Raw genomic sequence first — 55,499 nt, 5'->3', positions numbered from 1 at the left:
AGGTGTATCAGGCGTGTGTGTGCACGCAGTTCGTCGGCCGGGTCGTCGGCGCGCCGATCGACTTCTTCGTCGACGCGGTGACGCGCACGGCGCCTGCCCGCGCCGCGTACGTTGCCGGCGAGTGGGGGGCGGTGGCGTCGCTGTCGCCCGAATTGTTCTTAAGCCGACGGGGCTATGCGGTGACGTCCAGCCCGATCAAGGGCACGCTGCCGCGGCGGGCAGATCCGTCGCTGCTACGGGCGTCGGTCAAGGATGTCGCGGAGAACATCATGATCGTCGACCTAGTCCGCAACGACCTGGGCCGCGTGGCGGTGACGGGCACGGTGACGGTGCCGGAGTTGTTGTCGGTCCGGCCCGCGCCCGGCGTGTGGCATCTGGTGTCGACGGTATCGGCGCGGGTCGACGTCGAGGTGCCGGTGGCCGAGGTGCTCGAGGCGACGTTCCCGCCGGCGTCGGTGACGGGCACGCCGAAGCTGCGGGCCCGCGAGCTGCTGACCAGCTGGGAGCCGCATCGTCGCGGAGTGTATTGCGGCACAGTCGGTTTGGCATCGCCCGTGGCGGGTTGCGAGCTCAATGTGGCGATCCGTACCGCGGAGTTCGATAAGTCGGGCAACGTCGTGCTGGGCGTCGGGGGCGGCATCACCGCCGATTCGGATGCCGACCGCGAATGGGAGGAGTGCCTGCACAAGGCGGTGCCGTTTGTCGGTGCGGCGGCTGTGGTAGGCAATCCGGTATGACCGATTTGGCCGCGCTCAACGATTTTCCCGCCGACGAACCGATCGTGATGGTGAACCTGCTGAAGTTCAAGCAGCCCGGCGGTCTGGACAGCTATCTGCGGTACGGCGCGGGTGTGACACCGTTGTTGGAACGCGCGGGTGCCAAGGTTCGATATGGCGGATCGCTGCCGACCGCGGTCATCGGCGACGACGCCAAGCCGTGGTGGGACGTCATTCTCGTCGTCGAATACCCAACGCCCGCAGCGTTTCTGGAGATGGTGACCAGCGAGGAGTACGCGACCGTGCACGTCCATCGTGAAGCGGCGCTGGAACGAGGCGAGCTGATCGCGACGTCGAACTGGTCCGTCACGGGGTAGTGCGGGCGCGCAGCACGGCGTCGTAGAGCTCACGACGTGACGGCGCGCCGGGGTTGTCGGCGATCACCTGGGCGCACGCGTCCTTGACGCGCATGCCGCCGTCGACCAACGCGTCCACTTCGGCGACGAGCATTGCCACGTCGGCGCGTGGCGTCGCCCCCGCGAGCACGACGGTGATCTCGCCCAGCACCCCGTCCGTCGCCCATTCGGCGAGCTCGCCCAAGGACCCCCGCACGATCTCCTCGTGCGTCTTGGTCAGTTCGCGGCACACCACGGCGCGTCGCTCGGGCCCGAGCGTGTCAACGGCGTCGCGCAGCGTGTCCGCGAGCCGTCGCGGCGATTCGAAGAACACGCACGTGCGCGGTTCGGCGGCCAATGTCTGCAACCAGGCGACACGTGCCGATTGCTTCCGAGGGGCAAAACCCTCGAAGCAGAACTTCTCCGACGGCAAGCCGGATACCGCCAGGGCCGTCGTCACTGCCGACGGGCCTGGCAGACATTGCACCGGCACCCCCGCATCGATGCAGGCGTTCACGAGTCGATAGCCGGGGTCGCTGATGAGCGGCATGCCGGCGTCGCTGACCAACAGCACCGTCGCCCCGCCCGCGATCTCGGCCACCAGCGACGGGACACGCGTCGCCTCGTTGGCGTCGAACAGGCTGACCACCTTGCCGGCCAGCTTGACGTCTAAGGCCTGGCACAGAGTCCGGATCCGGCGGGTGTCCTCGGCGGCGACGACGTCGGCGGTCGCCAGCGCCTCGACCAGGCGCGCCGAGGCGTCCGACGGCTGGCCCAGCGGCGTCGCCGCGATGAGCAGTCGGCCGGCACCCATGCCCGACAGCCTACGATTTCAGACGTGACCGCCCCCGCAACCGAAGCACCGCGCGCGGTCCCCGTCATCAGCCCGGCGCCGCTGATGCCGGTCGCCGACTTCGGGCCCGTCGACCGTTTGCAGGGCTGGGCGATGACCGCCGTCATCACGGCGCTGGCCGCGGTGACGCGCTTCCTCAACCTCGGGTCGCCGACGGATGCGGGCACGCCGATCTTCGACGAGAAGCACTACGCGCCGCAGGCCTGGCAGGTGCTGCACAACCACGGTGTCGAGGACAACCCGGGCTACGGGCTGGTGGTGCACCCGCCGGTGGGTAAGCAGTTGATCGCGATCGGTGAGGCGCTCTTCGGCTACAACGGCCTGGGCTGGCGGTTCTCCGGGGCGGTCTGCGGCGTCATCATGGTGGCGCTGGTGGTGCGTATCGCGCGGCGGATGAGCCGCTCGACGTTGGTGGGCGGCATCGCCGGGCTGCTGATCATCGCCGACGGGGTGAGCTTCGTGGCGTCGCGCACGGCGCTGCTGGACGGGTTCCTGGCGATGTTCGTGGTGGCGGCGTTCGGCTGTTTGATCGTCGACCGCGATCAGGTGCGGGAGCGGATGCACATCACGCTGCTGGAGGGTCGCATCGGCGAAACGCCGTGGGGCCCGCGGCTGGGCGTTCGGTGGTGGCGGTTCGGCGCGGGCGTGCTACTCGGATTGGCTTGTGCGACAAAGTGGTCGGGGCTGTACTTCGTCGCGTTCTTCGGCGTGATGACGTTGGCGTTCGACATCGCGGCGCGCAGGCAGTATCGGGTGCCGCGGCCGTGGTTGGGCGCCTTTCGGCGGGACCTGGGCCCGTCAATGTATGCGCTGGTGCTGATTCCGTTCGGGGTGTACCTGGCGTCGTATGCGCCGTGGTTCGCATCCGAAACGGCCGTCGACCGGCACGAGGTGGGCCAGTCGATCGGTGAGCATTCGCTGCTGCCGCTGCCGGATGCGATCCGGTCGCTGTGGCATTACACGTACGCGGCGTACCGATTCCACTCCGGGTTGACCAATGCGGACGGCAACCATCATCCGTGGGAGTCGAAACCGTGGACGTGGCCGATGTCGCTGCGACCGGTGTTGTACGCGATCGACAACCAGGACGTGCCAGGGTGCGGGGCTACGTCCTGCGTCAAGGCGGTGATGCTGGTCGGCACGCCGGCGATGTGGTTCCTCGCGGTGCCGGTGCTGGGGTGGGCGCTGTGGCGGGCGTTTGTCCGGCGGGATTGGCGTTATGCCGCGATCCTGGTCGGCTACGGGGCGGGGTTCTTGCCGTGGTTCGCCGACATCGACCGGCAGATGTACTTCTTCTACGCGGCGACGATGGCGCCGTTCTTGGTGCTGGCGATCGCGATGATCTGCGGGGACATCCTGTATCAGCCAAGGCAGAACTCCGAGCGACGAACGCTGGGCCTGATCGCGGTGTGTTGCTATGTGGCACTGGTGATTACGAACTTCGCCTGGATGTACCCAATCTTGACGGGCATACCGATTTCACAGTCGACGTGGAATATGCAGATCTGGCTGCCCAGCTGGCGATAGTCCTGATTTCGGTCGCCGAAATGGAATTCCGGGTCGCCAAGCTCGCCTGTTGATAACCCTCGCTTCTGTCTCGCTCCATGTCGGTGCTTCGCAGCACTATCCGGCCATGGGAACAATATTCTTGGGCAGCGAAGCATTGGCACGCGGTGAAATCACCCGCGGCAGGTTGAGGTCGAGCTACGAGGCGCTTTTACCGGACGTCTACAGACTGCGGTTCGGCGAGCCGTCGCTCTACGACTACACCATGGCAGCGTGGCTATGGTCCAAACGCCGAGGAGTGATCACCGGACGAGCCGCGTCGGCACTCCACGGCGCGCTGTGGGTGGACGACGACGCGCCGATCGAACTGATCTGGAACAACAATCACCCTCCACCACGGATCATCGCCCGCAACGACCGGTTCGCCTACGACGAAGTCATGGAAATCAACGGCATGGCGGTCGCGACACCACAGCGGACGGCGTTTGATCTCGGCAGGTATCTGCCTCGCGATGCGGCCGTCGCACACCTTGACGCGCTCGCGCGGGCAACGGGGCTCTTGAGTGAGCACGTGCTGCCGCTCGTCGGCCAGTACAAGGGAGCCCGTGGCGTTCGGCGTCTCCGCGAGGCGCTTGACCTGATGGACGGCGGTGCGCAGTCTCCAAAGGAGACGTGGCTACGACTGCTGCTCATCGACGCGGGGTATCCGCGACCACAAACCCAGATTCCGGTGTTGGATGACTACGGCAATCCAATCGCATTTCTCGACATGGGGTGGGAAGACATCATGGTGGCCGCCGAGTACGACGGCGACCGTCATCAAAAGGATCGGCCGCGCTACGTCTGGGACAGAAGACGTCAAGCGTTCGTCGAACGCAGAGGGTGGATCGACATCCACGTCATCAAGGAGGATCGGCCACACGAAGTCCTCGAACGTGTCGCAGCGGCTTGGAGGCAGCGCGAGACAGAAGGCAGGGTCGTCAAACGGCCGGCTTAGCGACCGGGAATTCCATTTCGGCGCAGGCCGCTACAAGGGGTCGCGGGCCGCCGGACACGACATGCAGCGCGGCCCGCCGCGGCCAGTACCGAGCTCGGACGCCTCGATGGCCAACACTTCGATTCCAGAATCCGCCAGCCGCGCATTCGTTTCGGTGTTGCGCTCGTACGCCACCACCACACCCGGCGCCAACGCCAGCGTGTTGTTGCCGTCGTCCCATTGCTCGCGCTCGGCGGTGACCGGATCCAGCCCGGTGTCGATCACCCGCAGCCGGTCGATGCCCATCGCCTCGGCCGCGGCCTGAACAAACGGAACCGCATCGTCGATCTTCACCCCATCCGACGCACGGTGAATCGTGAACGCCGACAACGTATCCACCACATTCGGGTACATCACGACGGCGTCGACGTCGACCATCGTGCACACGGTGTCCAGATGCATCTGCGCCCGCGACTGCGCGATGGGCACCGCCAACACCGTATGCGCCAGGTCATCGTCAAACAGGCTGCGCGCCAGCGCCTCAGCCCCCGCCGGCGTCGTGCGCTCTCCCACCCCGACCGCGACGACGCCCGGCGCCAGCAGCAACACGTCGCCCCCTTCGACGGGCGCCGACCGCGACTCGTAGGCCCGCCGCACCCCGAGGAACCGCGGGTGATGCGCATAGATCAAGTCGGTCAGCGACGTCTCGCGCACCCGCGCCGGCAGGGCCAGCGACGTGATCGCCACCCGGGGCCCGATCCAGAACGACGAATCGCGGGTGAACAACAGGTTTGGTAGCGGCTCGATGACGAAATCCCCGCCGTGGTGCATCCGCCGCACCAGCGACAGCTCGCTGCCCGCGAACGGCAGTTCGGTGAACGTCATCCCCGCCATCAACACCCGCGCCAGCGCCGCCGCTTCCAACGTCCGCAAGTACGCCGAAAGCTCTTTCGCCAGCGGCAAACCCAGCCGTCGCGCGTCCACAGCCGCCGATATGCCGTGCATCCGGGCCGCCCCGCTGTGCGCCAACGCCTCGGTCAACAGGTCCGCCAGCAGCAGCACCTCGACCCCCCGCGACCGCAGCACCCCGGCGAACGCGTCGTGTTCCTCCTGCGCACGCGCCACCCACGGCAGCCCGTCGAACAGCAGCGCGTCGTTGTTCTGCGGTGTCAACCGCTGCAGTTCGGCGCCCGGGCGATGCAGGATGACCACCCGCAGCGTGCCGACCTCGGAGTCGCAGCCCAACGTCACAGTTAGCACCGTAACGCCCAACCGCACCTCAACTAAGGTTTAGCTCATGGAGATGCTCCACGAGTTGACGCCGGGCGAGATGTCCCGTCGCAGCGGTGTCGCCGTCTCTGCCCTGCACTTCTACGAACGAGAAGGCCTCATCACCAGCCGTCGCACGTCGGGCAACCAACGCCGCTACGCGCGCGAGACGCTGAGGCGCGTCGCGTTCATCCGCATGTCGCAACGGCTCGGCATCCCGCTTGCCCGCATCCGCGAGGCATTGGCCACCCTGCCCACCGACCGCGTCCCCACGAGCAAGGACTGGGCAAAACTCTCAGCCAGCTGGCAGCAGGACCTCGACGATCGCATCCTGCACCTACAGCGTCTGCGCGACAATCTCGCCGGCTGCATCGGCTGCGGCTGCCTGAGCCTCAAGGCGTGCGCGCTGGCCAACCCCGGCGACGAGCTGGCCGCCCAGGGCCCAGGCGCGGTGAACCTCTAGGCTTCGAACGCCTGTGCGATAGACTCGGCGCATGTCTGTGACGGTCCAGACTTCGCTGTTCGACCTCGCCGACCGCCGTCAGCTCGGCAACGGCGCATGGATCGAGGTGCGTTCCGGCTGGCTGACCGACGCCGACGAGCTTTTCGACGAGCTGATGGACGTCATCCCCTGGCGGGCCGAACGCCGGCACATGTACGACAAGGTCCTCGACGTGCCGCGGTTGGTCAGCTTCCACAACCTGGTCGACGAGCCGCCACCGCACCCGCGTCTCAAGCAGATCCGCCGCCGCCTCAACGACGCTTACGCCGGCGAGCTCGGCGAACCGTTCGTCACCGCGGGGTTGTGCCTGTACCGCGACGGCGACGACAGTGTCGCCTGGCACGGCGACACCATCGGCCGCAGCAGCACCGAGGACACCATGGTGGCGATCGTCAGCCTCGGCGCCACAAGGGTTTTCGCGTTGCGGCCGCGCGGCGGCGGCCGGTCGCTACGGCTGCAGCACCGCCATGGCGACCTCTTGGTGATGGGCGGCTCGTGCCAACGCACCTGGGAACACTCCATCCCCAAGACGTCCAGGCCGGTCGGGCCGCGGATCAGCATCCAGTTCCGCCCGCACGACGTCCGCTAACCCTTGACGGCGGCCACCGCGGCAGTCAACAGGTCACGCGCCCGCTGGGTGTTCACCGGCGCCACCGGCTTGCCCGGCACCGCCAGTGGATTGGCGGTGACGATCACCAGGAACGTGCCAAAGCTGGCGACGTAGTTGTACAGCTCGCCGGTGTGGGGTTTACCGTCGACCGTCGTCTGCACCACCCGATGTGTGGCCAGCGTGCGCGTCCCGTCGATCTGCGGGGACTCGACGACTTCGACCATCCCCCGCGTTGCGCCCGACGCGAACCCCACCTTCTGGCATTCCTCGCCGGGCTCGTTGAGCGGCACCGGCTCGGAGGTCTCGACGGCCATCGTGATGTAGCGGTTGCCCTGACCCTCGGCGGTGGTGGCGGCCATGTTGCCCTTCAACCCCTCGGGCAGCACCTGCGCCTGCGCGAACTTCGCGCAATCGGCGGGTTCGAATTTGACGCCGGGCGGCATCGGTTGCGGCGCCAGCACTTTCGGGTCGACGCCGGTGGGGCCAACGGTGCTGACCTTGAACTCGGGCCCGAAGCTGGACTTCACATTCGCGACGTTGGCGATGTCGGCGCGCGACAGGTCCTCGGTCGCACACCCCGCCAGCACGCAAGCGGCTGCGACGGCCAACATCCGGTTCAGCATCGCCGCCAATGTACCGGGCGATCGCTCGTCAACCGCGTAACGCCAACACCGTTTTCACCAGCAGACCCGACGCGAACTCCGCGCCCAGCGGCGGCTGCGCCGATCCCGGATCGCTGACGACGGTGACGAATGCGACGTGCTCGCCCAGGTAGGCGGTGAAGGTGTCGGCGTGCGACCGCGTCTGGGTGCCCCCTTCGACGACGGTCTGCGCGTCGGTCGCCAGGCCGACGGTCTGCGCGCCCTCGATCGCCGGCGCGTCGACGCGCGTGACCGTGCCGCTGGTGTGCCCCGCCGCGACCGTCCACTGGCGGCACTCCGCGAGCAGCGCGGGATCCAGCGCGGGCGCGCCGTCGGCGACCACGACGTAGACGATCCCGCCCGCCCCCGACGCCGACCATCCCCGTGTCCTCGCACTGGGCGCCGGATCTGCGAGCGCAGCGCACTGCGGCGGGTCGACGCGCCACCCCGCCCCGAATCCCCACACCGCCAACGGTGCCGCCGGGCCCGCGACACCGGTGACTTCGTAGCCCGGCGGCAGCTCGGTGCGCACCCGCTCGATGTTGGCGGGCTTCACGTCGCGCGGCGGTGCCGAGGTAGTGGTCAACGGCGCTGGCGGCTGTCCGCATGCGGCCACGCACAGTGCCACCGAGCAGGCCGCCAAGACGCGCACGCGCCGTTGATACCACACCGTGCAACGGATCGAGGCTCATGAGCGATCAACAAGTAGCGGGGCAAGCGAAGGAGGCTGTCATGCGCGCAGTGTGGGGTGTGGCAGCAGCGATTACGGCGGGTGCGGTGCTGGCGCCCGTCGGAGAGGCCACGGCACAGCCCGTCACCCAGGGCGATGCCATCCAGACGATCGGTCTGCTGGAGGCCGAGGGCTACAACGTCGTCATCGACCGCGTGGGCAGCGGCCCTTTGGACCAATGCATCGTCACGAGCGTCCGCAACCCGCAAGAGGTGACGCGCACGTTCTTCGTCGGCGAGGGCAAGCGCCGTGAGCGGGTGACGGTGGTGGTCAGCAAGTCGATCACGGTCTCGCTGAACTGCGACGTGTGATCAGGCGGCGTCGTCTGCGGCGCCCGTATCGGCCTCGCCGCCAGGGTCTTTCGTTTCGGTGTCGGCGGGCTCGGAGCGTTGGCCCGTCAGCGCGCCCAGGATGCGCTTCAACGGCCGATCACGTGCTGGCGCAAGGCTTTTACGCTCGGTCTCGCTGGCGTCGAACGACTCCCGGACGATCGACCGCAGCGGGCCCCGCTTCCTAGGCGGCGTTGAGTCGTCTGGCGTCGACGCTTGCAGCGCTGTGTTGGGTTCCTCGGTGTCGACGGCCGCGGCTGGCTCGGGATCCTGCTCGCGGGCGGGTTCAGCGGTCGAAGGCACTTCCTCGCCCGTCACTTTGTCGTAGGTCGTTCCGCCAACCCCGAAGGGACGGAACACATCTGCGGTGCCCAGAGGCCGCCCGAGTCCAGCTTCCTGCACCCCGTCATCGATACCGACTGGGATCGACCCCGCCACGTTGACGACCACGGTGACGGGGTTCGCCGTCGGCAGCAGTTGAAATTGCACGTGTTCGCCTGGGCTGGCGGTCCGGACGTGGCCCGCCTCGACCAAGACCCGCAGCGGTGCGTCGATGACCGCCAGAATCGGTCCGGGAACGCCGGCCTGCTCCAGCGGGATGAGGATCGGCAGTCGGCGAGCCGGGATCAGGTAGTAGTGCGTATCGCCGTAGGTGCCCTGATCGATGACCATCGGGTCGTTCAGGGATCGGCTCGGAACCTGCCCATGGAGGTAGTAGTACGCGGCGGCGGAGTTGGCCCAGGCCAACAGATTCCACGGAGACGCGGGCGCGTCGCCGCCGAGCATGTCGTATTGCTGCGCGACGTCGGTGGTCGGAATGTTGCCGTCCGTCGGCGTGGGGCCGTGGAAGGTGATCCCGACAATCGGGATCGTCATGCCCTCGAAGCCGCGCGCCAAGATACCGCCGTTGGGCCGCATCGGATTCGCGATCAGAAAGAACTCGACGTCGGTCGGCGCTTCCGTGGGATCCTCGATGAGGTCCCGTTTGACGAGCGAAGCGACGACCGCACTCTCCGAATATCCGAAGACCTTGAACTCATCACCCTCGGCCGGAGCCACCGACCCCGGCACGCTTTGGTTGTAGTCGCAACTGGCCGGCGTCCGCAGACAGCCGTTCAGGTTGTCGCGTCCGGCAGCGACGGAATCGTCGAAGGTCGTCGTGCCGAACACCGGAAAGAACTGCGCGGGGTAGATCACCGCCACCCGGTTGATGTTCTGGGTGTCGCCGGGATCGATGTAGTGGTCCTCCGCGTCGGCCATGTACCCGGTGACGAAGTCGAGCGAGTCCGGCGGTGTGGACATCGGATGCGCCGCCCCGCCCATGATCAACGCGGTCGTCGCCAGCAGCTGTACGGCGGCGGTCATGGCGGTGGACACGCCGAGTGCGACTGTCCCGGCGACGGCCAACAGCACCACACTCAGCGAACGCAATGTCCGACGCATGATCCAAACCTCTTCCTCGGACCAGCCGCACCGCAGCAATCGCACACCGAAGCCGTCGATCGCTCTCAGTTATGGACTGCGAAGCCGACATCGCAGTACAGGGAATCTTGCCCCTGAGTTGGCTAATTCAGAGGCGAAACCGCAAAGCAGATCTGTCAAATACTTGCCAAGGCAAACAGAATTGATTTCCAAGTCAAGAAGATTCGCCATTGCAAACTCCAGCAAACGGGTGCCCGCGTGTCCCCGCCGAGCAGTCCCGTCGCGTATAGGCTCTGGCGCATGAAGAAGCCAGTGCTCGCCAGCCGAATCGTCATCGCCGCCGTCGTGGTGGGCATGGCGGTGGCCGGCTGCAGTACCGACACCAAGACGGAGGCACCTGCTGCGCAGGAGACGACGACGGCCAGCCCGCAGGCGTCGGGCCCGCGGTACACGATCCCCGACTACATCAAAGAGAACGGCATCGTCGATACCCGTGTGCGCCGTGGCGATCCCGGATCGCCCACCGTCAATCTCCCCATCCCGCCCGGCTGGCAGGACGCCGGCCCGCGCACGCGGGAATGGGCGTGGCAGGAACTCGTCTTTACCGACCCGACGGTGGCGCAGGACCCGCCGAGGATCATCGCGCAGATGTCCAAGCTCACCGGGAATGTCGACCCGGCCAAGATCCTCGAATTCGCGCCGGGCGAACTGCAGAATCTGCCCGGCTGGGAAGGCGGCAACGGCAACGCCGACAAGCTCGGCGGCTTCGACGCATGGCAGACCGGCGGCATGTACATCAAGGACGGCGCCAGGCGGGCCATCGCGCAGAAGACGGTGGTCATCCCCGGCCAGGACGGACTGTACGTGTTGCAACTACAGGCCGATGGGCTGCGGGAAAACATCGGGGCGTTGATGGATGCCACCGCCGTGATCGACGACCAGACGACGATCACGCCGTAAGTCAGGCCCGCGAGATCGCCGACGCCTCAGCGATCAGCGCGGGCGTCGGACGCACGCCGGTGTAGCGCTCGAACTGCTCGGCGGCCTGGAGAGCGATCACCTCCGCGCCGGTGATGACGTCGACGCCGGCCGCCCGCGCCGCGGTGATCAACGGTGTCTCCGACGGCATCGCGACCACGTCGAAGACGGTGTGCGCGTGGGTGATTGTGTCATTGTCGAACGCGCTGCTGCGTTCGTCGGGGCCACCGGCCATGCCGATCGGGGTAACGTTGACGACCACCGCGGCGGTACGGCCGCCGACGTCGTCGGCGTAGTCATAACCCAGCCGCTCGGCAAGCGCCTGACCGGTCGACCGGTTGCGCGCGACGATCGTGCCGTCGCGAAAACCGCTGTCGCGGAACGCCGCACCGACGGCGTTGGCCATGCCGCCGCTGCCACGGATCAGCACAGACTGTCCCGCGTCGAGCGCGTATTCGGCGATGAGCCGTTGCACGGCAAGGTAATCGGTGTTGGAGGCGATCAGCCGGCCGTCCTGGTTGGCGATCGTATTGACAGCATAGATCGCCCGCGCCGACGGCTCGACCTCGTCCACAAGCGCAATGACGTCCTGCTTGAACGGCATCGACACCGAACAGCCGCGGATGCCGAGCGCTCGAACGCCGGCGATGGCCGCCGCGATGTCGGTCGTGGTGAACGCCTTGTAGATGAAGTCCAGCCCCAGCCGGTTGTACAGATAGTTGTGAAACCGCGTGCCGATGTTGCTCGGCCGGCCCGACAGCGAGATACAGACGCGGGTGTCCTTCGAAAGTGGTTGCCTCATCAGCCGACTGCCCGGATCACCTGGCGGGCCACAGCGTGGATCTGATCGACCAGCTCCGGCGAGATGGCCAGCGCGCTTTCGTCCGGTACGTCGATCGTGGTGGTCACGACACCGAGATCTTCGCGGTGCCAATGCGCGCCGAAGCGGTCCAGGATCTTGCGCATCGGGAAGTTCTCGCTCAACACCCGCGCCGTGAACCGTTGCACGCCATCACAACTGGCGGCCACAGCCAGAGCGTCCATCAGCAACGTGCCGACACCGCGGCCCTGGTAGTCGTCGCCGACGATGAACGCCACCTCGGCGGTTGACGGATCCTTCTCGTCGCGGACGAACCGCGCGTCGGCCACCACGGAGTCGGCCTCGTCGGTCATCACCCAGACGAAGTGATCGACGTAGTCCACCTCGAACAAGTACGTCATTAAGGATTTGGTGGGAGCGCGCGTCGACTGGAACCGCCGGTACAGCGTGTCGCTGGAGAATTCGACAGGCCCCTGGGTGGTCCGCTCACTGTCGCCGGGCAGCACGGGCCGCAGGTACATCTGGGTGCCGTCGCGCAGGTGGACCGGGATCGGGGTGATGAACGCGGCCAGGCGCTGGCGGGCGATGCGCACCAACTTCTCCACCATGCCGGGCAGTTCCAGCATGGCGGAGAATGCTTCTTGGCCACCGACCCAGCCGGAGAGCCGGTCCAGAGCGACGACGGTCGCGGTGCGCGGCGCGTACCGCAGCAGGGCGATCTCACCGAGGATCATGCCGGGCGTCACGGTGACGACGGTGGTCGCGCCGTCGGCAGCGGTGTGAGTGACTTCGGCTCGGCCAGATCCGATGAGCAAGAAGGACACCGCATGCTCGCCCTGGCGCATCAGCACCTGCCCGGGGGCAGCAGTGACTGGCCGTAGCAGCCCCGCCAATGGCGCGAGGGCCTCGGTGGAGCAGCCGGCAAAGAATTCCAATGCCGCGAGCTCGCCGGCGCGGACGGCGGTCAATCCGGCCACGTCACGAGGCTACGGCGTTCTCGTCACCGCGAGCAAGGGTATGCTGATATGCCTTGCGTCACTGGGCCTTTGATGGCATCAAGCCTCTGGCCACGATCACGCAGAGATCGGCGGAGACGGTCGCGAGTTCGTCGGTGGTTTCCCGCGGGTCATCGAGCCAGTGTTCGATGATCTGGTTGACGCCGCCGACCATGAAGCGTGCGGCGCGGCGGAGCTCGGTGGGATCCCCTGCGACATCACCAATGACGTCCGGTGCGTATTGGATGATCAAGTCGGTGATCATGTCGAGGATCTGTGCGCGGTGTTTGGCCAGCCCCGGAACACTGCTGACGTCGCCGGTGGCGATGCGATGGACGTGCGGGTCGGCGGCGATGAGGTCGAGAAATGCCTTCAGGGCCGACCGCAGTTTATCCCGCAGCGTGCCTGGGTCACCGATGCCGGCGGCGACGAGGGCTTCGAGCAGTTCGTCACGAACGTCGTCGGCGACGGCGAACAGCAGCGCGTCGCGGTTAGGGAAGTGTTCGTAGAAGTAGCGCGGGATCAGCCCGGCGGCGGTGCACACGCCGCGGACGGTCACGTCGGCGACACCGGACTCACCCCAGATCTTGCGCCCCGCGGCGAGGAGTTTGCGGCGGCGTTCGGCACGACGGTCGGCCGCGCTGATGCCGCCGTAGTCGCGAACCACTTCCGCGCGCTTCATTGACAGCACGATACCCGCGACCTACATTCGGCACACATGCGTTATCCAAATTGACGCCCGAGGAGCGCTGCGATGAACACGTCGATCCCGGCTCGGCATCCCGACCAACCGCGCCCGGTGCCGACTGCTGTTCGGTTGTTCGCGACGGTGATGGGCGTGGGCGAGCCGACGCCGGAACAGTGGCGCGAGCTCGGCGAGCAGTTGACCGTCGGCGACGAACCGATGGATCGCCTGGTCGAGTGGATGTCGGCCACCGGCATGGAGCAGACGCGGCCGCTGTTCGATCGCGCGCTCACCGAAGGCATTGCCAATGTGCCCGAGGCGCCGGAGCCATTGCGTGAGTTCTTCCAGAAGGTCGAGACGGTTCCCGATTGGGTCGACTGGGACCAGCTGCGGCGGGGGCAGCGGGCGATGCGACGCGGCGGCGCCGACGGCATATACATTGCGCGAGACGTGGCTTTGCTTGGCGGCTACCAGTTTTCGGGATTCAACAAGACGCTCGTGCGGACCGGCGCTCTGGAGAAGGGCTCGAACAAGCGATTCGCCGAGACCATGCAGTGGGCGTTGGACATCATCGCCGACGGCGGCATGGTCCCGTCGGGTATCGGTTACCAGTCGACGCTGCGGGTGCGACTGATCCACGCGTTCGTGCGCCGGCACGTCGCGGCGATGCCCGACTGGCGCGGCGACGAGTGGGGTGTACCGGTCAACCAGACGGATATGGCGGCCACGCTGGTCGGCGCGCTCATCGCGCCGCCGGCGGGAGCGCTGGGGATGGGAATCGTGCCCGCGCGAGGCGATTTGGACGCCATCGCGCACCTGACGCGCTACGTTGGCTATTTGATCGGCGTGCGCGACGAGTGGCTGCCGCGCAACTTCCGCGATGGCATCCGCGTGCTCTATCACACGCTCACCGCGCTTTCAGAACCCGACGAGTCGACGAAGCAGCTGGCGATGCCCATGGCCGACGACCCGCTGGCCTGGCTATACCGCACGCTGCCCGGCCTGCGTCGTCGTCTCGCAAGAGCGCAGCACCTGTCGGTGGCGAGCGGCTTCCTAGGCCCCCGCGCGATGCGTTCGTTGGGCCTGCCCGCGTATGTGCCGCCGTGGTACCCGGTGCTGCGGTTGCCGGTGAATGTCGCCCGCAGTGTCGCCGCCATTGCGGTGCCTGGCGGGATGGACCGCGCCGCTGCGCGCGGTTCGCGCGAGCAGAAAGCGTTGCTGCGCACGATGATCGGTGACGACGACGCCACGATCGGCCAGTCTGCGGCGCACGTGAGTCAGGTGGCGTAAGACGCAGCAGTTACTAACGCTTGACGTTAGTAACGCAAGCCGTTAGTATTGGCTGGTGATCCGCTCGTTCAGCGACGGCGACACCCAAAAGATCTGGGACCTGAGCTGCCCGAAGGGGATCAGCAAAGAGCTCGCGAAAGCGGCTCGCCGGAAGCTGCAAATCCTCGACGCCGCGGAGAACATCAATGACCTGAGAGTTCCGCCGGGCAACCGCTTGGAGAAGCTCCAACCGCCTCGCGAAGGACAACACAGTATCCGTGTCAATGACCAGTACCGCATCTGCTTCAGATGGAGCAATGGCGGCGCAGACGATGTCGAGTTGGTCGATTACCACTGAGAAAGGAGGAGGCAATGGCTGATTTCGCACCTACCCACCCTGGTGAGATTCTCGCCGAGGACTTCCTCGGGCCGATGGGCATCAGTGCTTACCGTCTCGCCAAGGAGATCAACGTCCCGCAGACGCGGCTGAGCGAGATCCTCTCAGGCCGGCGCTCTATCACCGCTGACACAGGGCTGCGGCTGTCGCGGGCACTCGGCGTCAGCGACATGTTCTGGATCAATTTACAGGCACGCTACGACGCCGACCTGGTGCGCCTTGAGAAGAACGAAGAGCTGGAGCGCATTCACCGGCTGGCAGCCAATGTCTGAATCTGACGACGGCGTCGGAGTATTCAAAGTGCTGCATGCCGCCTAAAGGCCTGCGGGACAATGGAATCGATGTCGCGTACTACTAGCATCGCTCGCGCTGCCGCGGCCGCTCTCGTGGCGGCGGCCGTGTTCGTCGGGAGTGCGGCGACGTCGGTGGCTCAACCGGACTACCCCGTCATGCCCACCGATAACGTCACCGGGCCGTTTCCAGTGACCAAAGTGTCTGATGGAGACACGATCTGGGTCGACAACAACGGTGCACGCGAGAAGGTCCGCCTGATCGGAATGGACACCCCAGAGCTACACGACCCTCGTAAGCCGGTGGAGTGCTTCGCGCAACAGGCATTCGAGCGCGCCGCCGCCGTTTTGAACGGCCAATCGGTGTACCTCGAGAGAGACCCATTCCAGGACGCCGTCGATCGGTACGGGCGCACCCTCGCCTACGTGTGGACCGGCACCGGTCGGCTGTTCAATCTGGACATGATTTATGACGGGTTCGCCCACGAGTACACCTACGAGCTGCCGTACAAATACCAGGACCGCTTCCGCGCGGCAGAAGTGGATGCGCGCACCAATGGGCGAGGCCTGTGGGCACCCGCCGCTTGCGCGGCATAGGCAGTGACCTGCTCGAATGTTGTGGAGCTAAGGGGAATCGAACCCCTGACCTACTCGATGCGAACGAGTCGCGCTACCAACTGCGCCATAGCCCCTGATACCGGTAGCACAGGCTACCAGTCCCGCGGCGTCGATCGAAAACTACTGGCCCGCTGCGCGTGGCAGGTCGTAGTGGCGCGCCGACGGCGCGTAATCGAGGTGCTCGAAGATGGGGTCTTCGTCGTCGATCTCCAGCACCGCTGAGCCCGGTCGACGCAGCCGCGACGGCACCACGTCGTATTCGCGGTCGTCGGTGTTTTCCACCCCCAACCGCGCCCGCGCCATCCGCTGGGCGCGCCGGCGCCGTAGCCGCTCCTCGATGCGGGTCTGACGCCGCAGGTACGCCAGGTAGAGCACCGTCACCGCGCCGGTCGAAGCACACACCCACCACGACCACGGCACCTGGAAGTACCCCGCGACGGCCGAGGCCATCAGCACCGCCGCCATGCCCGCCAACATCCGCTTGCGGAACGCGTACTTGCGGGCGCTCACCACCGCCGCCGTGGTGGTTTCGCGACGGCGGCGACGCGCGGCACTCACCGACTCGGCGATCTGCAGATCCGTCTCCGACGGCGCCTCCAGCCCCGATGAGTCGTCGACGTATTCGTACTCGTCCTCGCTGCCGTCCGCTTCCGCTTCTGGCTCGACGGGCTCCTCAACCTCGACGGGCTCTTCGGGCTCCTCAGTCTCGACGGACTCGACGGGCTCCTCGTCGAAATCCAATGGCAGCTCTTCGGTTTGGCCGACGGGCAACGCCGCCGCATCCTCGTCGATGACGTCGACGTCGAGATACTCGGGCTCGGGCTCTTCGACGACCGCTTCGGCCACCACCACCGAACGCTCGGCCGGCTCCTCCTCGGGCTCGTCGAGCTCGTCGAGGTCCTCGTCTTCGTCCGCCGGCTGCCAATCCGGGTCGCTGTTGTGGCCGGCCGCGGGTCCGCGCCGCCGCAGCCGCGGGTTTTGCCCGCTGTTCAGCACACGCGTCGCCAACGCCACGTCGCTGGTGCGCCGAACGGCGTCCCGCTTACTGATCAACATCGGAACCAGCACGAAGAGCCAGAGCACGACGAGGGAGATCCATAGGAGGGATTGGGGGATGCTTGGCATGTAGCCTGCTCCTTTCCCCTTCAGGCTAGGTCCGTGACCAGCGCAGCCACCGACGGCGCGCCGAGACAATTACACACCTGTAATTCACTCGATACAAGCACCACCAGTAACAAATGTCACAGCAGTCACAGCCTTAGGCGTTGAGATTGCGCTCACGGTCGTGCCGACGGCCGATTTACAGCCCTGAATGCAATCTCAACGCAGGAAACGGCAACAGCTACGACCAGCTCGCCAATCCCGAGCGCACCAGCGCCGACGTCGCCGACCCCTGTAGCTCGTCGATCGTGATCGCCACCAACAGGTGGTCGCGCCACGCGCCGTCGACCTCGAGGTACCGCCGCAGCAGCCCCTCCTCGCGAAAGCCCACCTTCGCCAGCACCGCCCGGCTCGCCGCGTTCTCCGGGCGCACCGTCGCCTCGACGCGATGCAGCATCACCGGGCCGAAGCAATGGTCCAACCCCAGTGCCAATGCCGCGGTCGCCACTCCCCCGCCCGTCGCCGAGCTGGCCACCCAATACCCGATCCACGCCGAGCGCAGCGCGCCATGCGTGACGTTCCCGATCGTGAGCTGGCCGGTGAACTGCCCGTCCAGTTCGATCACATACGGCAGCATCCGACCCTTGCGCGCCTCCGCCCGCAGCCCTGAGCACACCGCTGGCCACGACGAAATCGCATGCCGCACTTCCCAATCCACGCCCGTGACGGGCTCCCACGGCTCCAGATGCGCACGGTCGGCCAACCTGATGCGGCTCCACGCCGCAGCGTCGCGCAGCCGCACCGGCCGCAGCCGCACCACACCCGCGGGCACCCGCAAAGGACCCACCGGCATCGGCCAGCCGGGATGCATCGAGGTTGAACGCCACAGGTTCACGTCAGCCGCGCTGGGCTAGGAATGCAACATCGACGATCTCGCCGGTGCGGATCTCTTCGGCCTCACTGGGAACGATCACCAGACAGTTCGCCTCGGCCAGGGTGGCCAGCAGATGCGACGACGCACCCGGCGCCCCGCCGAGCGCCTGCACCAGATATTCGCCGGTGTCCTGGTCGCGCATCAATTGCCCGCGCAGAAATCCCTTGCGCCCCGGCACCGACGTGATCGGTGACAGCGTGCGCGCCTGCACGATTCTGCGCATCGGTTGCCGCTTGCCCAGCGACATCCGGATCAGCGGACGCACCATCACCTCGAACACCACCAACGCCGACACCGGATTGGCCGGCAACAGAAACACTGGCACACCGTCGCGGCCCAACTGCCCGAAACCCTGCACCGAACCCGGATGCATCGCGATCCGGGTGACCTCCATTTCGCCCAGCTCGGACAGCACCTGCCGTACGCCCTCGGCCGCGGCCCCGCCTACGGCGCCGGCGATCACCACCACTTCGGCCCGATTGAGTTGTCCCTCAACGGTTTCCCGAAGCACTGCCGGATCGGTGTCGACGATTCCGACGCGGGTGACCTCGGCGCCTGCGTCGCGCCCCGCGGCCGCCAACGCGTAGGAGTTGACGTCATAGACCTGCCCGTTGCCCGGCGTGCGCGAGATGTCGACCAGCTCGCCGCCGACGCACATCACCGACAGCCGGGGCCGCGGATGCACCAGCACGCGTTCACGTCCCACCGCCGCCAACAGCCCGACCTGGGCGGGCCCGATGATCGTGCCCGCGCGCACCGCCACATCACCGGGCTGCACATCGTCGCCGGTGCGCCGCACATATGCCCCCGACCGCACCCCCCGCAGCACCCGCACCCGGTTCTGCCCGCCGTCGGTCCAGCGCAGCGGCAGCACCGCATCGGCGAGCGTCGGCATCGGCGCACCGGTTTGCACACGCGCAGCCTGACGCGGTTGCAACCGGCTCGGCGTCCGGGCCCCCGCCTCGATGGATCCCATTACGGGAAGGCTGATTTCGCCGTCGCCGTCCTCAGAAGCCTCGCCAGCGCCCAACACGTCGACGCTGCGCACCGCGTACCCGTCGATGGCGGCTTGGTCGAAACCCGGCAGCGGACGTTCGGTGACGACTTCCTCCGCGCACATCAAACCCTGGGCCTCGGCGATCGCCACCCGCACCGGCCTGGGCGCCACCGCAGCGGCAGCCACCCGCGCCTGCTGCTCCTCTACCGAGCGCACAGCACGCCTCTCTCCGCAGATCTAGTGTTCGGTCAGCCCCAACCGCTCTACCAACCACCGCCGCAGCTCGGGTCCGTAGTCGTCGCGTTCCAGGGCAAAGTCAACCGCAGCCTTGAGGTAGCCGCCGGGATTTCCCAAGTCGTGTCGAGATCCGCGATGCACCACCACATGTACGGGATGGCCCTCGTCGATCAGCAGCGCGATCGCGTCGGTCAGCTGAATCTCACCGCCCGCGCCACGCGGAACCCGCCGCAGCGCATCGAAAATCGCGCGGTCCAGCACATAGCGCCCGGCGGCGGCGTACGGCGACGGCGCATCGGCGGCCTTGGGCTTTTCCACCATGCCCTTGACCCGAAGCACGTTGGGGTTGACGGCGTCGGGCACCGTCTCGACGTCGAACACGCCGTACGCGCTGATCTCGTCGGTAGGCACCTCGATGGCGCACAGCACCGAACCTCCGCGCTTGGCACGGACTTTCGACATGGTCTCCAGCACGCCGGTCGGCAACACCAGGTCGTCGGGCAGCAGCACCGCGATGGCGTCTTCGTCCGGCGACAGCGACGGCTCGACACAACTGACGGCATGGCCCAGGCCGAGCGGCTCGGCCTGCACCACCGACTCGACCTTGATCAACGCCGGGGCGCGACGCACCTTCTCCAGCATCGACTTCTTGCCGCGCGCTTCGAGCGTGCCCTCCAGCACCAGGTCTTCGACAAAGTGCGCGACGACGCTGTCCTTGCCTTCGGACGTGACGATGATCAGGCGCTCGGCGCCGGCTTCGGCCGCCTCGGCGGCCACCAGCTCGATGCCCGGTGTGTCAACCACCGGCAACAACTCTTTGGGCACCGTCTTGGTGGCCGGCAGAAATCTGGTTCCCAGACCCGCGGCCGGCACGACCGCGGTGCGCGGAATAGCAACCTCAGGCCCAGTCATCGTTCACACATTAATGGTTTGTCGTCGAACGCTCAGCGTCACCTGTCATGGTGTACCCCGTGATCTCGCGGGAAAAAGCGGAGGTTCGGGCGGCGATCCTGGCGGCCCGCCGGGCCATGACGCCGCAGCAACGCGACCACGAGGCGACAGCGATCGAAGCGCATCTGCCCGACCTGGTCGGTCTCGGTGACACGGTGTGCGCATATGTGCCGATGGGCACCGAACCCGGGTCGATCGACCTCGTCGACAACCTGCTGCGACTGGGCGCGCGGGTGCTGCTGCCGGTGGCGCCCAGCGAAGCCGCTCCCCTGCAGTGGGGCGAGTATCGGCCCGGCGAGCTCGTCGACGCCCGGTTCGGGCTGAAGGAGCCGCCGCCGCCCCGGCTTCCCGCGGAGGCAATCGCCGATGCCCGCGTCGTCCTCGTCCCGGCCCTCGCCGTCGACCGCACCGGTGCTCGGCTGGGCCGCGGCGCGGGGTACTACGACCGCTCGCTGCCGCTCGCCGATCCGGCGGCCCGGTTGATCGCCGTCGTGCGCGACGAGGAACTCGTCGAGCGACTGCCCGCCGAACCGCACGACGTGCGGATGACGCACGCGCTCACCCCCAGCGGCGTGGTGGCGCTCAGCAGCTAGCCAGCACGTCTTCCATGGCGCGCTTCTCCTTGGCGGACAGCCACAGCCCGTACGCCGTCTTCACGTCGATCTGACGCGCGACGAACTCGCAGCGGAACGCCGGGTTGGGCGGCAGCCAACTGGCGACATCGCGAAAAGCCTTGTCAAAGTTGGCTTGTCCACCGACGGCGACCAGGTTGCGCGGATCGTTGGCGAAGTCGCGGCGGCGTTGGTCGTCCCAGTCGCGCGCGCCCTTGTACCAGGCGTCGGCCAATGACACGAGGTGGTCGATCTGGACGGTGCTTGAGGTGTCGGGGCCGCGGACGAATGCGATCGTGGCGCCGGTGTACGGGTCGTGCAGCACACCGCTTTGCGCGTAACAGGTGCCGGGCCGCACCACGAGGTTGGCCAGATCACGCCTCAGGATGTCGTCGCGGGTATTGCAGCCGTTGCGGCCGAACTCGACGTTGACGTCGTCGCTCCAGGCCTCGCCGAACCGGTAGCGCGCGAAGTCGGTGCGGCGGTCCCAGCCGCGCACGGGCAGTCGGTCCAGCAGGTCGCGGGCGTGGTCGAAGCGGGGATTGGCGGGTGGTGCCACCACCGGCGCCGGCGCGGAGGTCGACGTCGTGGGAGGCGCGAGGGACGACGACGGTGATGACGCCGGCGTTCGCTGCTGCATCCACGTCACGAACAACACGAGCGCGACGACCACCAGCACAGCGACGACCCAGCCTCGGGTCCGTCGGCGCCGGCGCCGCGCGGGAATGGCGAGCCCCACATAGCGGTTCTAGCACTTAAGACGGTAGAGTGCTAAGAAGTTTGACCACCTCGGAGGTTTTCGTGCCTACCTATTCCTATGCGTGCACCGAATGCGGTGATCGCTTCGACGCGATCCAGGCGTTCAGCGACGATGCGCTGACCACCTGCCGTAAGTGCAACGGCCGACTGCGCAAGCTCTTCGGTTCCGTGGGAGTGGTGTTCAAGGGCAGCGGCTTCTACCGCACCGACAGCCGCGAGTCGGCCAAGACCACGACCAACGGCTCCGCTAAGAGCTCGGAGTCGACGGGCTCGTCGTCGTCAAGCTCGTCGAGCTCGTCCAGCGATTCGAGCTCCAGCTCGACCAGCGCCGCGCCCGCCGCCGCGGCATCGAGCTGAGTTATCCACAGGCGGCGCGCTGAGTCCGCGCGCCAGACACCCAATGCTGCCTAGCGTGGCGGCATGGGCCAAGCACTCAATCCGTCGCCCCTGAGCAGGTTGTCGGCCGCCCTGCGGCCGGATTGGTCACGCACGGTCACGGCCCGACGAATCGCGGCCGGCGGGCTGGTGGTGCTGGCCGGCGTCGCCGCATTGCGCGACGATCCGCACGGCGACCGCACCGAGGTCGTCGTTGCCGCCCGTGACCTCGCTCCGGGTGTCGAATTGACCGCGACCGATGTGAGGCTTGAAATCCGTTCGGCAGCAACGCTTCCCGATGGCGCGCAAGAAGACCCCGAGGCAGTGTTAGGGGCCACGCTGGCCAGCCCGACCCGCCGCGGCGAGGTGCTCACCGACGTGCGGGTGCTCGGGCCGCGGCTGGCCGAGGAGGCCGCCGGACCCGACGCGCGCATCGTGCCACTGCATTTGGCCGATACCGCATTGCTCGACGTGATCCGCTCCGGCGACGTCGTCGACGTACTCGCGGCGACGGACGACCACAGCCCCCAACTGCTCGCCTCCGACGCCGTCGTCGTACTGGTGTCGGAGAAACCCAAGGGGCCCGGTGCCGGCGGCGATCGCGTGGTGCTGGTCGCACTGCCCGCCCGCGCCGCCAACGAAGTGGCGGGGGCCGCGCTGGTGCAGACGGTCACGCTGACGTTCCACTAAATTACGGTCCTGTCAGACCACCCATAGCGCAGAAGGGTTCCACAGCATGTTGAAGGGGTTCAGAGAGTTCATCGCCCGAGGCAATGTCATCGACCTGGCCACCGCGGTCATCATCGGCGCGGCCTTCACCGCACTGGTGACGGCCTTCACCGATCACGTGGTGCAGCCGCTGATCAGCCGGATCGGCGCGACACCTGAGTCGGAATACGGTTTCCTGAGGATTCCGTTGGGCGACAACATCTACGTCGACTTCAACGCCGTGGTCTCCGCGGCCATCAACTTCCTCATCGTGGCGGCCGTCATCTACTTCGTCATCGTGCTGCCGTACAAGAAGTTCAAGGAACTCGACTCCAAGGTGGAGGAGGAAGAGACCCAGCTGACCCTGCTCACCGAGATCCGTGACCTGTTGGCCGAGAACGGCCAGGCCGCGTCCGGCAAGCACGGCGCCGGCACGCCCGTAGGCACCGACAAAACCGGTCAATAGCCCGCAGACACAAAACAGCCCCCGGAAAACCCGGGGGCTGTTTTGCGTAGGACCTGACCCGTTAGTTCATGTTCCAGGGTTCGCCGTAGGTGGTGACGCTGTCACCCGAGTTGGAGATCAACCGGGCGAACGGACGCAGCAGCACGCCGCCGGCCGCGCCGGTCACGGTGCCGTGCGCGTTGGAGACGGCCACACCGCCGTTGGGGCCCGCCACCTCAACCGAGAAGGTCGCGACCTCCTGGATGCCGGGGCCATTGCCCAGGTCGGCGCTGATCGACACACCGGGGAACAGGTTCGGCGTAGTGATGAAGCCCTCGCTCGGATCCAGGTCTGGTGGCGCCTGGTCGAACAGGATGTTCGGGGTGGTGTAGCTGAAGTTGATGCCCACACCCAGCGACCAGGGGAAGCCGATCTGGTAGCCCAGCTCGAGCTGGCCCTCGAACTCTTCGGCGCCGGGGCCGGCCACGATGTACTTGGCGCGGCCGCTATGGAACCACTCACGGGTCAACCGGTTGCGGTCCAGGGGGAACACACCATTGAGGAAGGTGTCCCACTGCTGGATCGTCAGGGTCCGGTCCTGGCCGTCCACCAGACTCAGCTCGTTGTCCAGACCTGCGTGAGAGGTGCCCGCGCTCACGAATAAGCCCGCGATTGCTGCGCTTATCACGGTGATCATCGCGATCAGCACCCGACTGATTGCCTTCATGTTCTCCCTAGTCATGTCGACGATGACCCTGGCGGGTCACCGTGGTTATTCGTGCCTGGTCCTACTCGCTACACCACACACGACGCAGGAGCCTCATGTGACGCAAATGAGAGACCTCACATGTGGCTCTTACGTTTCACTCATCGTTGACACGAGGAACATAACGGGGCGCCACCAGACCGGCAACGCAAGCGAATGCCAACTGCGTCACATTCCATTGTCGGATGGGAGTTTGCTGAGATCCGCTGTACGTGCATGTGGCAGGCGGGTCGTCGGCGGCCGATCAGGTGGACCGCGCTTGTGCGGGCACCGCTGTGTCAGTCGGTGCGAATTTCCCCAGACGGTTCGCCATCAGGCATTTTGTGCCCCCAAACGGGCGATCACGGCTCAATCATGATGCGGCGGAACGTTGTCTCGCAGCCACTGTTCATGTACGGCGTCGTCGTCCGGGGAGTAAGTATCGCGCTCGTCAATAGATATCTCGGGCAACGGATCCCCGAAGATCTTGTTAACTGCCTCGCGCGGCGGCTTGGACGGGCCAGTCACAAGCCGACTGTCCTGTGACGAAGATCACATTCACGCCGAGATTGCCGTTCACTTCCCGTTAACACGCTGGACAATTGCTGGTTTTGCACGACGGTGACTGAGGTGAGCCCGTCGTAGTGGTCCAGTCATTGTGGGACTCTGTTGCCCGGTGTTCGGGCGAGGAAGAATCAACAACGACATGGCATCGAACAAGCGCCGGCGGCATACGCCGGATCAGATCATCCGCAAGCTCGCCGAGGGCAACAAGCTCCTGGGGGCCGGCCAGGAGCTCGACGAGGTGTGCCGACACCTGCAGATCGCGGAGTCGACGTGGCATCGCTGGCTTGCCCAGTACGGCGGCATGAAAGCCAACGAGGCCAAACGGCTCAAAGAACTCGAGGCCGAGAACACCCGATTGAAGAAGTTGGTCGCCAACCAGGCCCTCGACATCGACATGCTCAAGGAGATCTCGGCGGGAAACTTCTGACCCCGAACCGCAAGCGCCGCGCCGTCACGGCGCTGCGCGACCGGTTCGGGGTTTCCGAGCGCCGCGCCTGCACAGTGGTTGGCCTGCACCGTTCCACGATGCGCCTGACACCGCCGCCGATCACCACCGAGGAGGCCGAGTTGCGCGCCTGGCTGCGCCGGTTCTCCACTGACCGGCCCCGCTGGGGATGGCGGCGGGCAGCCAAGATGGCCCGCCGAGCCGGCTGGCAGGTCAACAACAAGCGCATCCGTCGTCTGTGGCGCGAGGAGGGCCTCCGCGTCCCGCAGCGCCGCAAGAAGAAGCGTCTGACCGGTATCGGTATCGCCGTGGGCGCGATGTCACCGATTCGTCCGAACGTCATCTGGGCGATGGACTTCCAGTTCGACACCACCGCCGATGGCCGCACCTTGAAGATGTTGAACGTCATCGACGAGTTCACCCGCGAAGCCCTCGCGATCGAAGTCGATCGTGGCATCGACGCCGACGGCGTCGTCGACGTGCTGGATCGCCTGGCTCTGCACCACGGTGCGCCGCACTACGTGCGCTTCGACAACGGTCCCGAGTTCGTGGCCCACGCGGTCAGTGATTGGTGCCGATTCAACAGTGCTGGTTCACTTTTCATCGATCCGGGCTCGCCTTGGCAGAACGCCTGGATCGAGTCGTTCAACGGCAGGCTTCGTGATGAACTGCTCAACTCATGGCGCTTCGACTCGCTCCTGGAAGCCCGCGTGATCATCGAGGACTGGCGGGTCGACTACAACGCCAACAGGCCCCACTCCGCCCATGGCGAGCTCACCCCTGCCGAGTTCGCTCTACAGTGGACCACGACCCACCAACCCCAAGTCGCATAGCGACTGGACCACCAAACGGGTCCCCCTCATGACCGCCGGGTGCCGCGACGCAGGTTCGGCGTCGTGCGCGCATCCGGACGGCACGGACAACAGTTAGATCTCCAAGCTTGATAGCTGGCCGATGATCTGGGTGGCCAGCGGGCCGAGCGTGGCCATGCCGTCGCGCACGGCCGCCCGGGAGCCGGCGATGTTGACCACCAGCGTGCTACCGGAGATGCCGGCCAAACCGCGGGACAGCCCCGCATCGACGATGCCCGCGGACAGCCCCGAAGCGCGCAGCGCCTCGGCGATGCCGAGCAGCTCGCGGTCCAGCAGGTCACGAGTGGCCTCGGGCGTCACGTCGCGCGGCGTGACCCCGGTGCCGCCCACCGACACCACCAGATCGACGCCACCGATGACCGCCGTGTTCAGCGCATTGCGGATCTCCACCTCGTCAGCAGACACCACCACGACGCCGTCGACGACGAAGCCGGCCTCACCGAGCAGTTCGGTGACCAACGGACCGCTGTGGTCCTCCTCGCCATGGGCGGTGCGGTCATCGACGACAACGACGAGTGCTCGGCCCACCAACTCCGCTGGCTGTTCCATGAGTGCAACCGTATATCCGGGGCCAGTCACTGGCGCGGCCACTCTCAATGTGGGCGTCACTGCTGGGCCTTCCCGAGGGTGACCTCGACGGTCTGCGGCTTACCCGAGGGGTCGAGATAGGTCAGCGTCACCTTCTCGCCGGGGGCCTTCGAGCGCACCGCGGCCACCAGCGCGTCGGCGCTGCCGATCACCCGGTCGTCGACCTTGGTGACGACGACGCCGCTGGGCAGCCCGGCCGCCGCGGCGGCTCCACCGTTGGTGACCTCGACGATCCTGGCGCCGTCGGTGGCCGGATCGTTACTGACCTGCACACCCAGCGACGCGTGCGAGGCGCTGCCGTTCTGGATTAGCTCGTCGGCGATGCGCTTGGCCTGGTCGACCGGGATGGCGAAGCCCAGCCCGATCGAACCGCTCTGCGCATTGGGCGAATCCCCGCCCATCGTGGCGATCGCGGAGTTGATGCCGACGAGCTCACCGTTCATGTTCACCAGCGCACCGCCGGAGTTGCCGGGGTTGATCGCGGCGTCGGTCTGGATCGCGTCGAGCACGGTGTTCTGGTTGCGGATGTCGCCGCCCGCCGCGACCGGCCGGTTCAGCGCACTGATGATGCCGGTGGTGACGGTGCCCTCCAGGCCCAGCGGTGAACCGATGGCCACGACGTCCTGGCCCACCCGCAGATTGGCCGACGAGCCCAGCGTGATCGGGGTCAGATTGGATACGCCCTGGGCCTTGACGACCGCGATGTCGCTGCTGGGGTCGGTGCCGACGACGGTGAACTCGGCGGTGCGCCCGTCGGAGAACGTCACCTTGGTTTCGGCGGCGCGGTCCTTGGCGGCCGAGACCACGTGGTTGTTGGTCAGGATCAACCCGTCCGGCGACAGGATGATGCCCGAGCCTTCCTCGGACTGCCGGCCCAAATTTGTCTCGAGCTTGACGACGCTGGGCACCACCTTGGCGGCGACCTGTTCGACGGAACCGGTGGGAACGCTGGCGGCGGGCTGGCTCGCGGCCGCACCCGAGGCGATGGAACCGAACGACGGCCGGTCGGGCTGCATCAGCGTGGCGACGCCGCCGCCGATGCCGGCCGACACCAACGCCACGGCTACTGCGCCGACCGCCAATGCGCCTGCGCGAGAACGCTTTTGCGCGGGCTGCGGTTGCACGGACGGTTGCGGCACACCGCGGTACGGATCGTAGGGGGCACGGTACTGCTGCTGGGCGGTGGCGTAACGCCAGTCGTAGGGCTGCTGCTGGTACGGGTCGGGGCGATGCGCGCCGGGGTATCCGGGTGCCGCGTGCGGTTGACCGTCCGGCCGGCGGCCCGGCTGCGGCGGTGGGGAGTACCTCGGGTGATTCGTCATATCGCCTTTGCGCTCTTCCTCTGATCCGGTACCGACAGTTGGACAACGAAGGATGCATCCCCACAGTGCCCAGGTGGGCTGAGAATCGACTTAGAGAACATTCGGGACATCCCGATATTCCATGCGATCCCCCGATCAGCCGTTTTCCGCTTTGGCCACCGGTTGGGTCACCGCATCGGTTGGAGGCGCCTGAACGATGTCCGACAGTGGCCGTCCGGGTAGTACAACATGAATCGACGTGCCGGGTGGCTGCCCGCCCGGCACGGTGTCCTCCACTCTTAGCGCGCCACCGTGTTTGAGCACAACTTGTTTAACGATAGCCAGTCCCAGCCCTGAACCCGGCATGGCACGCGCGGACGTCGACCGGTAGAACCGCTCGAACACCAGGCGACGCTCCTGCGGCGGAATGCCGGGGCCGTGATCGGACACCACGAGTTCGGCGTGGACCGGGTCGATCTGCCGCAGCCGCACGCCCACGCGCCCGCCGGGCGGGCTCCACTTCGCAGCGTTGTCGAGCAGATTGAGCACCGCGCGCGACAGGCCCGCGGAGTCGCCATAGATCTGCCAGCCGATGACGTCGACGTCGAACTCAATGTCGTTGCGGCGCCGACGAACTCGCTCAAGGCACCGATCGACGAGCTCCGCCATGTCGACGGGTTCGTGGATGACGATGCCTGCGTCGTCGCGGGTGAGGTCCACCAGATCGCCCACCAGCGTGGACAATTCCTCGATCTGGGCGATGACGTCGGCGCGCAGGCCGGCCATCTCCTCTTCCGGCAGCCGCGGTGCGCCCGGCGCCTGAGAGGCCATCAGCAGCTCGACGTTGGTGCGCAGCGACGTCAGCGGCGTGCGCAACTCATGCCCGGCGTCGGTGACCAGTCGCGCTTGGCGTTCCCGGGATTCGGCCAGCGCCCGCAGCATCATGTTGAACGCTTCGGTGAGCCGGGCGAGTTCGTCGCTACCGAACACGGGGATGGGTCTCAGGTCGTCCGTGCGGGCGACCCGCTCTGCCGCTTCGGTGAGCCGGGCGACCGGACGCAGGCCTGCCCGAGCCACCATGCCACCCGCGATCGCAGCCACCGCGACACCGATGCCGCCGACGATGAGCAGCACAGTGCCCAACCGTTTGAGCACTTGGTTGGTCGGGGCCAGGCTCTTCGAGATCAGCAGCGAGCTGCCGTTAGCGAGGTGTACGGCCAGCACGCGCTGATGGTTCGCGGTGCGCAGGGACATCAACAGCTCGCCTGAGATGACGTCTTTCTCGGCCTCGCCGAGCGGCAACGTCTGACCCTGCTGGTTGGCTGTATATATCGAGCGCCCGGGGTTCACCAGCATCGCGTTGACATCGGAGTACGCGGTGCCCTCGATGGCTTTCCCGGGGTCGGCCGCCAGTGAGCCGCTTTCGATCAGCAGTCGGGCCCGGCTGTGCAGCTGGGTGTCGATGTCGTCGTAGAGCGCGCGCGAGACCACCGCGTACACGGCGACGGCCATCAGCACCACCACCATCGCCACCATCGACATGGCCAGCAACATCACCCGCCAACGCAGGGAGAGTGAGCTCGTGGGGGGTGGGATGTGCCGCCAATCGTTGGGCGGCCGGAATGACCATCTAACTGCTGACATCAGGGGGGTGTTTCGCGCAGCACATAACCCACGCCGCGCACGGTGTGGATCAGTCGCGGTTCTCCTTCTGCTTCCGTCTTACGGCGCAGGTAGCCGATGTACACCTCGAGCGCGTTGCCCGACGTCGGGAAGTCGAAGCCCCAGACCTCCTCGAGGATGCGGCTACGGGTAAGCACCCGCCGCGGGTTGGTGATCAACATTTCCAGCAGCGCGAACTCGGTTCGCGTCAGGCTGATCGGGCGCTGCCCACGCGTGACCTCGCGGGTCACCGGGTCCAGGGTGAGATCGGAGAAGGTCAGCGGCTGGGAATCGGTGCCCTCGTCGGGGGTGGTGCGACGCAGCAGCGCACGCATCCGGGCCAGCAGTTCTTCGAGGGCGAACGGCTTGGGCAGATAGTCGTCGGCGCCGGCGTCGAGCCCGGCGACACGTTCGGAGACCGAATCGCGGGCGGTCAGTACGAGGATGGGCAGGTCGTCCCCGGTGCTGCGCAGCTGCCGGCACACCTCGAGGCCGTCGAGCTTGGGCATCATCACGTCGAGCACCAAGGCGTCGGGCCGATCGGAAGCGATCAGGTTGAGTGCCTCGACGCCGTCTTCGGCCAAATCGACGGAATAACCATTGAACGAAAGCGACCGGCGCAGGGATTCGCGCACCGCGCGGTCGTCGTCAACGACAAGTATGCGCACAGCCACAGTGTCATCCCATCGCCTGAGATTGACCTGAGAGGCGCGCCCAGGCGGTTAGCGGCGGTCCAGGTCGATCAGGCCGAGGCGCGCGGCCTTGAGCAGACGACGCGGCACCTTGTGCTGCTGACCGGCGACGGTCACGCCGACGAGTTCAGGCTTCTTGGCCTTCCACTGCGCGCGCCGGCTACGGGTGTTGGCGCGCGACATCCTGCGCTTGGGCACAGCCATGATCGAGCATCTCCTCTTGAGGGGTGGTGCCGCGCGGACGTTCGGGCGCCGGCAATTGCCTACAGGATAGCCGGTGACCTGCGTGGGCTCCAAAATGGTGGTTCGGCGATCGCGGGCTTCGGGCGCGGCTTCGGTGGAGGATTCGTGCCAAATGGTGGCACGAATCCTCCACTTGGTGACTGAGCTGGCGCGGGCATAGGTGCTGAACAGCGCGCACACCAGTGCGGCCGGTCACTTACGGCGGGTAAGCAACCACTTCAGCGCGGACAGCGCATACGGGATCGCCAGCACCGACAGGGCGAGCGCCGCGATTCCCAATCCGACCAGTGACAACAGGCCATCGTTGATTCCCCACCAGAGCGTGGCGCCGCCGCACAGCAGGCCGAAGATCACGGCAAGGACCAACTTGATCGCGTCGCGAACACTCGCCTCCCCGCCCCGGGAGTGACGTGGCGGCTTACCGCTGTCCTTGACATCGGATTCGCGTAGCGCCTTGCCCGCTATATAGACACCGCCTGCCATGACCACCCATCCGATGACCGGTATGGCCGCAGCCCTCCTGCCTTCGGGCGGAGGGTTGAACGCCATCAATGCACCCGAGACTGTCCACACCACACCCAGCAAGACTTGAATAGGTCGTGACGCCACCGGACAAGTATCGGAGTCGCCTTGACGGCGTACCCGAGGTACCGGCTAACCTACCGGTTGGTTGGCGCGTCTGACGATGGGAGTGTGCGTGGCAGACCCAGTCCGCATCGGCAACTGCTCGGGGTTCTACGGCGACCGGCTGGCGGCGATGCGGGAGATGCTGACCGGTGGCGAGCTCGACTACCTCACCGGCGATTACCTCGCCGAGCTCACCATGCTGATCCTGGCCCGCGACCGCGCCAAAAACCCGGACCGCGGCTACGCCAAGACGTTCCTGACCCAGCTCGAAGACTGTCTGGGCACCGCGCTGGACAAGGGCGTGAAGATCGTCGCCAACGCCGGCGGCCTCAATCCCGCGGGCCTGGCCACCGCCGTGCGTCAACTGGCCGAACGCCTCGGACTCGACGCCAACGTCGCCCACGTCGAAGGCGACGACCTTCTCCCCCGCGCCGACGAGCTCGGCTTCGGCACCCCGCTGGCCGCCAATGCCTACCTCGGCGCGTGGGGCATCGTCGAGTGCCTCAACAGCGGCGCCGACGTCGTGGTCACCGGACGCGTCACCGACGCCTCCGTGATCGTCGGACCCCCTGCCGCCCATTTCGGTTGGGGCCGTGACGATTACGATGCGCTGGCCGGCGCGGTCGCGGCGGGCCACGTCATCGAATGCGGGGTGCAGGCCACCGGCGGCAACTACTCGTTCTTCACCGAAGTGCCCGATCTGACCTACGCCGGCTTCCCGCTCGCCGAGATCCACGCCGACGGCTCGTCGGTGATCACCAAGCATCCCGGCACCGGCGGGCAGGTCAGCGTCGACACCGTCACCGCGCAGCTGCTCTACGAGATCGCCGGCGAGCGCTACCCCAATCCCGATGTGACGCTTCGGGTTGACTCCGTTCAGCTGGTCGGCGATGGACCCGACCGCGTGCGCATCAGCGGCGTGAAGGGGGAGCCGCCGCCGCCCACTCTCAAGGTCTCGCTGAACAGCATCGGCGGGTTCCGCAATGCGATGACGTTCGTGCTCACCGGCCTGGACATCGAGGCCAAGGCCGAACTCGTGCAGCGCCAACTGGAATCCGGGCTGACGGTCAAACCGGCAGAGCTGCAGTGGACGCTGGCGCGCACCGACCACCCCGACGCCGACACCGAAGAGGCGGCCAGCGCGCTGCTGCACTGCGTGGTCCGCGACCCCGACCCCACCAACGTCGGCCGCCAATTCTCCTCAGCCGCAGTGGAACTCGCACTCGCCAGCTATCCGGGGTTCCACGTCACCGCACCGCCCGGCGACGGGCAGATCTACGGCGTGTTCACCCCCGGCTATGTCGACGCCACCGAGGTGCCACACGTCGCCGTGCACGCCGACGGCACCCGCACCGACATCGCACCCGCTACCGAGACCCGCGAACTCGCGCCCGCCGACCCCGCGCCACTACCGGAGCCGCTGTCCGACAGCCCGACGCGACGGGTACCGCTCGGCGTCATCGCCGGCGCCCGCAGCGGCGACAAGGGCGGCAGCGCCAACGTCGGCGTCTGGGTGCGCACCGACGAGCAGTGGCGTTGGCTCGCGCACACCCTGACCGTCGACAAACTGCGCGAATTGCTGCCGGAGACAGCGGATCTGCCCGTCAACCGGTACCTGCTGCCGAACCTGCGCGCGATCAATTTCGTCATCGACGGCATCCTCGGACAGGGCGTGGCATATCAGGCCCGGTTCGACCCGCAAGCCAAGGGGCTGGGCGAATGGTTGCGCAGCCGTCACATCGACATACCGGAAAGCCTTCTATGAGTATTTGGAATACGCCCGAACGGGAGCAACTCCGAAAGACGGTGCGCGCGTTCGCCGAACGCGAGGTGCTGCCCCACGTCGACGAGTGGGAGCGCAGCGGCTTACTGCCCCGCGAACTGCACCTCAAGGCCGGTGAGGCCGGGCTGCTCGGCGCGGGGCTGCCCGAGGCGGTCGGCGGCGGCGGCGGAGACGGTGTCGACTCGGTGATCATCTGCGAGGAAATGCACTACGCCGGAGCGCCGGGCGGGGTGTTCGCCTCCCTGTTCACCTGCGGCATCGCGGTGCCGCACATGATCGCCTCGGGCGATCAGCGCCTGATCGACACCTATGTCCGGCCGACGTTGCGCGGCGAGAAGATCGGCTCACTGGCGATCACCGAACCCGGCGGCGGCTCCGACGTCGGCCACCTGACCACGCGTGCCGAGCGGGACGGCGACCACTATGTCATCAACGGCGCCAAGACCTACATCACCTCCGGCGTGCGCGCCGACTATGTGGTGACCGCGGTGCGCACCGGCGGGCCGGGCGCGGCGGGTGTGTCGTTGATCGTCGTCGACAAGGACACACCGGGTTTCGAGGTCACCCGCAAGCTGGACAAAATGGGTTGGCGCTCAAGCGATACCGCCGAGCTGTCCTACACCGATGTGCGGGTGCCGGCGGCCAACCTGATCGGCGGCGAGAACACCGGTTTCCTGCAGATCGCGGCGGCGTTCGTGTCCGAGCGCGTCGGGCTGGCCGCGCAGGCCTACTCCAGCGCACAGCGCTGCCTGGACCTGACGGTCGAGTGGTGCCGCAACCGCGAAACCTTCGGCAAGCCATTGATTTCGCGGCAGGCGGTGCAGAACACGCTGGCGGAGATGGCGCGCCGCATCGACGTCGCGCGGGTATACACCCACCACGTGGTCGAGCGGCAGCTCGCCGGGGAAACCGGTCTGATCGCCGAGGTGTGCTTCGCCAAGAACACCGCCGTGGAGGCCGGTGAGTGGGTGGCAAATCAGGCGGTGCAGCTGTTCGGCGGCATGGGCTACATGGCCGAATCGGAGGTCGAACGTCAGTACCGCGATATGCGCATCCTCGGCATCGGCGGCGGCACCACCGAAATCCTCACCTCGCTGGCGGCGAAAACCCTGGGATACCAGTCATGAATCTCCAGACCACCACCGCGAGTGTGAAACGACTGCGAAATATGCGGGGAAATCTCGCAATAGCTTCACACTCGCGAACGGAGGAGGGGCGTTGAGCGCTCTGAAGTCCACCATCGACACCCGCTCCCCGGCCTACACCGAGGCCGCCGAAGTGATGGCGGCCAAACTGGCCGAACTCGACGCGGAGCACGCCAAGGCGCTCGCTGGCGGCGGCCCGAAATACGTTGAGCGCCACCATGCTCGCGGCAAGATGACCCCCCGCGAGCGCATCGAGCTGCTGCTCGATCCGGACTCGCCGTTTCTGGAGGTGAGCCCGTTGGCGGCCTGGGGCAGCGACTTCACCGTCGGCGCGAGCCTTGTGACGGGCATCGGCGCGGTCGAAGGGGTCGAGTGCATGCTGGTGGCCAACGACCCCACCGTCAAGGGCGGCACGTCCAACCCGTGGACGCTGAAGAAGATCCTGCGGGCCAACCAGATCGCGTTCGAGAACCGGCTGCCGGTGATCTCGTTGGTCGAGTCCGGCGGCGCGGACCTGCCCACGCAGAAGAAGATCTTCATCCCCGGCGGGCAGATGTTCCGCGACCTGACCCGGCTGTCCGCGGCCGGAATCCCCACGATTGCCTTGGTGTTCGGCAACTCCACCGCCGGTGGCGCGTATGTGCCCGGCATGTCGGATCACGTGGTGATGATCAAGGAGCGGTCCAAGGTGTTCTTGGCCGGGCCGCCGCTGGTGAAGATGGCCACCGGCGAGGAGTCCGACGACGAATCGCTGGGTGGCGCCGAAATGCACGCCCGCACTTCGGGTCTGGCGGACTACTTCGCGGTCGACGAGCTTGACGCGATCCGGATCGGACGTCGGATCGTGGCCCGGCTGAACTGGCGCAAGCAGGGGCCGACGCCCGGCCCGGTCACCGAACCGCTGTTCGACGCCGAGGAACTCATCGGCATCGTGCCCGCCGATCTGCGCATCCCGTTCGACCCGCGCGACGTGATCGCCCGCATCGTCGACGGCTCGGAGTTCGACGAGTTCAAACCGCTCTACGGGTCCTCGCTGGTGACGGGCTGGGCGAACCTGTACGGCTACCCGATCGGCATCCTGGCCAACCACCGCGGCGTGCTGTTCAGCGAGGAGTCGCAGAAGGCCACCCAGTTCATCCAGTTGGCCAATCGAGCCGACACGCCATTGTTGTTCCTGCACAACACTACTGGGTACATGGTGGGCAAGCAGTACGAGGAAGGCGGGATGATCAAGCACGGCGCGATGATGATCAACGCCGTGTCCAACTCCACCGTCCCGCACATCTCGCTGCTGATCGGCGCGTCGTACGGCGCCGGGCACTACGGCATGTGCGGGCGGGCCTACGACCCGCGCTTCCTGTTCGCCTGGCCCAGCGCCAAATCGGCCGTGATGGGCGGCACCCAGTTGGCGGGCGTGCTGTCGATCGTCAGCCGGGCCGCCGCCGAGGCGCGTGGACAGGCCTTCGACGAAGAGGCCGACGCCGCCCTGCGCGCCGCGGTCGAAGCGCAGATCGAGGCCGAGTCGCTGCCGATGTTCCTGTCCGGGCGGCTCTACGACGACGGCGTCATCGACCCGCGTGACACCCGCACGGTGCTGGGAATGTGCCTGTCCGCCATTGCCAATGGCCCGATCAAGGGGACGTCGAACTTCGGCGTCTTCCGGATGTGAGCTTCCTGTGATCACGAGAGTTCTAGTCGCCAACCGCGGGGAGATCGCCCGTCGCGTGTTCGCCACCTGCCGTCGCCTCGGCATCGGCACGGTGGCCGTCTACACCGATCCCGACGCCGCCGCCCCGCACGTCGCCGAGGCTGACACCCGCGTCCGACTGGAAGGCAACCACGGGTACCTCGACGCCGCGCAGCTGGTCAATGCCGCGAAGGCCGCCGGCGCCGATGCCGTACACCCCGGCTACGGATTCCTCTCGGAGAACGCGGACTTCGCCGCCGCCGTCATCGACGCGGGCCTGACGTGGGTCGGGCCGCCGGTGGCCGCGGTGCAGGCGATGGGCTCGAAGATCGAAGCCAAGAAGATGATGGCCGCGGCGGGCGTGCCGGTGCTCGAAGAACTCGACCCGGACTCGGTCACCGCCGACCAGTTGCCGGTGCTCATCAAAGCGTCGGCCGGCGGCGGCGGTCGCGGTATGCGGATTGTGCGTGAGTTGGCTGAGCTGCCAAAGCAAGTCGAGGCGGCGCGACGGGAGGCGGCGTCGGCGTTCGGCGACCCGACGGTGTTCTGCGAGCGCTATCTGGCCACCGGTCACCACGTCGAGGTGCAGGTGCTGGCCGACGCGCACGGCACGGTCTGGGCGGTGGGCGAACGCGAATGTTCGATTCAGCGCCGCCACCAGAAGATCATCGAAGAGGCACCGTCACCGCTCGTCGAACGCACACCGGGTATGCGCGCCAAGCTGTTTGACGCAGCACGGCTGGCGGCTAACGCCATCCACTACACCGGCGCGGGCACTGTCGAGTTCATGGCCGACGCGAACGGCGACTTCTTCTTCCTCGAGATGAACACCCGCCTGCAGGTCGAGCATCCGGTCACCGAGGCAACCACGGGGCTCGATCTCGTCGAGCTGCAGCTGCGGGTCGCCGACGGAGCGCGACTCGATCCGGAGCCGCCGCCGTCGCGTGGCTATTCCATCGAGGCCCGGCTGTACGCCGAAGACCCCGCGAAGAATTGGCAGCCGCAGGCCGGCACGGTGCACCGCTTTGACGTCCCCGGTGACGTCCGCGTCGACACCGGCATCGTCGACGGCTCGGTGGTCTCGATCTTCTACGACCCGATGCTGGCGAAGGTCATCTCTTATGCGCCGACCCGTGGCCAGGCCGCCGGCGTGCTGGCCGACGCGCTGGCGCGAGCCCGCATCCACGGCGTGCGCACCAACCGCGACCTGTTGGTCAACGTATTGCGCCATCCGGCCTTCCTCGATGGCGCCACCGACACCGCGTTTTTCGACACCCACGGGCTGGCCGAACTCGCGGCACCGCTGACGAACCCCAGCGCCGTCGCGCTATCGGCGGTGGCTGCGGCGCTGGCCGACGCAGCCCAAAACCGCAACAACGCACGGGTTTTCACAGCAGCGCCGAGCGGCTGGCGAAACCTGGTGTCGGGCTATCAGTCCAAGCGGTACCGCGACGCCGCCGGTGACGAGCACGACGTGCAGTATCGCTTCACCCGCACCGGCATCGAGATCCCCGGCCACGAGAACGCAACCCTGGTCGCCGCGACGCCGCAGCAGGTGGTGCTGCGCGTCGACGGCGTGGACCGGCCGTTCGACATCGACCGCCACGGCCAGGACGTGTACGTCGACTCGCCTTTGGGCCCAGTGCAATTGACCGTACTGCCCCGTTTCCCCGACCCCAGCGCCGCCGTCGCGAAGGGCTCCCTGCTGGCCCCCATGCCCGGCTCGGTGCTGCGCATCGGCGCGGCGGTGGGCGACAAGGTCAGCGCGGGCCAGCCGCTGGTGTGGCTGGAAGCCATGAAGATGGAGCACACCATCACCGCGCCCGGCGACGGTGTGCTCGTCGAACTCAACGTCGAACCCGGCCAACAGGTCGAGGTCGGCGCCGTACTTGCCCGAGTGGACAACCCCGAAGGAGATAACCAATGAGCGGCTTCGTCGAATCCGAGGAGCAGCGGGCGCTGCGCGAGGCCGTCGCGGCCATGGCGGCCAACTACGGCCAGGACTACTACCTGGAGAAGGCCCGCGCCGGCGAGCACACCACCGAATTGTGGAACGAGGCAGGCAAACTCGGCTTCATCGGAGTGAACCTGCCCGAGGAGTACGGCGGCGGCGGTGCGGGCATGTACGAGCTGAGCCTCGTGATGGAGGAGATGGCCGCCAACGGCTGCGCACTGCTGATGATGGTCGTCTCGCCGGCCATCAACGGCACGATCATCTCCAAGTTCGGCACCGAGGAGCAGAAGAAGCGCTGGATTCCCGGAATCGCCGACGGCTCGATCACCATGGCGTTCGCCATCACCGAGCCCGACGCCGGGTCCAACAGCCACCGCATCACCACCACCGCGCGCAAAGACGGCAGCGACTGGATTCTCAAGGGCCAGAAGACGTTCATCTCCGGCATCGACCAGGCGCAGGCGGTGCTCGTCGTCGGCCGTGCCTTCAAAGAGGGAGCCCACAAATTCGAATCTCTTCGCCCGGCGCTGTTCGTCGTGCCCACCGACACACCGGGTCTGAGCTGGACCAAGATCGAGATGGAGTTGATCAGCCCGGAGAGCCAGTTCCAGGTGTTCCTCGACGATGTGCGCCTGCCGGCCGACGCGCTGGTGGGGTCGGAGGACGCCGCGATCGCGCAGCTGTTCGCCGGGCTGAACCCAGAGCGGATCATGGGCGCGGCCAGCGCCGTGGGCATGGGCCGGTTCGCGATCACCAAGGCCGTCGACTACGTCAAGACCCGCCAGGTGTGGAAGGTGCCGATCGGCTCGCACCAGGGTCTGTCACATCCGTTGGCGCAGAACCACATCGAGATCGAACTCGCCAAGCTGATGATGCAGAAGGCCGCCACGCTCTACGACATGGGCGACGATATGGGCGCCGCCGAAGCCGCGAACATGGCGAAGTACGCCGCCGGTGAGGCGTCGGTGCGCGCCGTCGACCAGGCGGTCCAGTCGTTGGGCGGCAACGGGTTGACCAAGGAATACGGCATCGCCGCGGCCGTCACCGCATCGAAGCTGGCCCGCATCGCACCGGTGAGCCGGGAGATGATCCTCAACTTCGTGGCGCAGACCTCGCTGGGGCTGCCCAGGTCGTACTGATGAGCTCCCTGGTCCACTACACCGTCGAGGGCAACGTCGCACGGCTGACGTTGGACTCACCGCACAACCGCAACGCGCTGTCCACCGCGCTGGTCAACCAGTTGCATCAAGGGCTGACCGACGCCACGGAGGAGTCCGGCGTGCGCGCGGTGGTGTTGACGCACACCGGCGGAACCTTTTGCGCCGGTGCAGATCTGGCGGAGGCGGCGGGTCGCGATCCCGGCGATGTGGCTGTCGACCGGGCCCGTGAGCTCACCGACCTGCTGCGTAGGATCCTCGAGCTGCCGATGCCCGTGATCGCGGCCGTCGACGGCCATGTGCGTGCGGGCGGGCTGGGTTTGGTCGGCGCGTGCGATATCGCGGTGGCCGGCTCAAACAGCACCTTCGCGTTGACCGAGGCGCGCATCGGCGTTGCGCCGTCGATCATCTCGCTGACACTGCTGCCGAAGATGACGGCTCGCGCGGCGGGGCGCTACTTTTTGACCGGGGAGAAGTTCGGAGCGCAGGAGGCCGCGGACTTCGGGCTGATCACGCTTGCCGCCGACGACGTCACCGCCACCGTCTCGGCGTTGACGGCACAGATCGTGCGCGGCTCACCGCAGGGTCTGGCGGCGTCGAAGGCGCTGACCACCGCGGCGATCCTGGCGGCGTTCGACGAGCGGGCCGAGGAGCTGACCGAGCAGTCCGCCAAGCTGTTCACCTCCGAGGAAGCCCGCGAACGCATGTTGGCTTTTCTGCAGAAGCGCCCGCCGAACTGGGCGAATTAGAGCGCCGGCTCAATGCCCCGTGGAGGTCCCTTCGCCTGGTGTTACTACTGGCGTGGCCAGGCGCGTACGGCGCGGATAGAGTTCCAAACCGTGAAGGGGTGGATCGCGCTCAACGCGCTCTCGGTAGTCGTAATGTCTGCTGTTGGTCTCGCGCCGGAGGCTGCGGCCGATACCGTTGGACCGGAACAGGATTCGGCGTGCTCACATCAGGAGCTCAATAACACCGCTGTCTCGCCAGACGGCGTGGAACTTCGATGCGTAACCGCCGCATCGGGATTCACATGGCAAATAGCGGTACGGCTCAGACCGACCCAGCCACCACCAGACAACAAGCCTGGGTCGATTGCATGGTGTCGAACCACACGGGCGCGGAGTGCGCGCACATGATCGATGGCGCGCCTCCGCCGTCGACGGGCGCGACAGGCTCGTATATCCCTGGTACAGGAACATTCCTGGTGCCGACGGACGTGGCGCCCGGCGTGTATGAGTCGAGAGGCGGCGTTGGTGGCGGTACATGCGTTTGGACGCAGTACGCCTCGTTGAGCGGCGATCTCACGAACGTCCTCGATTCCGGATCAGCGACTGGCCCGCAGCACGCGAAGATTGTCCCCGGCAAGGGCATATTCGAGACGATTAATTGTCGGCCCTGGACACGCGTTCGGTAGCTTGTCCGCGCTGGGTGTGCAGTGACGACCGATGGCTGCTTGTCGCTCACAGGCTTAATTACTTCGTCACCAGCGAGCGAGATCATTTAGGACGGCGGCGACGAGTGTGGGATCGCCACCGGCGCCGAGGTGCTCGATAGGCGTCCGACCGCCAAAGTCCGGTTCGCCGGTGTGCATGAACGCGTCCACGGCGGCGGGATTTGCGGCGCGAGGGATGGCTGGAACGATCACGTCGAGCCCGGAAAGTAGTCTGCCGTCGATGAACTGCCACCGCGGGATACGCCAGTGGCCTCGAAAATAAAAAGACCACAAGACGTTTCGACTGAGCCGTCGCGACACGGACGAGCGGTCAATGCCCATGATCGCCGCTGCTTCCTTAGTACTTACCGAGCGCACGATTGTATCGGCGAGTTGTCGCACAGTGGCGCCAGCGCGGTGCTGGCGCTCGCCGTCAACAGTCCAGTTGTCGATGACGGCACCTGCCTCGGGTCCCACATGTCCTCGCATGAAATCTAGTTCCGATGCTGATAAAGGCGCCGCGGCCCCATGGGGAATCGCTGCCAGCGTGTTGTCGAGTTCACGCATAATGTCATCAGCCGTCAGTCCGACATTGTGCTTAGCCGGTAGTGCATCCAATGACACGGCTGAACCAACCATACGCACAAACGTAGATTGCCATGCAATTGTGTGCCTCGATTTGGCAGCACTGGCGGTGAAGAAGTGCCGTGCTACGACCCTTGGATGGGTTCTGCGACAGAATCATTGACGGGGCGGTCCGGCCCCAATGATGGCGAACTGTGAGGCCTGCGCGACCACATGCTTCTCAACTTGGCAGGCAATTGCTCCACCGCCTCCCATGGCACAAACGCGAAGTAGAGCACGAACATCGCTAGGCTGAAGAAGGCGACATTAAGATTGAGCATCATTGTCAAATGCATCACCACACCGGTGCCCAGCGCCCAGAACCGCCATCGGCGATTCCAGACAAAAATCGCGATGGCCAACTCAATCAACAGCGTGCCCCATGTCAGAACGTTGATCAAAATGGCATTGGACGCCAACCATTCTGGCGTAGTCAGTGTCGCCCATCTGCCGTCAGTACGCCACGCGAAAAACACCGCAGAACCATCTACCCAAGACCGGCCAGCCAATTTCGCTTGAACCGTCACCAAATAGATCAACGTCAATTGGACCTGCATGAGCCGAATAGGCCATGGCGCCCGCGTTTCTGCAGACCAGAACGATCCGGAACGCCTGTGCTGATCGAGTGACAGAGCCGCTCCACAGGACGACAGCGCGAGGATCAACGCGACGATAGTGAGGATCGCGTCCCCCGCATTGAATACATAGTCGCCGCGTTGGTGGAACGACTGAATCAGCACAAATACCAGGACCGCTGCTAAACGACTATGCCAACCCAAAGCCAGCGCGAGGGCCGACAACAGCAATAGCGCCCAACCGATCAGCAGGGCTCTGTCGCTGGACCAGACTTCGAAGACGCTCCACTGGTAGCCAAGCAGGGGGTACTGAGGCGCCACTCCCTGTTCGCCGAAAACCTGAAACAAGTCGGGCAGTAACGCGAGAGTCCATCCAACAGCCACGACGCCGAACGTCATTCGAACGAGACCAAACGTGTAGGCGAGCTGGGGCGTGAACCAGAAGGCACACCATCCGTCGATGAGCGCGCCGATTACCGGCCGCTGGCGTTGAACCCGCTCCATCATCGCGGCCCTGCCAGATTCTCTTGGTACAGGATCTTCATAGCGCTGGAGCGGCGACCATCCTCGCGCGGCGGTTCGTCCGGCGGCTGCAGGATCTCTGTGCGGAGGACCACCGTGACGCCGACGGCGCGCTCGTTCGGCTCCGTGAGCTGGCGTACCACCCAGCGGGCAAGTTGCGGGCGTATACGCGAGTCGAGCACAGCGGAATACCTCAGCAATAACCAGCGGTCCCACCAGCCGATGCCTTGCTCTCCGGGTTGCATCGTCCACACCCGATCCTCACCGCTGGCCATCTTGACGTGGACCTCGATTGTGTCGGCCCTCCTGATCGGGTCGGCGTACATCCCCCAGCCCTGATCTAGGCCGGCAGATACAGCGACCGGCTCAACCAGCGGCAAGAGGCTGCGCTTGATAGGCGAATCAGGCAAATTGCACGTAACGCCGACGAACAAAAACACCGCGATGAGGGCGCTGATTACAATCCTGCCGGCGCAAGATTCCTCGAATCGCTGCTGGAGAGTTGAGAGCTCGCCCACGCGCGCGCGTAGCCCCCGGTCTTTTCCGTCGCGAACAGCCACAGCTAAACCCGCCCAGGTGATACCAGAACGTGCCAGAACCCCGAGCACTCAGGTCGCTGCCTTCCAGGGCAACCTGAAATTGACGCACCGGTGTCAACGGCAAAGTCCTGTCGGTTGCTTCGGTCGGACACACCCTAGTTCACCCCTAAGCTTTAGGCATGGCGGACGTGTTGGTCACCGGCGCAACCGGAACGCTCGGCCACCGCGTGGTGCCGGAGGCGACGGCCGCCGGCCACAAAGTGCGGGCGCTGAGCCGCCGCGAGCACGTCGGCTACACCGGCGTGCACTGGGCTCGGGGCGACCTGCTGAAAGGCGACGGCCTTGACGCCGCGGTCGACGGCATCGACGTCGTCGTACATTGCGCCACCCAGCCGATCGGCAGCAAGGACGTCGTCGCCACCACCAACCTGATCGCGGCGGCCAAGCGGGCCCGCGTCGGCCACATCATCTACGTGTCGATCGTCGGCATTGACCGCATCCCGCTGCCCTACTACAAGACCAAGCTGCGCGCCGAGGAGGCGCTGGCCGCGTCGGGCGTCGGGCACACCGTGCTGCGCGCGACGCAGTTCCACGACCTGATCGCGACGATCTTCGCGATCCAGTGGTTCTCGCCGGTGCTGTGGGCGCTGCGCGGCGCGCGGTTCCAGCCCATCGACACCCATGACGTCGCGACCCGCCTCGTCGAGCTGATCGACACCGAGCCGGTCGGACGCGCGCCCGACATCGGCGGCCCGGAGGTGCACTCGCACGCCGACCTCGGACAGATGTTTCTGACGGCGCGCGGCAGTCGGCGCAAAGTAGTGGGCGTCGGCCTTCGGGGCAAGATCGTCGCGGGTTATCGTTCGGGCGCCAACCTGGTGCCGGACAACCCCGTGGGCACCGTCACGTTCGCCGATTACCTGCGCAAAGACGAATAAGTTTGGCCGTCTATCGGCTTCGCCCGCACCAGGGAGGCCACAGTTTAGCCAACGAGCTTGCATGTGCCAGCGTTCGTCGTAGGCTCAATACTGATGAGTACCTCAGCGCCGCGGAACGGTTCAATGCGTGCCGCTGACACCGATCGCATTCAAGTGGCGCATTTGCTGACCGATGCCGCGGCACAGGGTCAGCTCCCGATGACCGAGTACGAGGAGCGGCTCACCAAGGCCTACGCGGCGCAGACCTACGACGAACTCGAGCGGCTCAGCTCCGATCTTCCCGGCGCGCTGACGTCCCGGCGAACCAGCGGGCCGTGTCGGCCGGCGCCGTCGACTCTGCTGTTGGCGATCATGAGCGGCTTCGAGCGCCGCGGCCGGTGGAACGTGCCCAAGCGGCTGACGACATTCGCGCTGTGGGGCGGCGGTGTGGTGGATCTGCGGTACGCCGATTTCACCTCACCCGAGGTGGAGATCCACGCCTACTCGATCATGGGTGGGCAGACGATCCTGGTGCCGCCCGAGGTGAACGTCGATCTGCACGGGCACGGCGTGATGGGCAATTTCGACAACAGCGTCGAAGGGCAGGGCTCCCCCGGCGCGCCGTGCGTGAAGATTCGCGGCTTCTCGCTGTGGGGCAGCGTAGCGGTCAAGCGCAAGAAGCGGCGCATGCAGTCGCCGTAGCTTTCTTTCCGGCTTATGCCGAGGATCGAAGCCAGTATGTGGCACGAAACCTAGGCATAACTCTTCGCGCTTGCGGTGCAAGGGCTTTGACGAACAAGGCGATCGCCGAACGGCCGCGAGGAAGCTGAAAACGACAGCGGCCCCCTCCGATTGGAGAGGGCCGAAGTCGTGGTGCGATTGGTTACTCGGAGCCACCGCCGGAGCCGGAGCCACCGCCGGAGTCGCTGTCGCCGCTATCGGCGCCAGCGCCAGCCTTGCTGGCTTCGGCGTTCGCCTTCCGGTCTGCCGCGCGGGCCTCGGCGCGTTCCTTGCGCTCGGCGGCGCGCTCGGCAGCCTGTTCCTTGCGCTCCGCAGCGCGTTCCTCGGCGGCCGCCTTACGCTCGGCAGCTTTCGCCTTCCAGCTATCGGTGGCGTCGCTCTCTTCGTCAGCGTCGGCCGACGTCTTGGCGGGGTTGAGGGCGTTCTCGATGGCGCCGTCAATGCCGTCGAACGTCTTGCTGACGTTTTCAGTGAGATCGCTCCAGCTGCCGAGACGCGGAGTCGTCGCCTCCTCAGCCTCAGGCTCCGTTTCCTCCACCAGGACCTCGGGCTCGTCAACCTTCTCCTCGACCGCAGCCTTCGGCTTCGGGAAAAGGTTGAAGCTCAACGGATTCTCAGTGGACGCGGAGAAGTCAACGAGCGAAGTGGGCTTCTTCCAGAACCTTGGATCGGACTGCTCCTCAGCCTCAGCACCTGCCAGCAACGAAGCGTCCTCGGATTCGACGGACTCCGTCGCCGCGAAGGGAAATGCCCCGCTGATCGCATCGATCACAACTTGGGCAGCGGCAAATACGCCCTCGGTGAGGAGCGCCTCCGTAACGTCACCCACTAGGCCTAGGGGCTCGGTGACTTCAATCGCCAGTTCGAAGAGTGTCCCGACTGGGTCGAGAACCGCGTTGACGATCTCCTCCGGCACACCAGCAGCTACGGCTAGGACCGCGGCGGTCATTACTGGGCCGGTCTCGTACAGGAGATTGTCGATGATTGTGCCTGAGAAGATCGTCTGATCGCCGAGGTAATAGGCAACCCCGGTGACGGTGCCCGCACATACCGCCCCGTCTGCACCGCAATCGCCGCTCCCGTCGCCGGTGACGATCCCGCCGTAGCCTTCAAGAAATGCTTCCGTAAGTCCTTCCAAGGTGACGGCTAATAGTCGGTATTGCTCGACTGACAACTGCTTCTTCGCCGGTGCCGGCGCGGCCGCCCGCACCTCGATGTCCCGGCTGAAGTCGACCGCTGGCATCGCGGCGACGATGGCGCCAGCACTCGCGAGTGCAACGCCGCTGATGAGGTATGGCCGAATTGCCATGTGATCTGCTCCCTTTGGGATGGCCTGTGCGGGTGGACAAAGCCTACTGATAGGCGCCTGAACGGGTTCTGAGAAACTCTAAGGCTTGGTTTGCCCCACAGCAAGCGCAACGAGCGCGATGACCTTAGCTGATAGCGCCACCGCGCCCGGCCGACCGTGATGATGCTTCGAATCGCGTCCTTGGTGGCATCGCATCGGCAACAACAAATTAGCCAGCTAGTTCCGCCCTTACAGCACCACCACCGTGGATCGCAACCTTTAGACTCTTACGGGCAAGCAAATTCTCAGTGACAAAGTCGCAGCTTGCAACTACCGGTCTGACGCCGACCGCTGAATGTTTGCTAACCACTCTTGGCTGCCTTGCGGGTCGCTCACTCGCCGCAGAAACTTCGCTGAACGGCGCCGGTATCCGTAGTCACTTCGCCGGTGCGGACGTCAGGCGCAGATACCCGAGCCCATAGGGCTCCAATACCACGTCAGATGACCAGCCTGGTTGACCACTCCTCACGAACTCGCCAGTCAGGGCCACGGCCTTGACGACTTTTGCCTGCTTTTCGAACACCATCAGGCTTCCCGACGAGCTGTAATACTTGTCGCGAAACACGCGGGCGCCCACCACTTCCTCGACATGCTCCCGCGAATCCCCTTCGTAGAAGACGTGAACCTCGTCCCAATCAAAGTCAGTGAGATCACGCAGGCGGGCAGACTGCCCACGCTCACTGAGTTCCGACAGTTTCGCCTCGAGCGGGTCGTCGAATGTGAGTTCCACCGAGGGTGTGCTCCACGGGCCGCAGCCCGCGACTGTGATCATCATCAGCACGGCGCAAAACATCCCGATCGAGGTCCGCGCCAGTTGTCTGGCCATGCTCAAAATCCCCTCGGTACGTTGGCATACTCGCCAGCCGGTCCGGGATCGTAGCGCGCCGCGAACCGGCCTTGTCGGCTGCGTGAATCACGTTGCGCTGTCGATATTTCGATCACAGGGGCCTCGGCTTACGCGTCGCAGCTAGCTGCTAACCGACCGCTACGCGATGCCTTCCTTGACCATTTGGTCAATTTCATCGGCGGATTTGAAAATCAGATGGCTGAAAATTGTTGCTACTGGTTCCATCAACACCGCACGCCCGTCGGGTGTGCGAAGTTCGTAGATTCCTTCTTTGATCGGTATGAATTGGATATTGGAATTGTGTCCAAGCGAGTAGAGCTTCGGACCAAGCCGGGGCCGTCGCAGCACATTCCGTGCGGTCGACGACCATTGCCAGATCAGATACTTTTCGGCGAGCTCAAAGGTTGTAAACTTGGCCGTGTCCGTGTGTAGTTGGCCACGATCATCGACGGTGTCGATGGTCCACCAGCCGCCGCTGTGCCTTAGATGAAACGAGAAGTCCTCTGACGTGAAGCGGACCTCGCCATCCGAACGAGCATCCGACACTTGCGGATTCGTCAATCCCGCTAAGCCTGCCCAATACAGCCAACTCGCCGACAAAGGCGAGAAATCGGTTGAGTCACTCATGCAAATCCTTGAGAAACCCTGAGTCAAGCAATTCGTTCACCGGCGCATTTTTTCCGTCTGGTCCTATGATCCGGTATTGGATGCCGCCACCCGGTTGATGAAACCAAGGCGCCACTTCAGATTGCTCAATGCGGAATCCCGGCGGGAGCTTTGTCGGGTCGTCGACCACGTACTGATAGTACGGTTTGGCGGCACTATCTGGAGGTAGTGCTCGTTCCGGGAATGGAGTCCCATCTGGAGACAACCAAGACCCAAACGGACTCCCGAAACGGTCGATGGCGGTACCCCTTGGTATCTCGGCGTTGTCAACGACCGTACCGGGTACCGCGTACGGCTTGCTGGGCAAACTGTCATCGGGATAGATCAGGCTGCCGTCGGGCTTGGTGAATTCCGGTCCTGGCGGTATCGGGTCGTATCCGTCGAACAGCGGCGAGTCTGGAGGTAACGGCGGAGGCGGCGTATCGGCTGCGATCGCAGGTGCGCTGTGGTGACTCGGTACATCCGCGAGCGGAGTCGGGTGATCGATTGTTCCTGCGGGCGTTGGACTATCGATGAGTTCATGCGGGATAGCCCGGCTGGCGAGGGCACCTTCGCCGCCCACGACAAGACCGGGTGCGGCGATGGCGGCGTCGGCGGATCGCTCTCCCAAGTAGTAGGCCAAACTCGGCGAGTCCATCGCGTGTTTGACTTCATCGACCGCGGTGCCTATCGGGTCAGCGAACTGATCGTTGATGCCTTTGGCCATCTCGCGCCAGGATTCGAGGACACCGGGTGCGCCCGGTCCTCCCTGCCCCAACAGCTCTTTGATTTTTTGCTCGGTGCCAAACCAGCGGTCGGCGAACCCCTCGCCGAAACCCGGTGCGGGCATCTTGTCGGGCTTTGGCGGTGTGTAAGCCGGCAGCGGGCGCTGGGCCGCGGCAACCATCGCGTCGAGCCGCGCCTCGATCTGATCGGCCGGTACGCCGTCACGTAGCATCGCTTGGCGCGCAACAGCTTTGAACTGTTCCACTTTGGCCGGGTCCAATCGCACCGGCACAACGGGGCCGCCCGCTGCTGAATCACCGGGAGCCGCTGATTGTTGGTCGGGTTGCCCGGCGAGCTGATCGAGCGCACCGTCGAGACTGTTGGGCGACGACGGTGACTCGTCGGGCTTCGACGGTTTCCGTTCACCGTCTTCGGGCAGCAGCAGGTCCTCCAATGAAGACGCCGTCTTCACCACACGCTCGGTTCCTGCGGCGGAGGTGATCGCGCCCGCAAGCTCTGTATCGACTCGTTCACCTTCGGCCAGGGCCTTCGCGATGCGTGCCTGTAGATCGGCGACCTTGGCCGCCACCTGCGCGGCGTACTCCTCGGTCATGTAGCTGGTGTCAGGAGGTACCACCTGATTAGTGGTTTCGTTGATCTCGACCGCCGGCGGTTGGGCTGCGTCGTCGAGAATGCCTTTGATCGACTCGGCCAGAGCTTCGGCGTCCTGGCCGGCGTGTTCCATCGCGGTGGCGGCTTTGCCTAGGTTCTCGGCCACCGCATCGTGGTCACGGGCCGTCGCCTCCATCGCGCTCTTGGCCGCGTCGGCGCCCTGCCCTTCCCAGGCGGACACCTTGATCAGCGAGCGGTAGAAGTCCCCCGAGCTCGTGTGGTTGGCCGCGGCGTCGCGGGCCGACCTGGCGAGGTCGTCGATTTCGGGAGGCCACTCTCGCAACTCCCGCAGATTCAACGACACAACCTCAGCTCAACCCGGCACCGGCTTCGTCGATCTCGCCGGCGCTGTCGCTATCGGTGCTCACATAAGCGCGCGCCGCCTCACGGTGACCCTGCGCGTGGTTGGCGAACTGCGTGGCGAACCGCGCGCCGTCGGCCTCCCACGCCGCGAGCATCCCCGGCAACGCGGCCGCCGCCAGGCCCGACCCGAGGGATGCCTTGCCTGCCCGCGAACACGCCGCCTCCAGTGCGGACTGAAACCCGCCGGCGTGACTGTCGAGCTGATCCGCCGTTAGTTGCAGCTTGCTTGGATCGACCTTCAACGGCTCACCCGGACTCGTCACAACACCCCCTCAGCAAACCTGATACTCATAGCAGAATAGCATCACCAAGCCCGCTAACAGATACGACAACGGGCTAGCTCGGGAACGCGGCCCCTCCTGGCAAAGCTGAGCGAATCGGCCCCTAATCGCCACCGGCGTCGCCGCCGGGACTGCTGTCGTCGTCGCCATCCTCGCCGCCAGTCACACTGTTCCTGAGGCGGTCCAGGCCCAGCTTGACTGCATCCGCGATCGGGCGCGCGCTGCCCGCAGATGTGGTCCGCTCACTCGACGCCCTCGGCGTGAAGTTGAGACTGTCCCGCACCTCGCTGCGAGCCCTGCGGTTGACCGCCGTCGTCGACTCGTTCGTCGAGTCGTCATCCAGCGTCGACAACCCTTCCCGCACCCCGTCGGTGAAATCGTTGACGAACTTCACCGTCTCGCGCGGCCGCGGAATCACCCGCGCCGGAACGTATTCGCCCGGATCGGCAAACGGGTCATTCGACGGATACCCGTAGTCGACCACCGCCCGCAGCGCGGGGTCGATGGCGTTGGCCAGCCGCACTCCCGGCTCGCCCAGGTTGCGCAGCGGCCGCGTCAGTGGAAGATCCTCCGACTCGTACGAGATGTACGTCGTCTCCCCCACCACCTCGACGCGCGCGATGCCCGATTCCGTCTGCACCCGGCACGGGTTCGAGTTGGTGCAGTTCTGCGCATCCAGCGGGCGCCCGTCGACCGCCGTGCCCTCGAGGTTGCCGTCGGCGTCCACCGGCAAGTCAACCTCGCTTTGATTCAGCCGACGGTCCAGGTACGCGGCCAACGAGTTGGCCATCGCCACCCCGTTCCACACATACGCCGGCGTGTTTCCGTTGATGTCGTACTCGTAGCCGACATCGATGACCGCAGCACCCGGCGACGTCGGCGTCGGAATCGGGTTGACCCCGATCACTGCGAACACCGGATACCTGGTGCCGAAGCCGCCATTGGGCCGGGCCACGTTGTTGTCGAGCACATACAGCGTGTCCGTCAGCGCCGGATCATTCGAGCCGACGACGTCCATGTACGTCAGCAGCAGGCTGATGTTGGCCGCGCCCCAGCCCGACGACAGCGCGACGTTGTCCTCGCCGCGGTTGTCCGCCAGCGCCTGATACACCCCGAACGGGCCCGTGAAGAAGTTGACCGTGACGATGTCGTCTTGCAGGAACTTCCCGCGGTAGAAGTCTTGGATGCCTTCGCCCGTCGGGTTGGTGGAGCTGCCCTCGACGACCAGCGCCGCCAGCTCCACGTCCGACCCGGGTGTCGTCGCCACCACGCCCGTCACCGCCGCAGCCGTCGCCACCGCGACGATGCTGCTGAGGACCTTGGCCTGAGTCAGCGGGATGATGCGCCGAAGCTACCGCACCGCGCGGGCGGGCGCGGGCAAACTAACGACGACTCGAGATCGGCGCAATCGCCTCAGCGACGCCGTCTCGACCGCAGGTAGTCGCCCACGACTGCGGCGCCCAGCCCATCTAGATCGGGCACCACGACGCGTCCCTCCACCCGCCGCGCCACCTGGTCGATGAAGCGGGCCAGGCCGGGATCGCTGCCCAGCCGGAAGATCGTCACCTGCGCGCCCAGCCGGGCGACGTCGTCGAACCCCTTGACGGTGTGCGCGATCGTGCGTGGATGTGGCGGGTAATCAAAGAACACCGCCGACCCGTCGCCGTCGAAGTCCTCGAGGTGGGCAGTCGGCTCACCGTCGGTGACCACCAGCACCACCGGCTGCGCGTTGGGGTGACGACGCAGGTGCCGGCCGGCGAGTGCCAGCGCGTGATGCAGGTTGGTGCCCTGCTCGTACACGCCTTCCAGCCCGGTCAGCTCGGCGGCCGTCACAGTGCGCGCGTAGCGCCCAAAAGCGATGATCTGCAACACATCCGAGCGGAAGCGGGTGCTCACCAGATGGTTCAGCGCCAGCGCCGTGCGCTTCATCGGCAGCCACCGGTTCTCCATCACCATCGAGAACGAGGTGTCCACCAGCAGCGCGACCGCGGCCTGCGTGCGCGTCTCGGTCTCGGAGATCTCGACGTCCTCGACGGTGAACCGGACCGGCCGCTCGGTGACGCCCGTTCCGGATTGCCGCAGGATCGCGTTGGTCAACGTCCGGGTGACATTCCACGGCTCGGTGTCGCCGAACTGCCACGGCCGCGTCGCGCCCGTGAGTTCACCGGCCGCACCGGCACGGCGGGTGTCACGCTCGCCGTGTCGACCCGAAAGTTGTTGCGCCACATCGCGTAGTGCGGTCTGCCCGAGCTGGCGCATCGCCTTGGGCGATAGCCGCCACTGCCCGTCGGATCCGCGGTCCAAAAAGCCCTGGTTCACCAACGCGCGCTCGAGTTCGGCCAGCGTGCGCGCGTCGATCGCCGCGTCGTCGCCGAGCTGACGGGCCAGCGCCTCGAGGTCGACGTCGTCCATGGTGGCGCCGGCGTAGCTCTGCGACAGCTGCTCGGCCAGCTGCTCGAGCTCGCCGATGTCGGCCAGCGCCTGCGCGCCCTCGCCCATGCCCAGCGGGTTGTCGCCGGAGAACCGCGATGAGCCCGTCCAGTCCTCGCCCGGCCGGGCGGCCTGCAGATGCGCATCCAGCCTGTTCAGCGCATTCATCAGCGACGGCGAGCCAAATGCCTGCTGCGCCAACGCATCCAACTCCGCGCGCTGCTCGGGCGAGAGGCTGTTGCGGAACCGCTGCGCGGCGGCCGCACGCTGCGCCAGCGAATCCAGCAGCTCCTCCACATTGCGCGGGTTCTCCGGGAAGAAGTCGCCGTGCTTGGCCATGAAATCGTCGAAGTCGGCCTGCGTGTCCTCACCGCGGGCGTGCTTGTCCAGCAGGTCATTCAGGTCGTCGAGCATGTCGGTGACGCGCTGACGATCCTCGTCGGTGGCGTTCTCCAGCGCCTGCTTCATCCCGGCGAAGCGCTGATCGAGCATCTCGCGACCGAGCAGATCCTTGATCTGCTCATACTTTTCGCGCGCCTCCGGCGAGCGCCAGTCGTAGTCCGACAGCTCCTGCACGGCCTTGGCCGGCGACGAGGGCAGCGATTCGATCTGCATCTCGGCGAAGCGTGCGTCGTCGTCCAGCGCGCGGGCCAGCTCCTTGCGTTCGGCCAGCACCGCCTCGTCGAGCAGCTTCTTAATCTCCTGCAGCGTGCCGTCGAGATTGTTGCGGCTCAACAGTTCCCGTCGTCGCCGATTCACCTCGGCGGCCAGCCGGTCGGCGCCCCGCATGTTCTGGGTGCCGCGTCGCATCAGCTCGGACAGGGCCCGCCTGGGCGACGACCCCTCCATCACGTCCTGGCCGATCTGCTCCAACGCCTCGCGCAGGTCGACCGGCGGCGCCAGCGGGTCGGGCCCGCCGGTGTACGCCGAATACCGAGCCGACCGCCCGTGGCGGTGTTTAGCCATAGACCGTTTCGCCTTCTCCCGACACCTTGTCGATCCGCTTGGCCAAATACAGTGCCTCCAAGGCCAATTCGATCGCGGCGGCGCGTTGGCCGTCGGTCTGCGCGCCCAGCCTGCGCTGGATCTCGGCGACCGCGGGCACCTCCGGCAGCGCGGCCAGCACCTCACGGGCCGACACCCGCTCGCCCGTCGTCACCGGTGAACCGTTCTCCACCGCGGTGACGATCGGCGCCACGTCGATGCCGCCGAGCAGCCGCTGCGCGGTGTCGGCCGTCGCGCGCCGCAGCAGATGCTCGAGCACCGCCTGTTCGCGGCCCTCCTCGCCGGTCTCGAATTCCAGCTTGCCGCGCAGCACGTCGATCACGGTCTCCAGGTCGACGACGCGGGCCACCGCCTCCTGTTCGCCCAGCACGGCCGCGCGGTGCCGCGCCGCGGCCGCGACCGTCTCGGCCGCCGCGATGCCGAACCGCGCCGACACGCCCGAACGCTGGTCGATCGAATTCGACTCGCGCAGATAGCGCGCGAACCGGGCCAGCACCTGCAACAGATACTCGGGCACCTCGGCCGCCAAGTGGGCCTCCTGCGTGATGACCCCCACCTCGGCGTCGAGCTGCAGCGGGTAGTGCGTGCGGATCTCGGCGCCGAAGCGGTCCTTGAGCGGGGTGATGATGCGCCCGCGGTTGGTGTAGTCCTCGGGGTTGGCGCTGGCGACGACGACGACGTCGAGCGGCAGCCGCAGCGTGTAACCACGCACCTGAATGTCGCGCTCCTCCATCACGTTGAGCATCGACACCTGGATGCGCTCGGCGAGATCGGGCAGCTCGTTGACCGCGACGATGCCGCGATGCGCCCGCGGGATCAGGCCGTAGGCGATGGTTTCCGGGTCGCCCAGGCTGCGGCCCTCGGCGACCTTGACGGGGTCGATGTCGCCGACCAGATCGGCCACGCTGGTGTCGGGCGTGGCCAGCTTCTCGGTGTAGCGCTCGCTGCGGTGCCGCCAGGCCACCGGCAGGTCGTCGCCCAGCTCGGCGGCGCGGCGCATCGACTCCGGGGTGATCGGCGTGTATGGGTGCTCGCCCAGTTCGGAGCCGGCGATCACCGGCGTCCACTCGTCGAGCAGGCCGGTCAGCGCGCGCAGCAGCCGCGTCTTGCCCTGGCCGCGCTCACCGAGCAGCACCACGTCGTGCCCGGCGATCAGCGCCCGTTCCAGCTGCGGGATGACGGTGTCCTCGAACCCGAGGATGCCCGGCCACACGTCGCGGCCCTCCGCCAACGCGGCCAGCAAGTTCTCCCGAATTTCCTGTTTGACGCCCCGCTCGCGATGACCGGAGGCTTTGAGCTCGCCCACGGTCCGGGGCAGATCATGAGGTTGGGTCACCACTCCACGCTACGACGGCTGTCGAGTGCAGGCAGTGCTACCCGGGCCTACCTGGTCGGCACGTGCTCGAACTGACGCCGCTGCCGGTAGTCTGCGGCCATGCCGTTGGCTAGCGGGGAAGTCTTCGCGGGGTACACCATCGTCCGACTGGTGGGCTCCGGCGGAATGGGTGAGGTGTACCTCGCCAAGCATCCGAGGCTGCCCCGCGAGGACGCCCTGAAGGTGCTGCCCGCGTCCTACAGCTCCGACGACGAGTTCCGGCAGCGCTTCAGCCGGGAGGCCGACCTGGCCGCCACGTTGTGGAACCCGCACATCGTCGGGGTGCACGACCGCGGCGAGTTCGAGGGCCGGCTGTGGATCTCGATGGATTACGTCGACGGCCCCGACGCCGCCCAGCTGCTGGCGGAAAAGTATCCCAACGGCATGCCTCCCGACGACGTCATCGAGATCGTGGCCGCCGTCGCCGAGGCGCTCGACTACGCACATCAAAAACAGCTGCTGCACCGCGACGTCAAGCCGGGCAACATCCTGATCGCCAACCCCGATCACGGGAAGCGGCGAATCCTCTTGGCGGACTTCGGCATCGCGCGACACGCCGACGATGTCAGCGATTTGACCGCCGCCAACATCACCGTCGGCTCGATGTCCTACGCCTCGCCCGAACAGCTGATGGGCAAACAGCTCGACGGCCGCGCCGACCAGTATTCGTTGGCCGCCACCGCTTTTCGATTGTTCACCGGTGTTCGCCCGTTCTCCCACAGCAACCCCGCGGTCGTCATCAGCCATCACCTCAACAGCCCGCCGCCGCAGCTGGCGTCCATCAATCCCGAACTGCGGGTGTTCGATCCGGTGATGTTGAAGGCGCTGGCCAAGAACCCCGAAGACCGGTTCAACACCTGCCACGAGTTCGCGATGGCGCTCGCCGACGCGCCGGCGATGGCACCGGCCGAGCCCGCACCCCCGCCGCCGCCTCCCCCGCCGGCGCCCCCGCCACCTGCTCCGGCTGCGCCTGTGCCGCCTCCCCCGGAAGTCGCTCCCGCCGCGGACACCGAACCGCTGCGCGTGCCGACCGGCGTGCCGCCCGTTCATCACGGCGCCCCAACGGGTTTCGGCCCGTCGTGGGCGCCGCCGAGCCGTCCGCCCGTCGACCATGGCATCCGCGCGCAGCCCCCGAAACCGCCGGGCGACAACCGCCGCATCTTCATCATCGCCGGTGCCGCCGCGGCCGTCCTCGCGCTGGTGGTCACCCTCGTCCTGGTGAACAGCGGAGGGTCCGAACCCTCGGAACCAATCGCGACGCCCACCACCACACCAACGACGACGACGGCCTCACCCCCGCCGCGGCTGCCGGGTGGCCGCGCCTACACCATCGCCGACTACATCCGCGACAACCGCCTCGTCGAGGCGCCGGTGCACCGCGGCGATCCGGGCGCTCCCGTGCTGACGCTGCCCACCCCGCCGGGCTGGGCCGACGCGGGGCGGGCCACACCGCCACGGGCCTACGCGGCAATCGTCAATGCCGCGACGCCGCCGCCGGATTCACCGTCGGTGGTGGCGATCATGTCCAAGCTCATCGGCGACTTCGACCCCTCCAAAATCCTGGAGTACGCACCCAACGCGCTGAAGAATCTGCCGGGGTTCCGGATCAACGGCAACGTGTCGACGAGCACCGTCGCCGGGTTCGACGCCGTGCAGGTCGGCGGCACCTACCTCAAAGACGGTAAGCCTCGGGCGATCATCCAGAAGACCGTGGTGATCGATTCCCCCACAGGGCTTTACGGGCTGCAGCTCAACGGCGATGCGCTCGACCGCGACTATCAGATGCTGGCCGACGTCTTCAAGGCCATCGACCAGGACGCCACGATCACCACCTAGTGGTGTGTCTCATAAATAAATGATGTGTTGTTCG

General features: G+C 66.4%; 58 protein-coding genes and 1 tRNA gene (1 of these 59 running past the window's edge). 27 read left to right on the top strand and 32 right to left on the bottom strand.

Features of this window, described 5'->3' with window-relative positions:
- Together CWS39_RS16355 and CWS39_RS16350 are read left to right on the top strand one after the other, a co-directional pair.
- Positions 1-737, top strand: partial view of an aminodeoxychorismate synthase component I gene (locus CWS39_RS16355; RefSeq protein WP_102143983.1) — the 3' portion only. The gene continues 499 nt to the left of window position 1, outside the view; only the last 737 of its 1,236 coding nucleotides appear in the window; its start codon lies off the left edge, out of view; it ends in the stop codon at positions 735-737.
- Positions 734-1,093: a DUF1330 domain-containing protein gene (locus CWS39_RS16350; RefSeq protein ID WP_102143982.1), complete on the top strand. Its 360-nt coding sequence runs from the start codon at positions 734-736 to the stop codon at positions 1,091-1,093. The genes CWS39_RS16355 and CWS39_RS16350 overlap by 4 nt, the downstream gene beginning before the upstream one ends.
- Here the strand turns inward: CWS39_RS16350 and rsmI are convergent.
- The gene (rsmI, locus tag CWS39_RS16345) at positions 1,083-1,925 is read right to left on the bottom strand and encodes a 16S rRNA (cytidine(1402)-2'-O)-methyltransferase (protein ID WP_102143981.1); all 843 of its coding nucleotides are present in this window, start codon (positions 1,923-1,925) and stop codon (positions 1,083-1,085) included. The two genes, CWS39_RS16350 and rsmI, sit on opposite strands and share 11 nt — an antisense overlap.
- Before the next feature lie 84 nt (positions 1,926-2,009).
- Here rsmI and CWS39_RS16340 point away from each other — a divergent pair, with 84 nt between their 5' ends.
- Positions 2,010-3,491: a dolichyl-phosphate-mannose--protein mannosyltransferase gene (locus CWS39_RS16340; protein WP_199178152.1), complete on the top strand. Its 1,482-nt coding sequence runs from the start codon at positions 2,010-2,012 to the stop codon at positions 3,489-3,491.
- 106 nt (positions 3,492-3,597) lie between these two features.
- Complete coding sequence (locus tag CWS39_RS16335) at positions 3,598-4,467, top strand: type IV toxin-antitoxin system AbiEi family antitoxin (RefSeq protein ID WP_102143979.1); 870 nt, start codon at positions 3,598-3,600, stop codon at positions 4,465-4,467.
- A gap of 30 nt (positions 4,468-4,497) precedes the next feature.
- Here the strand turns inward: CWS39_RS16335 and arcA are convergent, their stop codons facing one another.
- Positions 4,498-5,706, bottom strand: a complete 1,209-nt coding sequence (arcA, locus tag CWS39_RS16330) for an arginine deiminase (RefSeq protein ID WP_102143978.1) — start codon at positions 5,704-5,706, stop codon at positions 4,498-4,500.
- 37 nt (positions 5,707-5,743) lie between these two features.
- Between arcA and soxR the strand changes: the two genes are divergently transcribed.
- The gene (gene soxR / locus CWS39_RS16325; protein ID WP_102143977.1) at positions 5,744-6,178 is read left to right on the top strand and encodes a redox-sensitive transcriptional activator SoxR; all 435 of its coding nucleotides are present in this window, start codon (positions 5,744-5,746) and stop codon (positions 6,176-6,178) included.
- Between the two features lie 31 nt (positions 6,179-6,209).
- A complete protein-coding gene (locus CWS39_RS16320) occupies positions 6,210-6,806 on the top strand; it encodes an alpha-ketoglutarate-dependent dioxygenase AlkB (RefSeq protein WP_102143976.1) in 597 nt (198 codons plus the stop codon).
- Here CWS39_RS16320 and CWS39_RS16315 read toward each other — a convergent pair.
- Entirely contained in the window at positions 6,803-7,450 is a 648-nt protein-coding gene (locus CWS39_RS16315; RefSeq protein ID WP_102143975.1) for a DUF5642 family protein, read from the bottom strand. The genes CWS39_RS16320 and CWS39_RS16315 overlap by 4 nt on opposite strands.
- Before the next feature lie 28 nt (positions 7,451-7,478).
- Positions 7,479-8,120 (bottom strand): DUF5642 family protein, encoded by a 642-nt coding sequence (locus CWS39_RS16310; RefSeq protein ID WP_102144026.1) that lies wholly within the window; start codon positions 8,118-8,120, stop codon positions 7,479-7,481.
- A gap of 80 nt (positions 8,121-8,200) precedes the next feature.
- Between CWS39_RS16310 and CWS39_RS16305 the strand changes: the two genes are divergently transcribed.
- Positions 8,201-8,509: a hypothetical protein gene (locus tag CWS39_RS16305; protein ID WP_102143974.1), complete on the top strand. Its 309-nt coding sequence runs from the start codon at positions 8,201-8,203 to the stop codon at positions 8,507-8,509.
- On the opposite strand, the gene CWS39_RS16300 is transcribed toward CWS39_RS16305, so the two are convergent.
- The gene (locus CWS39_RS16300) at positions 8,510-9,970 is read right to left on the bottom strand and encodes a PE-PPE domain-containing protein (protein WP_142386859.1); all 1,461 of its coding nucleotides are present in this window, start codon (positions 9,968-9,970) and stop codon (positions 8,510-8,512) included.
- Positions 9,971-10,249: 279 nt separating this feature from the next.
- Between CWS39_RS16300 and lpqN the strand changes: the two genes are divergently transcribed.
- Positions 10,250-10,909: an envelope biogenesis lipoprotein LpqN gene (lpqN, locus tag CWS39_RS16295; RefSeq protein ID WP_102143972.1), complete on the top strand. Its 660-nt coding sequence runs from the start codon at positions 10,250-10,252 to the stop codon at positions 10,907-10,909.
- 1 nt (position 10,910) lies between these two features.
- Here the strand turns inward: lpqN and CWS39_RS16290 are convergent, their stop codons facing one another.
- The 3 genes from CWS39_RS16290 to CWS39_RS16280 are packed head-to-tail and all read right to left on the bottom strand — an operon-like array spanning position 10,911 to position 13,424.
- Positions 10,911-11,729 carry a shikimate 5-dehydrogenase gene (locus CWS39_RS16290; protein ID WP_102143971.1) on the bottom strand — a complete coding sequence of 273 codons (819 nt, stop codon included), beginning with the start codon at positions 11,727-11,729 and terminating at the stop codon, positions 10,911-10,913.
- Positions 11,729-12,724: an acetyltransferase Pat gene (gene pat, locus CWS39_RS16285; RefSeq protein WP_102143970.1), complete on the bottom strand. Its 996-nt coding sequence runs from the start codon at positions 12,722-12,724 to the stop codon at positions 11,729-11,731. The genes CWS39_RS16290 and pat overlap by 1 nt, the downstream gene beginning before the upstream one ends.
- 58 nt (positions 12,725-12,782) lie before the next feature.
- Positions 12,783-13,424 (bottom strand): TetR/AcrR family transcriptional regulator, encoded by a 642-nt coding sequence (locus tag CWS39_RS16280; RefSeq protein ID WP_102143969.1) that lies wholly within the window; start codon positions 13,422-13,424, stop codon positions 12,783-12,785.
- Positions 13,425-13,496: 72 nt separating this feature from the next.
- On the opposite strand from CWS39_RS16280, the gene CWS39_RS16275 reads away from it, so the two are divergent.
- The 4 genes from CWS39_RS16275 to CWS39_RS16260 all read left to right on the top strand — a co-directional run bounded on the left by CWS39_RS16275 (position 13,497) and on the right by CWS39_RS16260 (position 15,980).
- Positions 13,497-14,717 (top strand): oxygenase MpaB family protein, encoded by a 1,221-nt coding sequence (locus tag CWS39_RS16275; protein WP_102143968.1) that lies wholly within the window; start codon positions 13,497-13,499, stop codon positions 14,715-14,717.
- A 55-nt stretch (positions 14,718-14,772) separates the two neighbouring features.
- Positions 14,773-15,054 (top strand): type II toxin-antitoxin system RelE/ParE family toxin, encoded by a 282-nt coding sequence (locus tag CWS39_RS16270; protein WP_102143967.1) that lies wholly within the window; start codon positions 14,773-14,775, stop codon positions 15,052-15,054.
- A gap of 14 nt (positions 15,055-15,068) precedes the next feature.
- Complete coding sequence (locus CWS39_RS16265) at positions 15,069-15,365, top strand: HigA family addiction module antitoxin (protein ID WP_102143966.1); 297 nt, start codon at positions 15,069-15,071, stop codon at positions 15,363-15,365.
- A 69-nt stretch (positions 15,366-15,434) separates the two neighbouring features.
- The gene (locus CWS39_RS16260) at positions 15,435-15,980 is read left to right on the top strand and encodes a thermonuclease family protein (RefSeq protein WP_233213537.1); all 546 of its coding nucleotides are present in this window, start codon (positions 15,435-15,437) and stop codon (positions 15,978-15,980) included.
- Between the two features lie 22 nt (positions 15,981-16,002).
- Here the strand turns inward: CWS39_RS16260 and CWS39_RS16255 are convergent.
- The 5 genes from CWS39_RS16255 to CWS39_RS16235 all read right to left on the bottom strand — a co-directional run bounded on the left by CWS39_RS16255 (position 16,003) and on the right by CWS39_RS16235 (position 20,182).
- Positions 16,003-16,075 (bottom strand) — tRNA-Ala (locus tag CWS39_RS16255).
- A 46-nt stretch (positions 16,076-16,121) separates the two neighbouring features.
- Positions 16,122-17,126, bottom strand: a complete 1,005-nt coding sequence (sepX, locus tag CWS39_RS16250) for a divisome protein SepX/GlpR (protein WP_102143964.1) — start codon at positions 17,124-17,126, stop codon at positions 16,122-16,124.
- Positions 17,127-17,343: 217 nt separating this feature from the next.
- Entirely contained in the window at positions 17,344-17,997 is a 654-nt protein-coding gene (locus CWS39_RS16245; protein ID WP_102143963.1) for a GNAT family N-acetyltransferase, read from the bottom strand.
- Between the two features lies 1 nt (position 17,998).
- Complete coding sequence (gene glp / locus CWS39_RS16240; RefSeq protein ID WP_102143962.1) at positions 17,999-19,249, bottom strand: molybdotransferase-like divisome protein Glp; 1,251 nt, start codon at positions 19,247-19,249, stop codon at positions 17,999-18,001.
- Between the two features lie 21 nt (positions 19,250-19,270).
- Complete coding sequence (locus tag CWS39_RS16235) at positions 19,271-20,182, bottom strand: UTP--glucose-1-phosphate uridylyltransferase (protein ID WP_102143961.1); 912 nt, start codon at positions 20,180-20,182, stop codon at positions 19,271-19,273.
- A gap of 47 nt (positions 20,183-20,229) precedes the next feature.
- Between CWS39_RS16235 and CWS39_RS16230 the strand changes: the two genes are divergently transcribed.
- Positions 20,230-20,814: a 5-formyltetrahydrofolate cyclo-ligase gene (locus CWS39_RS16230; RefSeq protein WP_102143960.1), complete on the top strand. Its 585-nt coding sequence runs from the start codon at positions 20,230-20,232 to the stop codon at positions 20,812-20,814.
- On the opposite strand, the gene CWS39_RS16225 is transcribed toward CWS39_RS16230, so the two are convergent.
- Positions 20,804-21,571 carry an HNH endonuclease family protein gene (locus CWS39_RS16225; protein WP_306768838.1) on the bottom strand — a complete coding sequence of 256 codons (768 nt, stop codon included), beginning with the start codon at positions 21,569-21,571 and terminating at the stop codon, positions 20,804-20,806. The two genes, CWS39_RS16230 and CWS39_RS16225, sit on opposite strands and share 11 nt — an antisense overlap.
- A 62-nt stretch (positions 21,572-21,633) precedes the next feature.
- Between CWS39_RS16225 and CWS39_RS16220 the strand changes: the two genes are divergently transcribed.
- The 3 genes from CWS39_RS16220 to mscL all read left to right on the top strand — a co-directional run bounded on the left by CWS39_RS16220 (position 21,634) and on the right by mscL (position 23,140).
- On the top strand, positions 21,634-21,948 hold the full coding sequence (locus tag CWS39_RS16220; protein ID WP_102143959.1) for an FmdB family zinc ribbon protein: 315 nt from the start codon (positions 21,634-21,636) through the stop codon (positions 21,946-21,948).
- 63 nt (positions 21,949-22,011) lie between these two features.
- The gene (locus CWS39_RS16215; RefSeq protein ID WP_102143958.1) at positions 22,012-22,656 is read left to right on the top strand and encodes an SAF domain-containing protein; all 645 of its coding nucleotides are present in this window, start codon (positions 22,012-22,014) and stop codon (positions 22,654-22,656) included.
- 46 nt (positions 22,657-22,702) lie between these two features.
- Positions 22,703-23,140, top strand: a complete 438-nt coding sequence (mscL, locus tag CWS39_RS16210) for a large-conductance mechanosensitive channel protein MscL (protein ID WP_102143957.1) — start codon at positions 22,703-22,705, stop codon at positions 23,138-23,140.
- A gap of 61 nt (positions 23,141-23,201) precedes the next feature.
- Here the strand turns inward: mscL and mspA are convergent, their stop codons facing one another.
- Positions 23,202-23,846 carry a porin MspA gene (gene mspA, locus CWS39_RS16205; protein WP_102143956.1) on the bottom strand — a complete coding sequence of 215 codons (645 nt, stop codon included), beginning with the start codon at positions 23,844-23,846 and terminating at the stop codon, positions 23,202-23,204.
- Between the two features lie 724 nt (positions 23,847-24,570).
- On the opposite strand from mspA, the gene CWS39_RS16200 reads away from it, so the two are divergent.
- A protein-coding gene (locus CWS39_RS16200; protein WP_085975921.1) for an IS3 family transposase occupies positions 24,571-25,709 on the top strand; the annotation gives its coding sequence in 2 pieces (ribosomal slippage) (positions 24,571-24,841 and positions 24,841-25,709; 1,140 coding nt in all).
- A 93-nt stretch (positions 25,710-25,802) separates the two neighbouring features.
- Here the strand turns inward: CWS39_RS16200 and CWS39_RS16195 are convergent.
- The 6 genes from CWS39_RS16195 to CWS39_RS16170 all read right to left on the bottom strand — a co-directional run bounded on the left by CWS39_RS16195 (position 25,803) and on the right by CWS39_RS16170 (position 30,843).
- Positions 25,803-26,297: a MogA/MoaB family molybdenum cofactor biosynthesis protein gene (locus tag CWS39_RS16195; RefSeq protein ID WP_431306139.1), complete on the bottom strand. Its 495-nt coding sequence runs from the start codon at positions 26,295-26,297 to the stop codon at positions 25,803-25,805.
- Between the two features lie 56 nt (positions 26,298-26,353).
- On the bottom strand, positions 26,354-27,658 hold the full coding sequence (locus tag CWS39_RS16190) for a S1C family serine protease (protein ID WP_102143955.1): 1,305 nt from the start codon (positions 27,656-27,658) through the stop codon (positions 26,354-26,356).
- Between the two features lie 135 nt (positions 27,659-27,793).
- Positions 27,794-29,281 (bottom strand): HAMP domain-containing sensor histidine kinase, encoded by a 1,488-nt coding sequence (locus CWS39_RS16185; RefSeq protein WP_102143954.1) that lies wholly within the window; start codon positions 29,279-29,281, stop codon positions 27,794-27,796.
- On the bottom strand, positions 29,281-29,967 hold the full coding sequence (locus CWS39_RS16180) for a response regulator transcription factor (RefSeq protein WP_199178147.1): 687 nt from the start codon (positions 29,965-29,967) through the stop codon (positions 29,281-29,283). The genes CWS39_RS16185 and CWS39_RS16180 overlap by 1 nt, the downstream gene beginning before the upstream one ends.
- 54 nt (positions 29,968-30,021) lie before the next feature.
- Positions 30,022-30,195, bottom strand: a complete 174-nt coding sequence (gene rpmF / locus CWS39_RS16175; protein WP_102144023.1) for a 50S ribosomal protein L32 — start codon at positions 30,193-30,195, stop codon at positions 30,022-30,024.
- 231 nt (positions 30,196-30,426) lie between these two features.
- On the bottom strand, positions 30,427-30,843 hold the full coding sequence (locus CWS39_RS16170; protein ID WP_142386858.1) for a hypothetical protein: 417 nt from the start codon (positions 30,841-30,843) through the stop codon (positions 30,427-30,429).
- Between the two features lie 76 nt (positions 30,844-30,919).
- Between CWS39_RS16170 and CWS39_RS16165 the strand changes: the two genes are divergently transcribed.
- From CWS39_RS16165 to CWS39_RS30445, 7 genes are all read left to right on the top strand, one after another.
- On the top strand, positions 30,920-32,626 hold the full coding sequence (locus CWS39_RS16165) for an acyclic terpene utilization AtuA family protein (protein ID WP_102143951.1): 1,707 nt from the start codon (positions 30,920-30,922) through the stop codon (positions 32,624-32,626).
- Complete coding sequence (locus CWS39_RS16160; RefSeq protein ID WP_102143950.1) at positions 32,623-33,771, top strand: acyl-CoA dehydrogenase family protein; 1,149 nt, start codon at positions 32,623-32,625, stop codon at positions 33,769-33,771. The genes CWS39_RS16165 and CWS39_RS16160 overlap by 4 nt, the downstream gene beginning before the upstream one ends.
- 91 nt (positions 33,772-33,862) lie before the next feature.
- The gene (locus CWS39_RS16155; protein ID WP_102143949.1) at positions 33,863-35,458 is read left to right on the top strand and encodes an acyl-CoA carboxylase subunit beta; all 1,596 of its coding nucleotides are present in this window, start codon (positions 33,863-33,865) and stop codon (positions 35,456-35,458) included.
- A gap of 7 nt (positions 35,459-35,465) precedes the next feature.
- A complete protein-coding gene (locus tag CWS39_RS16150) occupies positions 35,466-37,403 on the top strand; it encodes an ATP-binding protein (RefSeq protein ID WP_102143948.1) in 1,938 nt (645 codons plus the stop codon).
- A complete protein-coding gene (locus CWS39_RS16145; RefSeq protein ID WP_102143947.1) occupies positions 37,400-38,569 on the top strand; it encodes an acyl-CoA dehydrogenase family protein in 1,170 nt (389 codons plus the stop codon). The genes CWS39_RS16150 and CWS39_RS16145 overlap by 4 nt, the downstream gene beginning before the upstream one ends.
- Positions 38,569-39,336 carry an enoyl-CoA hydratase family protein gene (locus CWS39_RS16140; protein ID WP_102143946.1) on the top strand — a complete coding sequence of 256 codons (768 nt, stop codon included), beginning with the start codon at positions 38,569-38,571 and terminating at the stop codon, positions 39,334-39,336. The genes CWS39_RS16145 and CWS39_RS16140 overlap by 1 nt, the downstream gene beginning before the upstream one ends.
- Positions 39,337-39,590: 254 nt before the next feature.
- Positions 39,591-40,001 carry an Rv1352/Rv1906c domain-containing protein gene (locus tag CWS39_RS30445; protein WP_488801390.1) on the top strand — a complete coding sequence of 137 codons (411 nt, stop codon included), beginning with the start codon at positions 39,591-39,593 and terminating at the stop codon, positions 39,999-40,001.
- A gap of 66 nt (positions 40,002-40,067) precedes the next feature.
- Here CWS39_RS30445 and CWS39_RS16135 read toward each other — a convergent pair whose 3' ends face one another.
- The 3 genes from CWS39_RS16135 to CWS39_RS16125 all read right to left on the bottom strand — a co-directional run bounded on the left by CWS39_RS16135 (position 40,068) and on the right by CWS39_RS16125 (position 42,300).
- Positions 40,068-40,658 carry a DNA-binding protein gene (locus CWS39_RS16135; protein ID WP_102143945.1) on the bottom strand — a complete coding sequence of 197 codons (591 nt, stop codon included), beginning with the start codon at positions 40,656-40,658 and terminating at the stop codon, positions 40,068-40,070.
- 71 nt (positions 40,659-40,729) lie between these two features.
- On the bottom strand, positions 40,730-41,725 hold the full coding sequence (locus tag CWS39_RS16130) for an HTTM domain-containing protein (protein WP_102143944.1): 996 nt from the start codon (positions 41,723-41,725) through the stop codon (positions 40,730-40,732).
- A complete protein-coding gene (locus CWS39_RS16125; protein WP_142386857.1) occupies positions 41,722-42,300 on the bottom strand; it encodes a hypothetical protein in 579 nt (192 codons plus the stop codon). The genes CWS39_RS16130 and CWS39_RS16125 overlap by 4 nt, the downstream gene beginning before the upstream one ends.
- 158 nt (positions 42,301-42,458) lie before the next feature.
- On the opposite strand from CWS39_RS16125, the gene CWS39_RS16120 reads away from it, so the two are divergent.
- Both CWS39_RS16120 and CWS39_RS16115 read left to right on the top strand, forming a co-directional pair.
- On the top strand, positions 42,459-43,217 hold the full coding sequence (locus CWS39_RS16120; RefSeq protein WP_102143942.1) for an SDR family oxidoreductase: 759 nt from the start codon (positions 42,459-42,461) through the stop codon (positions 43,215-43,217).
- Positions 43,218-43,310: 93 nt separating this feature from the next.
- Entirely contained in the window at positions 43,311-43,898 is a 588-nt protein-coding gene (locus tag CWS39_RS16115) for a DUF1707 SHOCT-like domain-containing protein (RefSeq protein WP_102143941.1), read from the top strand.
- Positions 43,899-44,079: 181 nt separating this feature from the next.
- On the opposite strand, the gene CWS39_RS16110 is transcribed toward CWS39_RS16115, so the two are convergent.
- From CWS39_RS16110 to CWS39_RS16075, 8 genes are all read right to left on the bottom strand, one after another.
- On the bottom strand, positions 44,080-45,246 hold the full coding sequence (locus CWS39_RS16110) for a hypothetical protein (RefSeq protein ID WP_142386856.1): 1,167 nt from the start codon (positions 45,244-45,246) through the stop codon (positions 44,080-44,082).
- A 415-nt stretch (positions 45,247-45,661) separates the two neighbouring features.
- Positions 45,662-46,111 carry a hypothetical protein gene (locus tag CWS39_RS16105; RefSeq protein ID WP_233213536.1) on the bottom strand — a complete coding sequence of 150 codons (450 nt, stop codon included), beginning with the start codon at positions 46,109-46,111 and terminating at the stop codon, positions 45,662-45,664.
- Between the two features lie 159 nt (positions 46,112-46,270).
- Positions 46,271-46,759 carry an Imm61 family immunity protein gene (locus tag CWS39_RS16100; RefSeq protein WP_142386855.1) on the bottom strand — a complete coding sequence of 163 codons (489 nt, stop codon included), beginning with the start codon at positions 46,757-46,759 and terminating at the stop codon, positions 46,271-46,273.
- Entirely contained in the window at positions 46,752-48,479 is a 1,728-nt protein-coding gene (locus CWS39_RS16095; protein ID WP_488801389.1) for a glycohydrolase toxin TNT-related protein, read from the bottom strand. Before CWS39_RS16095 ends, CWS39_RS16100 begins: the two co-directional genes overlap by 8 nt.
- A gap of 4 nt (positions 48,480-48,483) precedes the next feature.
- Positions 48,484-48,801: a DUF6507 family protein gene (locus CWS39_RS16090; protein WP_102143938.1), complete on the bottom strand. Its 318-nt coding sequence runs from the start codon at positions 48,799-48,801 to the stop codon at positions 48,484-48,486.
- Between the two features lie 121 nt (positions 48,802-48,922).
- Positions 48,923-50,116, bottom strand: coding sequence for a PE-PPE domain-containing protein (locus tag CWS39_RS16085; protein ID WP_233213535.1), 1,194 nt, complete (start codon positions 50,114-50,116; stop codon positions 48,923-48,925).
- A 116-nt stretch (positions 50,117-50,232) separates the two neighbouring features.
- Positions 50,233-52,215: a vWA domain-containing protein gene (locus CWS39_RS16080; protein WP_102143936.1), complete on the bottom strand. Its 1,983-nt coding sequence runs from the start codon at positions 52,213-52,215 to the stop codon at positions 50,233-50,235.
- A complete protein-coding gene (locus tag CWS39_RS16075; RefSeq protein ID WP_199178145.1) occupies positions 52,208-53,590 on the bottom strand; it encodes a sigma 54-interacting transcriptional regulator in 1,383 nt (460 codons plus the stop codon). The genes CWS39_RS16080 and CWS39_RS16075 overlap by 8 nt, the downstream gene beginning before the upstream one ends.
- A 99-nt stretch (positions 53,591-53,689) precedes the next feature.
- On the opposite strand from CWS39_RS16075, the gene CWS39_RS16070 reads away from it, so the two are divergent.
- The gene (locus CWS39_RS16070; RefSeq protein WP_102143934.1) at positions 53,690-55,465 is read left to right on the top strand and encodes an LpqN/LpqT family lipoprotein; all 1,776 of its coding nucleotides are present in this window, start codon (positions 53,690-53,692) and stop codon (positions 55,463-55,465) included.
- The last annotated feature ends 34 nt before the right edge of the window (positions 55,466-55,499 follow it).

The organism is Mycobacterium hubeiense, assembly GCF_002838065.1.
GTDB lineage: Bacteria > Actinomycetota > Actinomycetes > Mycobacteriales > Mycobacteriaceae > Mycobacterium > Mycobacterium hubeiense.
Note: the sequence above shows the minus strand (reverse complement) of the source record. Positions and strands in the feature narration are given on the sequence as shown.

What these genes read in the sequence shown, in the direction of transcription:
- CWS39_RS16100 (WP_142386855.1), bottom strand. Translation starts at nt 46,759, where the DNA reads ATGAGTGACTCAACCGATTTCTCGCCTTTGTCGGCGAGTTGGCTGTAT.
- mspA (WP_102143956.1), bottom strand. Translation starts at nt 23,846, where the DNA reads ATGAAGGCAATCAGTCGGGTGCTGATCGCGATGATCACCGTGATAAGC.
- rpmF (WP_102144023.1), bottom strand. Translation starts at nt 30,195, where the DNA reads ATGGCTGTGCCCAAGCGCAGGATGTCGCGCGCCAACACCCGTAGCCGG.
- rsmI (WP_102143981.1), bottom strand. Translation starts at nt 1,925, where the DNA reads ATGGGTGCCGGCCGACTGCTCATCGCGGCGACGCCGCTGGGCCAGCCG.
- CWS39_RS16190 (WP_102143955.1), bottom strand. Translation starts at nt 27,658, where the DNA reads ATGACGAATCACCCGAGGTACTCCCCACCGCCGCAGCCGGGCCGCCGG.
- lpqN (WP_102143972.1), top strand. Translation starts at nt 10,250, where the DNA reads ATGAAGAAGCCAGTGCTCGCCAGCCGAATCGTCATCGCCGCCGTCGTG.
- CWS39_RS16130 (WP_102143944.1), bottom strand. Translation starts at nt 41,725, where the DNA reads ATGATGGAGCGGGTTCAACGCCAGCGGCCGGTAATCGGCGCGCTCATC.
- soxR (WP_102143977.1), top strand. Translation starts at nt 5,744, where the DNA reads ATGGAGATGCTCCACGAGTTGACGCCGGGCGAGATGTCCCGTCGCAGC.
- CWS39_RS16335 (WP_102143979.1), top strand. Translation starts at nt 3,598, where the DNA reads ATGGGAACAATATTCTTGGGCAGCGAAGCATTGGCACGCGGTGAAATC.
- mscL (WP_102143957.1), top strand. Translation starts at nt 22,703, where the DNA reads ATGTTGAAGGGGTTCAGAGAGTTCATCGCCCGAGGCAATGTCATCGAC.
- CWS39_RS30445 (WP_488801390.1), top strand. Translation starts at nt 39,591, where the DNA reads ATGCGTAACCGCCGCATCGGGATTCACATGGCAAATAGCGGTACGGCT.
- CWS39_RS16275 (WP_102143968.1), top strand. Translation starts at nt 13,497, where the DNA reads ATGAACACGTCGATCCCGGCTCGGCATCCCGACCAACCGCGCCCGGTG.
- CWS39_RS16115 (WP_102143941.1), top strand. Translation starts at nt 43,311, where the DNA reads ATGAGTACCTCAGCGCCGCGGAACGGTTCAATGCGTGCCGCTGACACC.
- CWS39_RS16290 (WP_102143971.1), bottom strand. Translation starts at nt 11,729, where the DNA reads ATGAGGCAACCACTTTCGAAGGACACCCGCGTCTGTATCTCGCTGTCG.
- CWS39_RS16230 (WP_102143960.1), top strand. Translation starts at nt 20,230, where the DNA reads ATGGTGTACCCCGTGATCTCGCGGGAAAAAGCGGAGGTTCGGGCGGCG.
- CWS39_RS16280 (WP_102143969.1), bottom strand. Translation starts at nt 13,424, where the DNA reads ATGAAGCGCGCGGAAGTGGTTCGCGACTACGGCGGCATCAGCGCGGCC.
- CWS39_RS16315 (WP_102143975.1), bottom strand. Translation starts at nt 7,450, where the DNA reads ATGCTGAACCGGATGTTGGCCGTCGCAGCCGCTTGCGTGCTGGCGGGG.
- CWS39_RS16120 (WP_102143942.1), top strand. Translation starts at nt 42,459, where the DNA reads ATGGCGGACGTGTTGGTCACCGGCGCAACCGGAACGCTCGGCCACCGC.
- CWS39_RS16160 (WP_102143950.1), top strand. Translation starts at nt 32,623, where the DNA reads ATGAGTATTTGGAATACGCCCGAACGGGAGCAACTCCGAAAGACGGTG.
- CWS39_RS16260 (WP_233213537.1), top strand. Translation starts at nt 15,435, where the DNA reads ATGTCGCGTACTACTAGCATCGCTCGCGCTGCCGCGGCCGCTCTCGTG.
- CWS39_RS16165 (WP_102143951.1), top strand. Translation starts at nt 30,920, where the DNA reads ATGGGAGTGTGCGTGGCAGACCCAGTCCGCATCGGCAACTGCTCGGGG.
- CWS39_RS16265 (WP_102143966.1), top strand. Translation starts at nt 15,069, where the DNA reads ATGGCTGATTTCGCACCTACCCACCCTGGTGAGATTCTCGCCGAGGAC.
- CWS39_RS16215 (WP_102143958.1), top strand. Translation starts at nt 22,012, where the DNA reads ATGGGCCAAGCACTCAATCCGTCGCCCCTGAGCAGGTTGTCGGCCGCC.
- CWS39_RS16135 (WP_102143945.1), bottom strand. Translation starts at nt 40,658, where the DNA reads ATGGTTGGTTCAGCCGTGTCATTGGATGCACTACCGGCTAAGCACAAT.
- sepX (WP_102143964.1), bottom strand. Translation starts at nt 17,126, where the DNA reads ATGCCAAGCATCCCCCAATCCCTCCTATGGATCTCCCTCGTCGTGCTC.
- CWS39_RS16080 (WP_102143936.1), bottom strand. Translation starts at nt 52,215, where the DNA reads ATGGCTAAACACCGCCACGGGCGGTCGGCTCGGTATTCGGCGTACACC.
- CWS39_RS16185 (WP_102143954.1), bottom strand. Translation starts at nt 29,281, where the DNA reads ATGTCAGCAGTTAGATGGTCATTCCGGCCGCCCAACGATTGGCGGCAC.
- CWS39_RS16145 (WP_102143947.1), top strand. Translation starts at nt 37,400, where the DNA reads ATGAGCGGCTTCGTCGAATCCGAGGAGCAGCGGGCGCTGCGCGAGGCC.
- CWS39_RS16195 (WP_431306139.1), bottom strand. Translation starts at nt 26,297, where the DNA reads ATGGAACAGCCAGCGGAGTTGGTGGGCCGAGCACTCGTCGTTGTCGTC.
- CWS39_RS16305 (WP_102143974.1), top strand. Translation starts at nt 8,201, where the DNA reads ATGCGCGCAGTGTGGGGTGTGGCAGCAGCGATTACGGCGGGTGCGGTG.
- CWS39_RS16340 (WP_199178152.1), top strand. Translation starts at nt 2,010, where the DNA reads ATGCCGGTCGCCGACTTCGGGCCCGTCGACCGTTTGCAGGGCTGGGCG.
- CWS39_RS16300 (WP_142386859.1), bottom strand. Translation starts at nt 9,970, where the DNA reads ATGCGTCGGACATTGCGTTCGCTGAGTGTGGTGCTGTTGGCCGTCGCC.
- CWS39_RS16235 (WP_102143961.1), bottom strand. Translation starts at nt 20,182, where the DNA reads ATGACTGGGCCTGAGGTTGCTATTCCGCGCACCGCGGTCGTGCCGGCC.
- CWS39_RS16320 (WP_102143976.1), top strand. Translation starts at nt 6,210, where the DNA reads ATGTCTGTGACGGTCCAGACTTCGCTGTTCGACCTCGCCGACCGCCGT.
- CWS39_RS16110 (WP_142386856.1), bottom strand. Translation starts at nt 45,246, where the DNA reads ATGGCAATTCGGCCATACCTCATCAGCGGCGTTGCACTCGCGAGTGCT.
- CWS39_RS16070 (WP_102143934.1), top strand. Translation starts at nt 53,690, where the DNA reads ATGCCGTTGGCTAGCGGGGAAGTCTTCGCGGGGTACACCATCGTCCGA.
- CWS39_RS16350 (WP_102143982.1), top strand. Translation starts at nt 734, where the DNA reads ATGACCGATTTGGCCGCGCTCAACGATTTTCCCGCCGACGAACCGATC.
- CWS39_RS16105 (WP_233213536.1), bottom strand. Translation starts at nt 46,111, where the DNA reads ATGGCCAGACAACTGGCGCGGACCTCGATCGGGATGTTTTGCGCCGTG.
- CWS39_RS16140 (WP_102143946.1), top strand. Translation starts at nt 38,569, where the DNA reads ATGAGCTCCCTGGTCCACTACACCGTCGAGGGCAACGTCGCACGGCTG.